The organism is Streptomyces sp. NPDC057287 (assembly GCF_042667905.1).
Classification (GTDB): Bacteria; Actinomycetota; Actinomycetes; order Streptomycetales; family Streptomycetaceae; genus Streptomyces.
In genome coordinates this window covers 1-57,671 of record NZ_JBHUYV010000022.1, presented here as the reverse complement: position 1 = coordinate 57,671, position 57,671 = coordinate 1, and the positions used below count along the sequence as shown (strand labels likewise).

Annotated in this window: 46 protein-coding genes, 1 tRNA gene and 1 pseudogene (1 of these 48 running past the window's edge); 12 read left to right on the top strand and 36 right to left on the bottom strand. The window is 70.7% G+C overall.

Annotated elements, in window-relative coordinates:
• Positions 1–689: the 3' portion of a DUF2804 domain-containing protein gene (locus ACFUNE_RS32255; protein WP_383575345.1), read on the top strand. Its footprint begins 367 nt before the window's first position; 689 of the gene's 1,056 nt are visible here — the last part of the coding sequence; its start codon lies off the left edge, out of view; its stop codon occupies positions 687–689.
• A 37-nt stretch (positions 690–726) separates the two neighbouring features.
• Entirely contained in the window at positions 727–1,407 is a 681-nt protein-coding gene (locus ACFUNE_RS32250) for a phosphotransferase (RefSeq protein WP_383575343.1), read from the top strand.
• Positions 1,408–1,575: 168 nt separating this feature from the next.
• Here the strand turns inward: ACFUNE_RS32250 and ACFUNE_RS32245 are convergent, their stop codons facing one another.
• On the bottom strand, positions 1,576–2,220 hold the full coding sequence (locus ACFUNE_RS32245; protein ID WP_383575341.1) for a LuxR C-terminal-related transcriptional regulator: 645 nt from the start codon (positions 2,218–2,220) through the stop codon (positions 1,576–1,578).
• Positions 2,221–2,227: 7 nt separating this feature from the next.
• Positions 2,228–3,517: a sensor histidine kinase gene (locus ACFUNE_RS32240; protein ID WP_383575339.1), complete on the bottom strand. Its 1,290-nt coding sequence runs from the start codon at positions 3,515–3,517 to the stop codon at positions 2,228–2,230.
• Between the two features lie 134 nt (positions 3,518–3,651).
• On the opposite strand from ACFUNE_RS32240, the gene ACFUNE_RS32235 reads away from it, so the two are divergent.
• Entirely contained in the window at positions 3,652–4,392 is a 741-nt protein-coding gene (locus ACFUNE_RS32235) for an ABC transporter ATP-binding protein (RefSeq protein WP_383575337.1), read from the top strand.
• The gene (locus tag ACFUNE_RS32230; RefSeq protein WP_383575335.1) at positions 4,386–6,863 is read left to right on the top strand and encodes an ABC transporter permease; all 2,478 of its coding nucleotides are present in this window, start codon (positions 4,386–4,388) and stop codon (positions 6,861–6,863) included. The genes ACFUNE_RS32235 and ACFUNE_RS32230 overlap by 7 nt, the downstream gene beginning before the upstream one ends.
• A gap of 40 nt (positions 6,864–6,903) precedes the next feature.
• On the opposite strand, the gene ACFUNE_RS32225 is transcribed toward ACFUNE_RS32230, so the two are convergent.
• The 7 genes from ACFUNE_RS32225 to ACFUNE_RS32195 form a co-directional block, all read right to left on the bottom strand.
• Entirely contained in the window at positions 6,904–7,776 is an 873-nt protein-coding gene (locus tag ACFUNE_RS32225) for a sulfurtransferase (protein ID WP_383575333.1), read from the bottom strand.
• Between the two features lie 270 nt (positions 7,777–8,046).
• Positions 8,047–8,487, bottom strand: coding sequence for a PPOX class F420-dependent oxidoreductase (locus tag ACFUNE_RS32220; protein ID WP_383575483.1), 441 nt, complete (start codon positions 8,485–8,487; stop codon positions 8,047–8,049).
• 87 nt (positions 8,488–8,574) lie between these two features.
• A complete protein-coding gene (locus ACFUNE_RS32215; RefSeq protein ID WP_383575331.1) occupies positions 8,575–9,273 on the bottom strand; it encodes a 2OG-Fe dioxygenase family protein in 699 nt (232 codons plus the stop codon).
• Positions 9,274–9,323: 50 nt separating this feature from the next.
• The gene (locus tag ACFUNE_RS32210) at positions 9,324–10,610 is read right to left on the bottom strand and encodes an acetyl-CoA carboxylase biotin carboxylase subunit family protein (RefSeq protein ID WP_383575329.1); all 1,287 of its coding nucleotides are present in this window, start codon (positions 10,608–10,610) and stop codon (positions 9,324–9,326) included.
• Between the two features lie 3 nt (positions 10,611–10,613).
• Positions 10,614–11,873, bottom strand: a complete 1,260-nt coding sequence (locus ACFUNE_RS32205) for an ATP-grasp domain-containing protein (RefSeq protein WP_383575327.1) — start codon at positions 11,871–11,873, stop codon at positions 10,614–10,616.
• Positions 11,874–11,911: 38 nt separating this feature from the next.
• The gene (locus ACFUNE_RS32200; RefSeq protein ID WP_383575325.1) at positions 11,912–13,135 is read right to left on the bottom strand and encodes an MFS transporter; all 1,224 of its coding nucleotides are present in this window, start codon (positions 13,133–13,135) and stop codon (positions 11,912–11,914) included.
• Between the two features lie 10 nt (positions 13,136–13,145).
• Entirely contained in the window at positions 13,146–14,417 is a 1,272-nt protein-coding gene (locus ACFUNE_RS32195) for an ATP-grasp domain-containing protein (RefSeq protein WP_383575323.1), read from the bottom strand.
• A gap of 141 nt (positions 14,418–14,558) precedes the next feature.
• Here ACFUNE_RS32195 and ACFUNE_RS32190 point away from each other — a divergent pair, with 141 nt between their 5' ends.
• On the top strand, positions 14,559–15,593 hold the full coding sequence (locus ACFUNE_RS32190; protein WP_383575321.1) for a LuxR C-terminal-related transcriptional regulator: 1,035 nt from the start codon (positions 14,559–14,561) through the stop codon (positions 15,591–15,593).
• A gap of 143 nt (positions 15,594–15,736) precedes the next feature.
• Positions 15,737–16,807 (top strand): LuxR family transcriptional regulator, encoded by a 1,071-nt coding sequence (locus ACFUNE_RS32185; RefSeq protein ID WP_383575319.1) that lies wholly within the window; start codon positions 15,737–15,739, stop codon positions 16,805–16,807.
• A 45-nt stretch (positions 16,808–16,852) separates the two neighbouring features.
• Here the strand turns inward: ACFUNE_RS32185 and ACFUNE_RS32180 are convergent, their stop codons facing one another.
• The 7 genes from ACFUNE_RS32180 to ACFUNE_RS32150 all read right to left on the bottom strand — a co-directional run bounded on the left by ACFUNE_RS32180 (position 16,853) and on the right by ACFUNE_RS32150 (position 23,057).
• On the bottom strand, positions 16,853–18,340 hold the full coding sequence (locus ACFUNE_RS32180; protein WP_383575317.1) for a uracil-xanthine permease family protein: 1,488 nt from the start codon (positions 18,338–18,340) through the stop codon (positions 16,853–16,855).
• A gap of 160 nt (positions 18,341–18,500) precedes the next feature.
• Positions 18,501–19,733, bottom strand: a complete 1,233-nt coding sequence (locus ACFUNE_RS32175; RefSeq protein ID WP_383575315.1) for an ATP-grasp domain-containing protein — start codon at positions 19,731–19,733, stop codon at positions 18,501–18,503.
• 61 nt (positions 19,734–19,794) lie between these two features.
• Positions 19,795–20,844: an isopenicillin N synthase family dioxygenase gene (locus tag ACFUNE_RS32170; protein WP_383575313.1), complete on the bottom strand. Its 1,050-nt coding sequence runs from the start codon at positions 20,842–20,844 to the stop codon at positions 19,795–19,797.
• Positions 20,845–20,860: 16 nt separating this feature from the next.
• Positions 20,861–21,421 (bottom strand): TIGR00730 family Rossman fold protein, encoded by a 561-nt coding sequence (locus ACFUNE_RS32165; RefSeq protein WP_383575311.1) that lies wholly within the window; start codon positions 21,419–21,421, stop codon positions 20,861–20,863.
• Positions 21,422–21,440: 19 nt separating this feature from the next.
• A complete protein-coding gene (gene thyX / locus ACFUNE_RS32160) occupies positions 21,441–22,205 on the bottom strand; it encodes an FAD-dependent thymidylate synthase (protein WP_383575309.1) in 765 nt (254 codons plus the stop codon).
• A gap of 60 nt (positions 22,206–22,265) precedes the next feature.
• Entirely contained in the window at positions 22,266–22,463 is a 198-nt protein-coding gene (locus tag ACFUNE_RS32155) for a hypothetical protein (protein WP_383575307.1), read from the bottom strand.
• 270 nt (positions 22,464–22,733) lie between these two features.
• Complete coding sequence (locus ACFUNE_RS32150; protein WP_383575304.1) at positions 22,734–23,057, bottom strand: hypothetical protein; 324 nt, start codon at positions 23,055–23,057, stop codon at positions 22,734–22,736.
• A 368-nt stretch (positions 23,058–23,425) separates the two neighbouring features.
• Here ACFUNE_RS32150 and ACFUNE_RS32145 point away from each other — a divergent pair, with 368 nt between their 5' ends.
• Complete coding sequence (locus ACFUNE_RS32145; protein ID WP_383575302.1) at positions 23,426–24,205, top strand: alpha/beta fold hydrolase; 780 nt, start codon at positions 23,426–23,428, stop codon at positions 24,203–24,205.
• Between the two features lie 321 nt (positions 24,206–24,526).
• Here the strand turns inward: ACFUNE_RS32145 and ACFUNE_RS32140 are convergent.
• From ACFUNE_RS32140 to bldG, 11 genes are all read right to left on the bottom strand, one after another.
• Positions 24,527–24,600: transfer RNA gene (locus tag ACFUNE_RS32140), tRNA-Thr, on the bottom strand.
• Between the two features lie 98 nt (positions 24,601–24,698).
• Entirely contained in the window at positions 24,699–26,228 is a 1,530-nt protein-coding gene (locus tag ACFUNE_RS32135; protein WP_383575300.1) for an alpha/beta hydrolase, read from the bottom strand.
• Positions 26,229–26,359: 131 nt separating this feature from the next.
• Complete coding sequence (locus tag ACFUNE_RS32130; protein WP_383575298.1) at positions 26,360–27,565, bottom strand: DNA polymerase III subunit delta'; 1,206 nt, start codon at positions 27,563–27,565, stop codon at positions 26,360–26,362.
• A 103-nt stretch (positions 27,566–27,668) separates the two neighbouring features.
• Positions 27,669–30,806: a dTMP kinase gene (tmk, locus tag ACFUNE_RS32125; RefSeq protein ID WP_383575296.1), complete on the bottom strand. Its 3,138-nt coding sequence runs from the start codon at positions 30,804–30,806 to the stop codon at positions 27,669–27,671.
• Between the two features lie 278 nt (positions 30,807–31,084).
• Positions 31,085–33,940, bottom strand: a complete 2,856-nt coding sequence (gene topA / locus ACFUNE_RS32120; RefSeq protein ID WP_383575294.1) for a type I DNA topoisomerase — start codon at positions 33,938–33,940, stop codon at positions 31,085–31,087.
• Between the two features lie 281 nt (positions 33,941–34,221).
• Positions 34,222–34,419 carry a hypothetical protein gene (locus ACFUNE_RS32115; RefSeq protein ID WP_383575292.1) on the bottom strand — a complete coding sequence of 66 codons (198 nt, stop codon included), beginning with the start codon at positions 34,417–34,419 and terminating at the stop codon, positions 34,222–34,224.
• A gap of 457 nt (positions 34,420–34,876) precedes the next feature.
• Entirely contained in the window at positions 34,877–36,382 is a 1,506-nt protein-coding gene (locus ACFUNE_RS32110) for a methyltransferase (protein WP_383575290.1), read from the bottom strand.
• A gap of 220 nt (positions 36,383–36,602) precedes the next feature.
• Positions 36,603–37,229: a small secreted protein gene (locus tag ACFUNE_RS32105; RefSeq protein ID WP_383575288.1), complete on the bottom strand. Its 627-nt coding sequence runs from the start codon at positions 37,227–37,229 to the stop codon at positions 36,603–36,605.
• A 268-nt stretch (positions 37,230–37,497) separates the two neighbouring features.
• The gene (locus tag ACFUNE_RS32100; protein WP_383575286.1) at positions 37,498–39,948 is read right to left on the bottom strand and encodes a sodium-translocating pyrophosphatase; all 2,451 of its coding nucleotides are present in this window, start codon (positions 39,946–39,948) and stop codon (positions 37,498–37,500) included.
• A gap of 696 nt (positions 39,949–40,644) precedes the next feature.
• On the bottom strand, positions 40,645–41,094 hold the full coding sequence (locus ACFUNE_RS32095; RefSeq protein WP_383575285.1) for an ATP-binding protein: 450 nt from the start codon (positions 41,092–41,094) through the stop codon (positions 40,645–40,647).
• Between the two features lie 207 nt (positions 41,095–41,301).
• Positions 41,302–41,655, bottom strand: coding sequence for an anti-sigma factor antagonist BldG (gene bldG, locus ACFUNE_RS32090; protein ID WP_093799810.1), 354 nt, complete (start codon positions 41,653–41,655; stop codon positions 41,302–41,304).
• A gap of 79 nt (positions 41,656–41,734) precedes the next feature.
• Here bldG and ACFUNE_RS32085 point away from each other — a divergent pair, with 79 nt between their 5' ends.
• Entirely contained in the window at positions 41,735–44,248 is a 2,514-nt protein-coding gene (locus tag ACFUNE_RS32085; protein WP_383575282.1) for a DEAD/DEAH box helicase, read from the top strand.
• On the opposite strand, the gene ACFUNE_RS32080 is transcribed toward ACFUNE_RS32085, so the two are convergent.
• The 7 genes from ACFUNE_RS32080 to ssd all read right to left on the bottom strand — a co-directional run bounded on the left by ACFUNE_RS32080 (position 44,166) and on the right by ssd (position 49,291).
• Positions 44,166–44,660, bottom strand: coding sequence for an Rv3654c family TadE-like protein (locus ACFUNE_RS32080; protein WP_383575280.1), 495 nt, complete (start codon positions 44,658–44,660; stop codon positions 44,166–44,168). The genes ACFUNE_RS32085 and ACFUNE_RS32080 overlap by 83 nt on opposite strands.
• On the bottom strand, positions 44,657–45,037 hold the full coding sequence (locus tag ACFUNE_RS32075) for a TadE family type IV pilus minor pilin (RefSeq protein WP_383575278.1): 381 nt from the start codon (positions 45,035–45,037) through the stop codon (positions 44,657–44,659). Before ACFUNE_RS32075 ends, ACFUNE_RS32080 begins: the two co-directional genes overlap by 4 nt.
• On the bottom strand, positions 45,024–45,260 hold the full coding sequence (locus tag ACFUNE_RS32070) for a DUF4244 domain-containing protein (protein ID WP_383575276.1): 237 nt from the start codon (positions 45,258–45,260) through the stop codon (positions 45,024–45,026). The genes ACFUNE_RS32075 and ACFUNE_RS32070 overlap by 14 nt, the downstream gene beginning before the upstream one ends.
• A gap of 98 nt (positions 45,261–45,358) precedes the next feature.
• Positions 45,359–46,150: a type II secretion system F family protein gene (locus ACFUNE_RS32065; RefSeq protein WP_383575274.1), complete on the bottom strand. Its 792-nt coding sequence runs from the start codon at positions 46,148–46,150 to the stop codon at positions 45,359–45,361.
• 5 nt (positions 46,151–46,155) lie between these two features.
• On the bottom strand, positions 46,156–46,974 hold the full coding sequence (locus ACFUNE_RS32060) for a type II secretion system F family protein (RefSeq protein WP_383575273.1): 819 nt from the start codon (positions 46,972–46,974) through the stop codon (positions 46,156–46,158).
• 44 nt (positions 46,975–47,018) lie between these two features.
• Positions 47,019–48,167 (bottom strand): TadA family conjugal transfer-associated ATPase, encoded by a 1,149-nt coding sequence (locus tag ACFUNE_RS32055; protein ID WP_383575271.1) that lies wholly within the window; start codon positions 48,165–48,167, stop codon positions 47,019–47,021.
• Entirely contained in the window at positions 48,164–49,291 is a 1,128-nt protein-coding gene (ssd, locus tag ACFUNE_RS32050; RefSeq protein ID WP_383575481.1) for a septum site-determining protein Ssd, read from the bottom strand. Before ssd ends, ACFUNE_RS32055 begins: the two co-directional genes overlap by 4 nt.
• Positions 49,292–49,804: 513 nt before the next feature.
• Here ssd and ACFUNE_RS32045 point away from each other — a divergent pair.
• Positions 49,805–50,644 (top strand): HAD family hydrolase, encoded by an 840-nt coding sequence (locus ACFUNE_RS32045; protein ID WP_383575269.1) that lies wholly within the window; start codon positions 49,805–49,807, stop codon positions 50,642–50,644.
• A gap of 504 nt (positions 50,645–51,148) precedes the next feature.
• Here the strand turns inward: ACFUNE_RS32045 and ACFUNE_RS32040 are convergent.
• Complete coding sequence (locus ACFUNE_RS32040) at positions 51,149–51,973, bottom strand: oxidoreductase (protein ID WP_383575267.1); 825 nt, start codon at positions 51,971–51,973, stop codon at positions 51,149–51,151.
• A 102-nt stretch (positions 51,974–52,075) separates the two neighbouring features.
• On the opposite strand from ACFUNE_RS32040, the gene ACFUNE_RS32035 reads away from it, so the two are divergent.
• On the top strand, positions 52,076–53,071 hold the full coding sequence (locus ACFUNE_RS32035) for an ATP-binding protein (RefSeq protein ID WP_383575265.1): 996 nt from the start codon (positions 52,076–52,078) through the stop codon (positions 53,069–53,071).
• A gap of 46 nt (positions 53,072–53,117) precedes the next feature.
• Here ACFUNE_RS32035 and ACFUNE_RS32030 read toward each other — a convergent pair whose 3' ends face one another.
• A complete protein-coding gene (locus tag ACFUNE_RS32030; RefSeq protein WP_383575263.1) occupies positions 53,118–54,449 on the bottom strand; it encodes a hypothetical protein in 1,332 nt (443 codons plus the stop codon).
• 299 nt (positions 54,450–54,748) lie between these two features.
• On the opposite strand from ACFUNE_RS32030, the gene ACFUNE_RS32025 reads away from it, so the two are divergent.
• A complete protein-coding gene (locus ACFUNE_RS32025; protein ID WP_383575261.1) occupies positions 54,749–57,256 on the top strand; it encodes a SulP family inorganic anion transporter in 2,508 nt (835 codons plus the stop codon).
• Positions 57,257–57,332: 76 nt separating this feature from the next.
• Positions 57,333–57,671 (top strand): annotated as a pseudogene (locus ACFUNE_RS32020) (hypothetical protein); the annotation flags it as partial.

The following is a 57,671-nucleotide window of genomic DNA, read 5'->3' as shown; positions in this document are numbered from 1 at the left end:
GCAAGGTGCGTGTCGAGATCCGTGACGAGAACGCCGGGACGAGGCTGCGGGCCCGCTGCCTGACCCCGGAGCGGCTGCCGCTGGAGGTCGGCCTCCTGGTGTCGCGGCCGGAAGGGCACGAGTCGCTCTCGGTCGTCGTGCCCTGGAGTGAGCAGCGCTTCCAGTACACCTCGAAACACACCGCGCTCCCCGCCTCCGGCCGGGTGCGCATCGGGGCCGAGATCCTGACCTTCGGCGGTGAGGGCAACGAGACGTGGGCCGTCCTGGACCACGGCCGGGGCCGCTGGCCGCGCACGGTCGACTGGAACTGGGGGGCCGCGTCGGGCCGTACGGGAGGGCACACCGTAGGGCTCCAGTTCGGCGGCCGCTGGACGGAGGGCACCGGCTCCACCGAGAACGGCCTCTGCGTGGACGGCAGGCTCACCAAGATCGGCGAGGAGCTGGACTGGCAGTGGTCCGTCTCCGACCCGCTGGCTCCCTGGACCGTCCGTACGCCCTCGTCCGGCCAGGTGGATCTGACGTTCACCCCGTTCCACAACCGGGCGGTGCACACGGACGTCGGCCTGATCGCCAACCGCACCGACCAGCGGTTCGGCCACTACAACGGCCGGATCCACACGGACGACGGCGGGGAGATCGCCGTGGAACAGCTCCTGGGCTGGGCCGAGGATGTTCACATGCGCTGGTGACTCCCCCGGGCCGGACGGCGCGGGTAGGTTTCCCCTCATGCATATAGGCCCACTCCTGGGCTCGGGACGCACCGCCGACGTGTACGCACTCGACGGCTCCTGGGTCCTGCGCCGCTACCGCCACGGCCTCGACGCCACCGGTGAACTGGCCGTGATGTCGTACCTCTCGGCCTCGGGCTTCCCGGTCCCGCGCATAGGGCCGCCGGCCGGGGACGCGCTCCGCACGGACCTGGTGCTGCAGCGGCTGACCGGGCCGACGCTGGCCGAGGCGCTGCTGGCGGGCGCGGTGACCGAGGACGACGGCGCGGAGCTGCTGGCCCGGCTCCTGCGGGAGCTGCACGCGATCCCCCCGCGTCTCTCCCAGGACCCCGAGGACCGGATCCTGCACCTGGACCTGCACCCGGAGAACGTGGTCCTCGCCCCGGAGGGCGCGATGGTGATCGACTGGCTGACGGCCTCCGAGGGCCCGCCTGCGCTGGACCGGGCCATGACCTCGCTGATCCTCGCCCAGGTGGCCCTCGACCCGTCGTTCCCCGCCGGAGCCCAGGTGCGGGGGCTGCTGGCGACGCTGCTCTCCCGGTTCGCCGACGACGGCGGCGTACCGGCCGCCGCGCTGGCCCGCGCGACCGTCCTGCGCGCCGCGGACCCGGGGCTCACCGCGCACGAGACGGCGGTGCTGGACGAAGCGGCGGAACTGGTCGCGACACTGGCGGGCTGACGGTCCCCTCACCTCGGCGTACGACTGACGGCCTCTCACCTAAGCGTACGACTGACGGCCTCTCACCTCGCGGACGACTGACAGCGCCTCCGGCCGGCCGCCCCTCGCCTCGCCTCGCCTCGCCGTACGGCTGACGCCCCTCCGGCCGCCGCGTGCGGACCGGCCCGCTCACTTCCGCAGATAGGCCAGCACGGCCAGCACCCTGCGGTTCGTCGCGTCGGTCAGGGAGAGGTCGAGCTTGGTGAGGATCGAGCCGAAGTGCTTGCTGACCGTGCCCTCACTCACCGTCAGCGCCTGGGCGACCGAGGCGTTCGACCGGCCCTCAGCCATCAGGGCCAGCACCTCCTGCTCCCGCGCCGTCAGCCGCGACAGCGGGTCGCGGCGGTGCCTCAGCAACTGACGCACCACTTCCGGGTCGACGACGGTGCCGCCCTCGGCGACCCGCTGGAGGGCGTCGACGAACTCCTCCACCTTCCCGACGCGCTCCTTCAGGAGGTAGCCCACGCCCGTACCGTCGCAGGAGTCGAGCAACTCCTCGGCATACGCCCGCTGGACGTACTGGCTGAGGACCAGCACGGGCAGCCGGGGCCGGGTCTCCCGCAGGGAAACGGCGGCCCGGAGCCCCTCGTCGGAGAAGCCGGGCGGCATCCGCACGTCCGTCACGACGATGTCCGGTCCGTGCTCGGCGACGGCGGCGGTGAGTTCACCGGCGGTGCCGACGGCGGCCACCACCTGGTGGCCGAACCTCTCCAGCAGGCCTACGAGACCCTCCCTCAGGAGCACACTGTCCTCGGCCAGCACGACGCGCAGCATCCAACCCTCATTCGACCAGGTGAGCGGGGACCCGGGGAACGTCCAGCCGGAGCACGGTCGGCCCCCCGGCCGGGCTGGACAGTAGCAGCCGTCCGTCCAGTACGGAGAGCCGGTCGGCGACCCCCTGCAGCCCGGTGCCCCCGGTCGTCGCCGCGCCCCCGGCACCGTCGTCCCGCACCTCGACGGTCAGCCGTTCCCCGTCGTCCCGCCCCGTCACCCACGCCCGGCTCGCCCCGCTGTGCCTGCCCACATTGGCCAGCGCCTCGCAGAGAGCGAAGTACACGGCGGTCTCCACCGGTTGCGGCAGCCGCTCCGGCAGGTCGAGATCCACCTCGACGGGCACGGCCGAGCGGTCGGCGACGTCCTCGACCGCCGCGGCCAGACCCCGGTCGGTCAGGACCTGCGGGTGGATGCCCCGGATGAGTTCCCTGATCTCCACCAGTGCCTCCCCCGCCTCCTCGTGCGCCTTGGCCAGCAGCCCGCCCAGCGGCTCGGCCGGGCTCTCCAGCCTGGCCAGCCCGAGCGTCATCGACAGGGCGACGAGCCGCTGCTGCGCCCCGTCGTGCAGATCCCGCTCGATCCGGCGGCGCTCCGCCTCGAAGGCGTCCACCAGCCGCATCCGCGAGCGCCCCAACTCCGCGATACGGTCGCCGAGTCCATCGACCCCCGCCGACAGCACGGCGCGTGTCAGGGCCCCGCGCGCCACCGCCGCCCATCCGAGCGGGTAGGCCAGGACCGGCAGCAGCGCCAGGCCCAGCAGGGCCAGGGCGAAGGCCTGCGGATACGAGTCCGCGAGATACAGCTTCAGCACCCGCACCTCCTCGCCCCCGGTGACCGCCGCCATGACGGCCGGCGTCGCCAGCAGCCCCCCGCAGACGGCCAGTGCGCCCCCGACGACCAGGCCCTCCAGGGGCCAGAGCACCCCGGCGAACAGCAGCGCGTATCCGAACTCCCGCCAGGTGGCCCGCTCCCGGAGCCGGGTGCGCAGCCACGCACCCAGGCCGGCGCGCGCCGGAGCCCGGTGCGGATCACCGAGCGGCACGGGGTCGACCAGCCGCAGCCTGCGCCGCTCCACGGCGGCCACCGGTATGCCGATGAGCGCGAGCATCAGCAGGAGCGGAAGACCGACGAGCACGAGGGAGAGGGCACCGCCCACGGCGGCCAGTAGCAGGACGCAGACGAGGAGGGCCATCCCGGCCGGGATGCTGCTCAGCAGGTACAGCGCCGCGCGCCACGGCCAGCCGCCGAGGAGATAGCGGCGGCGCACGAGGGCCTGCCGGAGGGTGAGTGAGCTCATGCGCCGCACCGTAGACAGCAAGGACCGTCCACCACCACCCGGCGAGCGGGGGGCCGTTGGTGGAGCCGGCTCCACCCCGAGGACTCCCCCTCGCTGCGATGTGGGCGCCGCGCGCCGACGGTTGAGTGGAACCCATGAACCAGCAACCCGCAGCCATCCGGCTCGACACCGTCACCAGGTCCTTCGGCAGGGCCGCCGACGCGGTCACCGCGCTGGACGGAGTCAGCCTCTCCGTCCCCCGCGGCTCCTTCACCGCGATCATGGGACCGTCCGGTTCGGGGAAGTCGACCCTCCTCCAGTGCACGGCCGGCCTCGACCGGCCCACGTCCGGCCGGGTGTTCCTCGGGGATACGGAGATGACCGGGCTGAGCGAGCGGAAGCTGACCCTGCTGCGCCGCGAGCGGATCGGATTCGTCTTCCAGGCCTTCAATCTGCTGCCCGCCCTCACCGCCGAGCAGAACGTGGCGCTCCCCCTGCGGCTCGCGGGCCGCAGACCCCGGCGCGCGGAGGTGCGCGAGGTGCTGGAGCAGGTCGGCCTGGGCTCCCGGGCCCGGCACCGGCCCACCGAGCTCTCCGGCGGCCAGCAGCAACGTGTCGCGCTGGCCCGGGCCCTGGTCACCCGCCCCGAGGTGCTGTTCGGCGACGAGCCGACCGGAGCGCTCGATTCCCGTACGGGCCGGGAGGTCCTGACGCTGCTGCGGTCGATGGCCGACGCCGGCCAGACGGTGATCATGGTGACGCACGATCCGGTCGCCGCCTCGTACGCGGACCGCGTGGTGTTTTTGGCCGACGGATCGATAGGGGACGAGCTGTGCGACCCGGTCGCCGAACAGATCGCCGCGCGCATGACCGCCCTGGCGGTGGTCCCGTGCTGACCTCCGCCCTCCGCTCCATGCGTACCCGCTGGGTCACCTACGTCGGTTCCTTCGTCGCCCTCGCCCTGGGCGTCGGGCTGATCGCCATGACGGGCCTGGCGCTGGCCGCCACCTTCGACGCTCCGGAGCGCGCCCCGGAGCGCTTCGCCGGCGCCCCGGTCGTGGTGGCGCCGTCGGACACCCTCCGGGTCCCCACTGCTGTGGGCGAGCGCACGGCCCGGCTCACCGACCCCCGGCCGGTCCCGGAGGCACTGGCCGACGGGCTCTCCGCGCTGGGGCGCACGGCCGTGGACCGCACCTTCGCCGTCGGTCTGGCGGGCGCGGAGGCCGTGGGACATCCGTGGTCCGTCGCCGGCGAAGCCCCGTACCGCCTCACCACGGGCCGTGCCCCGGCCGCGGCCGGTGAGGTCGTCGTGACCGAGGACGCGGCCGCGGGGATCCGCGCCGGCTCCCGGATCCGGATCACCACGCCCGGCACTGCCGGGGGAACGGCCACCCGGACGGTCGTCGGCACCGTGGCGGACGCGGGGTCCGGGACGGCGGTGTTCTTCGGTGACGCCGAGGCGGCCCGCCTCCACCCGGCCGTCGACGCGGTGGCCGTGCACGCCGACGCCGACGCCGTGCGCCGGCTGACCGGGCGGTTCCCCGGCATGAGCGTGCTCACCGGCGACGAACGGCACCGCGCCGACCCCGATCCCGACCGGGACAGCGAGTCCCTGACGGCCGTCAACGCCCTGCTCGGCACCGCGGCCGGCATCACCGGTTTCGTCTCGGTCTTCGTCGTCGCCTCGACGTTCTCCTTCGCGGTCGCCCAGCGCCGGAGGGAGTTCGGGCTGCTCCGCACGGCGGGCGCCACACCTGGCCAGGTGCGGCGCACGGTCGTCCTGGAGGCCCTCGTGACCGGCGTCACGGCCTCGGCCGCCGGCTGCCTGCTGGGTGAGGCAGCCGCACCGGTGCTGGCCGGCCGGCTGGTCGACGAGGGGCTCGCCCCGGCCTGGTTCGCCGTCGGCGACGCGACCTGGCCGCTGCACACCGCCTTCTGGGCGGGGCTGGTCGTGGCCCTCGCCGGGGTCGCCGTCTCCTCCCACCGGGCGGGCCGGATCCGGCCCGTGGAGGCGCTCCGCGACGCCGCCGTCGACACCGGGGGGATGCCCCTGAGCCGCCTGCTGGCGGGCGCCGCAGTCCTGCTGACGGGGCTGGGGCTGCTGGCCTGGTCCCTGGTGACCGACCCCGGGGACGTACTGAAGCGCAAGACGTACATCCTCCAGCCCATGTGGATCATCGTCGGCTTCGCGCTGCTCGCCCCCCTCCTGGCGCGACCGGTGACACGGCTGCTCACCTGGCTCCCCGCCCGGCTGCCCGGTGCCACCGGACTGCTGGCCCGGCAGAACGCCTCCACCAGCACCCGTCGTACCGCCGCGGTCGCCGCTCCGGTCCTGATCACCGTCGCGCTGGCGGGCTCGCTGCTCGGCACCGTGGCCACGATCAACGAGGGGAAGGCCGCCGAGGCGGCGGCGGCCGTCTCCGGCGTGGACTACGTGGCCGGCGGGAACGGCCCGCTGGACCCCCGCTTCGTGCAGCGCGTACGGAGCGTTCCGGGCACGGTGACCAGTGCCTCCCGCTCCACCGGCGTCACCGTCCTCGAGGAGGGCACCGCGCTCATCTCCTCGGAGGCCAGGGCGGCCGATCCGGCCGGCCTGGCGGCGACCGCCCGCCTGCCCCTCGTCGCCGGCCGGATCGGCGACCTGGACGACGACTCCATCGTCGTCAACGAGGAGTGGGAGACGCGGACGGTGGGCCGGCGCGTGCGCGTCTGGCTGGGCGACGGCCGCAAGGTGTCGCTCCGCGTCGCGGCCGTGATGCGGACCGGCACCGGAAGCAACGGCGTCTACGTGACCCCGGCGAACGCCGCCGGCGCCGAGATCGACCGCATCGACGTCCGACTCCGCGACGGAGCGGACCCCTCGGCCGTCCGCGCCCTCCTGGAGAAGGCCGGACGCGACACCGGCACCCCCGTCATGACGAGGGAGGCCTGGGTCGGCGCCCACGACCCGCGCACCGGAGGCAACACCCGGGCGGGCCTGCTGCTCATCCTCGGCATCGCTCTGCTGTACACGGGGATCGCCCTGGCGAACACCCTGGTCATGGCCACCTCGGACCGGGTCCGTGACCTGGCGGTTCTCCGGCTCACCGGGGCCACGAAGGCGCAGGTGCTCCGGTTGGTGGCCGTCGAGGCACTGATGGTGGTCGCGGTGGGCGCGGTCCTGGGAGGGGCGGTGGCCGGGCTGAACCTGCTGGGGGTGAAGGGCGCCCTGGAACTCCTCTCGGTGAGTTCACCGCTGTCCGTCCCCTGGGCGGCCCTCGGCGCGGTACTGGCCGCGTGCGCCGTGGCGGCCACGGTCTCCGCCGTACTTCCCGCGCTCGCGGCCCTGCGCGCGCGGCCGGTCGGGGTGGCGGGCACCCGCGAGTGAGGCGGCGGGGTCACGAGCCGGATGCGTGACCCCGGACCGGCTACGGGCCCGTCTCGACCGGCAGCTCCGACGGCCGGCCCCAATCGCTCCATGAGCCGTCGTACACGGACACCTCGCGGTATCCCGCGAGTTCGGCCCCCAGCGCCAGGACGCACGCCGTCACACCTGACCCGCAGCTGACGACCAGTCGCTCCCGGCCCCCCGCCGACGCCTCGAACAGGGCGCGGAGTTGCTCCGCCGGGAGCATCAGGCCGTCGCGCTGGACCGTGCCGAAGGGCAGATTCACCGCCCCGGGCATATGGCCACCGCGCAGCCCGGGCCGGGGCTCGGCCGCCTCACCGGCGAACCGTGCGGGGCTGCGTGCGTCGAGGACGGCAGTGCGCGGGTCGGCCAGGGCCTCCACGACCACGTCACTGCCGACCAGTGCCCCGGGACGTGGGCTGGCCGTGAAGCCACCGGCCCGCCGCACGGCACTCCCGGGCTCACGCTCGTCCACCGGGAGCCCGGCCGCCTCCCAGGCGGGCAGCCCTCCGTCGAGCACCGCGGCACGGTCGAACCCCATCGCGCGGAGCATCCACCAGGCGCGGGCGCTGGAGTAGATCCCTGCGGCGTCGTAGACGACGACGGTGTCCGTACCGTCCACCCCCAGGGCCCGCATCCGCTCCTCGAACTCCGCCGCCTCCGGCATCGTGTGCGGCAACGGCACGGAGTGGTCGGACAGTGCGCCGTCGATGTCGAAGCGCCGTGCCCCCGGGATGCACCGGCCGACCGCGCGGTGCGCGCCCACCGAGGCGTCGAGGACCACGGTTCCCGGCCCCGCGAGCCGGCTCGCGAGCCAGGCCGCGTCCACGAGCGGGGCGGCCGGGCCTTCCGCTCCGGCATCAGCGGCCGTTTCCCCGTGCTCGATGGTCATGAAAGACATCCCCCCGCGTCGAAGTGCTCCCCATGCCCGTGACGCGTCCGCCGCTCCCGGTGCGTGCCCGGGCTCGTGTTCCTGGAGGATCCCGGCCGTCGCGGTCCGCCCAGCATAGTGACGGGGCCGTCCCCGACAACCGGTCGCGGACGGGCTGCCGCCCGGGCGCGCCCGGCCCGCGACCTGCGCCCCGAGGCGGCCGGGAACGCGGAGAGCCCCGGCCGTTCACGGCGCGCGTGAACTCCGGGGCTTCTCCCGCGGGTCCGTGTCCTACTCGTCCGCGATCCCCTCGAAGGCGATGACCCTGTCGACGGCGGCACGGACCAGGTATTCGCCCGGTACCGAGTTGCGCGCCCCGTAGGCATCGGCACGCTCCTCTCCCATGTAGCGGCCACCGATCCGGGTGGCCCACTCCCGCAGGTCCGCCGGGTCCTGGGTGACGCGGGCGGTGCACTCCAGCATCACGTAGCCGTAGGGCGGGACCTGGTCATCCACGCACAGGGCGAACCGGGGGGTGCGGAGCAGGGCCTTCGCCTTGACCGACGCGTGCCAGGTGGTGAAGACGACCTGCGGCCGGTCCGCGCCGGCGTCCGTGCGGTCGAGCAGGAACCACACGGGAGTGACGTGGGTCCGGCCGTCCTTGCGCCGGATCGCCAGCTTCCCCGTACGGGTGCCCGACAGGACGAACGCCTGCCACTGCGCTTCGGACATGGGCTTCATGAGGGCGTCGGCTCCTTGCCTCGGAGGGGATGGGGACGGGCCGCCGGGAACCCGTCTCCCGACGGCCGGCCGGCCCGGTCAGTCGCCCAGGGGGAAGAAGTCGATCAGCATCATGTCGCGCACACCGACGCTGACGTCCTCGGCAGGGGCCACCGCGGAGACACCGTGGAACACCCTGCGGTCGTCGATCACGATCGACTCGAACGGTTCGAGCAGCGTGGTCCGGAAGAGCGGCGCGCGCTCCCGGTCGTACAGCTGCGACTCACCCCCGACCACGTTCTGGCGGTTGATCAGCACCTGCGCCACGTAGTGGTGTCCGTCCTCGTGGATCCCCTCCGGGGCCGGCGGCCACGCCTCGTCCCTGCGCGCGATGATCCGGATCTGGTGGACGCCGATGCCCGCCGTCGCGGTGTCCAGCGGGCCGGGCAGCACCGACAGGAAGGTGGACACGATCGACTGGAGCACCGGCGACGCGGCCACGTGGTCGCGTATCGGCTCGAAGTGCCGCTGGAGGCCGCCGAACACCGCGTTCACCTCGGTGGACTGCTCGAACGCTCCGGTGGCGACCGGAACGATCCGGTCACCGTCGAGCCGGAACTGGCCGTACCTTCGGCGGCGGAAGGTCGCCCCGTCCTTCAGGTAGGCGTCGACCTCCAGATCCTCCCAGGAGCCGGTGAACTCCTTGAGCTCCCAGTCGGCGTACGAGGCCGGCTCGCCCGTCAGGAGTTCCGCCGAAGAGTGGAGGAACGGGGTGGTGGTGATCGCGGTGGTGGTCATGGAATGCACTCCTCTTCGTAGCTGGCGTTCAGGCGATCCGGTCCGGGCGCTCATGCCTGGCTCGGTTCCAGAAGTTGCTCCCGTCGGACGGGGGTCCCGTCGGTGACGTCGGCCGGCACTCCGGACACCCGGAACGCCGCGGCGGTGGCGACCAGCGCCTCCTCCACGTCCTGGCCGGACCGCCCGCGGAAACGGAACCTCCCGCCGACGTGCTCGTAGTACGCGTCCGCGAGAGGCAGGACGTCGCCCACCCGCAGCAGGGCCTCGGCGTACGGGCCCGGGGACCGGCCGGTCATCGGCGTGACCTCGGTGATCCGGCAGGGCCGCTCCTCGGGAGCCGGGATCAGCAGGTATCCCCCGACCTCACCGCTGTCGTGCGGGGGCGCCTCCGGCACCGGCCGCCCGAGCTGCAACTGGAAGGCGGCGTCCATCAGGTCGTAGCCGTGGATCTCACGCCATATGAAGGGGATCTCCGCCCCGCCGACCCTGGCCCCGACTTCGAGGAAGCTGACCCGGGGCAGGCCCGTCGAGGTGTTCACGAACACCTCCAGGTGGAAGACGAGCGGCTCGGCGGAGAGCGCCCGCAGATACCGGACGGCGCTCTCACCGATGGCCCGGTTGATGTCCGCGTCGTCCTCCTCCACCGAGCCGAGGAAGTCGCCGGTGCGGAAGCCCAGGCAGGTGTTGACGTAGCGGGACGCCCGCCAGTGCTGGATGTCCTGGCCCGTGAAGACGCCGTCGACGTGGTAGATCTGCCCGGCCTCGAAGCTCTGCACGATCATCGGCGTGTCCGTGAACCGGACCGACCGCACGTCGTCGGGACCGTCGAGCCGCACGACGCCCTCGCTGGAGCTGCCCATCACCGGCTTCACGATCAGCGGCCAGCCGTGGGTACCGCCGAACTCCAGGACGGCCGCGGCATCGGTGGCCCGGGCGAACGCCGGCAGGTCGAGACCGGCCGCCGCGACACCGGTCGCCATCAGGTACTTGTCCCTGAAGTGGGCCAGCTGCTCCACCCGTTGGCCGGGGCAGCCCCACTCCTCGCGCAGCTGCGCCGCGATCAGCAGGTCGTCCTCCTTCAGGGCGACGATCCGGTCCGGGCGGCCGTGCCGGACCGCGAGCACCCGCAGCGCGGCGCGCACCGACTCCAGGTCGTCCGTGGCCGCGACCACCATCACGTCACCCGCCGCGGCGGGCACGGATGCCCGGCCCACTCCTGTCGTGATGTAGGAGACGTGGTGGGCCGCGTGGTCCAGGTAGTCCGCGTAACGCGCGTAGCTCTCGCGCCAGCGGTTGATGACGACGATGTGCGGACGCGCGTCACTTGTTCCGGTCACGGCTCAGGCCTCCTGCTCGGCGAGCTCGTACATTCCGTCGCCGTCGAGGTAGTGGATGGTGTTGCTGTCGCGCCGGACGACCTCCTCCTCCTCGTGGAAGAGCCTCACGAAGCCGACATAGGTGCTGTCGTTCGTGGTGGGCACGACCGTCCCGCCCACCGGCACGAACTGCGACACGTCGTGGAAGCTCTCCAGCTCCCGCACGGTGTCCAGGTGGCGCAGCGAGCGGAGGGTGCCCGTGGTGCCGGCGACCAGTCCGACCGAGGAGAAGAACCGCTCGATCCGGTAGTCGTCGTCGCAGCGCGCGTGGAAGCGTTCGGGGCGCACATAGGCGTCGGCGGTCCAGTCGAACGGCGACTCCCCGGTGGCGAGCTGGACGTAGTGGGGGAGGTCACCGCCGCAGATCCGGGCACCCATCTCGATGAGTACCGGACCGGTGGCGGTCATCTTGATCTCGATGTGGGACGGGCCGTGAGCCACTCCGAGCGCCTGGAGCACGTCGAAGGCGTAGGCGACGAGCTGGTCCTGCACCTCGCCGCGGCGGGGCAGGAGGTAGACGGAGTTGCTGATGTCGTGGACGCCGTTGACGGAGATCCGGGTGGTGCCCATGATGTCGGTGACATGGTGGCGGCCGTCCCTGCTGACGGTGTTGACCATGTACTCGCCGCCGAAGAGATGCTCCTGGGCGACCACACCCTCGTTGCGCTCCGAGAACAGGTTCTCCGCCCCGGTGAGCTCCCGGAACGCGGCCGCGCTCTCCGCGGGCGTCGCACAGAACCTGACGCCGTCGTTGCCCGCGCTCTTGAGGGGCTTCACCACGACGCGGGAGCCCAGGTCCTCGTGCCAGCGGACGAGTTCCTCCTCGCTCGTGGCCAGCAGCTGGCGGGCGCCGCGCACTCCGGCGGCCTTGATCGTCTCGATCATCGTGAACTTGTCCCGGCGGGCGGCGCTGAGCGCGGTGCCGTTGCTGGGCAGGCCCATCGCCTCGCTGAGCCGGTCGGCGAACTCGACCCCGAACTCGCTGCCGGCGAAGACGGCCACCGGCTCGTAGACACCGGCCGCCCGCACCGTCTCGGCGAGGTCTCCGGAGTGGATGATGTTGTCGGCGTACAGCGTGAGGTCGAGGGAGTCCGCGAAGGCCTCAGGCACCTGTGGGGTGCTCTGGACCCGTACGCACTGGTAGCCGGCCTGGCTGAACTCCGGGGGGAAGAAGCGTGCAGCGGCGAACGCGTCGACGATGACGACGTAACCCTTGGTGTTCACAGTCTCTCCAACCGCTTTTCTTGAACGCGATGTGCCTGTCAGGCGGGTGTGTCCGCCAGTGCCGGGGCGGCCCGGTTCTCCTTGACGTCGCTTCTGGCCAGGTAGGCCCCTCGGGCCAGGGCGAGTCCGGCCAGCCCGGCGCTCGCCAGGCCGATCACGGTGAAGGCCCAGACGGGGCTCCTGGCGTCCAGGACGGCTCCGGACAGCGGTGCGCCGATGCTGTTGCCGAGCGTGAGCGCGGCGCTGTAACAGCCCATCACCAGGCCCCGGGCGCCGACCGGGGCGAGCGCGCTGGCCGCGCTCGCCGTCGCCGCGAACGCGGGCGAGCAGAGGGCCGCGGGCAGCACCATGGCCAGGCAGAGCCATCGCCAGTCACCCGTGGCGAACCCGCCGAGGAGAGTGGTGACACCCACGAGTGCGGCGATGCCCGCAGCCGGCAGCGGCGGCTTCTTCAGGGAGCCGTAGACGAGCGCCCCGATCAGCGAGCAGAGTCCGCAGACGGTCAGTACCAGGCCGGACCATTCGACCTGCCCGGAGTCGCGCAGCCCGCCCACGATCGCCGTCTCGTAACCGGCGGTCGCGAGTGTGGTGGCCGTGGTGGCCGCGAGTACGGGGATGAGAGCGCCCTTGAACCACTGGCGCACCGGCACCTTCGGCGGCGTGCTGTCCACGGTCTTCGCCGCGTCGCGCACCTGGGGGTTGAGCAGCCAGAGTCCGGCGCCCGCGAGGCCGACGACCAGGCCGAGACCCCGCATGGAGACGTCGCTGGAGATGGCGGTCGCGATGGTGACACCCAGCGCGGGGCCGACCATGTAGGAGATGTTGGACGTCATGGCGTCCAGTGCGAACGCCGTGTGCCGCCGCTCCTCCGGGACCCCCACGGCGAGCCGCAGGCGCACGATCGCGAAGCCGGGAAGATTCAGCAGCCCGCACGCGACCGCACTGGCCGTGAGCACGCCGTACGACATGCTGGGTCCGAGTTCCCAGAAGAGCAACTGCCCCAGCAGGGAGACCCCGAGAACGGGGCGGACCCCGTACTTGTCCATCATCCGGCCCTGGAGCGGTCCGCCGATGGCCACGCCCACGGTCCAGACCGCGATCACCAGACCCGCGGCGCCGAATCCACGGTCCAGCCCGAATACGACGCCCAGATTCATCACGACCGGAATCGCCACCACAGCGATCTTCGAGAAGAATCCCAGCAGCATGAGCGGGCCGATTCCCGGCTGGGCGAGAACCTTCCGATAGGTGCCAATACGCATGCCCGTTGTCCTATTCCCTCGTGTGGGCTTCCGCCGCACCGACGGCGTCCGCGATCTGTTCCAGGAACGAGCGCTCGGTGAACCGGTGCCGCTGCCAGAGCGATTCGAGTGTGGCCGGCAAGTCCGCACGAGCGTCGAGCTCGCACGTGATGATCATGTTCGGGTGCTCGACACCGTCGATGGTGAGTGTCTGCGTCCGTACGACATCGAGTTCACGCCCGGCGTCCGCGACGAATTCCGGGGAGAGTTCACGCACCGGGAATTGGAGAGCAACCCGCTTGAGCTCCCGCACATGGGCCACGCCGGTGGGCCAGGTGCCGTCCAGAATCGATACGAGGCAGTCGTAGGTATTGAAGTCCGTGGCGGCGATGCAGGGGGTGGTCGTACCGGTGACCCTCGGATTGATCTCGAGGATCCGGTACACCCCGTCCTCGTAGATCATGTCCAGCCCGACGGCGCCCTCGAGCGCGAGCTCCCGGCCGAGCCGCTGGAGCTTCTCCACGATGGGAGCGAAGGCCAGGTCGGCCGCCTCACGGGGGGCCACCGAGCGCAGGCGGCCGAAGTTGAAGACCGGGCCCTCCTCGGCAGGGCCCTGCCAGACGACCGGGTGGACGACGTACTCGCCGTGGGCGCCGACGACCTCCACCGAACAGATCTCGCCGGAGACGCACTTCTCCAGGATGAAATTGCCGTCGTGGCGATCCGCCAGATGACGTTCGAGTGCGGACTCGTCGGGGATGACCACCATCCCGGCTCCCATGCAGTCCCAGAGCGGCTTGCTCAGGACCGGGTATCCGAGGTCGGACACCTGAAGGAGGATCGAGTCGACATAGGCCGGGATCAGCAGCCCGCGGCCGGCCAGGACATCACTGTCGACGAGCACACCGGGCGGGGTGTCGAAACCCTGCTCGATGAGCAGCCGCTTGGTCTCCCACTTGTTCGCCGTCAGGGACGTGGCGGACACGCTGTGCATGACCATCGGAATTCCGAGCGGCTCCAGCCGGCGCTTCACCACCGCGTCGCGAAGAGCGTTCTCGTCGGCGATGGAAAGCGATACGACGCCGTCCGCAGCCCAGTCGATCACCTTTTTCGCGAGGTCGTCCGGCGATATGTCCTGCGGTATCTTCTCCGAACTTCCGGGGAATTCGTCCGGCCCGCACTCGCCATCCGTGTAGAACAGCCGGGCCTCGATACCATCCCTCTCGAATCGACCGGAGAGCGCCTGCAAGAAAGGCTTTGTCTGCTGGATCTCGATGGAACGCAAGAATGCGATTCTGCGCATGTTGATTCACCCTTCCGGGGAGCTTCGGCCAGCCAACGACCGTGCTGTCAGCGCGATATGAAGACCTTGTCAGCCGCAACGACCGCTGTGGAGAGATACTCGGTGTCCTAAGCTGGCCTGACCGGAAGAGGTTATCGACAAATGGAGCATTATCGGACACAACGCCGCACCGAACCGCTGGACCTCGGGGCAATCCCGCTGTCCGTCTATGAATGGATCCTGCGGAATGGCAGGCTCCCCGACGAGGTCGAGGCGCCGGCCGATCTGGGACTGTCCCCGGCCGAGCTGAGCCAGGCGTGCGCGGACCTGCTGGCGCTCGGGCTGCTCCTGCCGGCGGGCGACGACGCCGAGCCGATTCCGGCCGATCCGGCGATCGCCGAGATGATGGTCCGCGCGCCGCTGGAACGGGAGATACAGCAGCGGCAGCAGGCCCTGACCCGCATCCACGAGCAGCTGCGCCCCCTGTCACCGCTCTTCGCGGAGCGCACCCTCGCGGGGCGCCGGGGCGCGGGAGTGCGCTCCTTCGACGAACCGGCCAGGGTTCAGCACGAGCTGTCGATGATGACCCGGCTGTGCACCGAGGAAATGGTCAGTATCCAGCCAGGGGGCGGCCGCAGCCCGGACACCTTGCGGGGCATCGTCAGGGAGAGTCTGTCGATGCTGGAACGCGGCGTGCAGTTGCGCACTCTCTACCAGCACACCGCCCGCGCCAGCCTCACGACCAGGGGGTACGTGCGCGAGGTGTCGGCCGCCGGAGCCCAGGTCCGGACCACTGCGGAGATGTTCGAGCGCATGATCATTTTTGACCGGGAGACCGCCTTCGTGCCGCAGCCGCGCACGGAGGGGCGGCCACAGGGGGCGTCGATCGTCACCGACCCGACCGTGGTGGGGTTCCTCTACCGGATGTTCGAGAGCATCTGGGAGTCCGGCCAGCCCTTCGAGACCGGGCAGGCGGAGTACCAGCAGACCGCCGAGGAGCTGCGCATCTCGATCCTGCGGCTGATGGCCGCCGGCCTGAAGGACGAGGTCATCGCCAAACGGCTGGGCATGGCCACGCGGACCTGCCGCAGGTACATCAAGGACATCACCGATGAACTGGGTGCAACAAGCCGCTTTCAAGCGGGTTACAAAGTTTGGCAAATGGGCCTTCCGCTGGAGGCGGAGAGGGAAGAGTGACGGATGGGGGCCCTGGGGCGGGCGGCCATCGACGGGACACGTCGGAACCGGCCAACCAACCTGTTTCTTCAGGCCCATGGGCTAGAATCCGCCCGCTCCTGTGTGAAGACCGGACCTCATCAACGGAGTTGGCTATGTACCCGATGAAGCCAGTACCACTCGTACCCAGTGCGAAGGCACGCACGACGTATGTCGAACTCCTCCGCGGGGAGTCCCGCGGGCGGCACGAGCAGGAACCTTTCGCCACGTCGGACGGGAGCCACCCGCCGGATCGCGGGACGATCCAGGAGCTCCTGTCCATGGGGATGGTGTGCGAGGACGCCACGGCGCCGGCACAGGTGGCCGCGGTGGACCCGGGCATCGTCGAAGCCAGGCTCGGAGCGCTGCTGCGGTCGTCCGCCCTGGCCATGCTGGAAGAGGCACGCAGTCTGACGGACCTGCTCAGCCCCTTGATCGGCGAGTCCCGCAACGCCTCCGGCACCCTCGGCGGGGAGCCGATCGTCCGGATCGAGGGCAAGGCCGCGATCAGCGCGGTCATCAACGAGACCGTGCAGCAGGCGGGCAAGGAGCTGCTGACCGCCCAGCCGGGAGGCGGCCGGCCCAAGGCGACACTGTCCACCATCCGCGAACAGACGGCGACGCTGCTCGACCGCGGTGTGGAAGTCCGGACGCTGTACCAGCACACCGCCTGGCACGACGGCCCGACCAGGGAATACGTCACCGAGATAACGGCCCTCGGGGCCGAGGTGCGCACCCTGGACGAATTCTTCGACCGGATCATCATCGTCGACCGGCGCCTGGCCTTCATCCCCGCCGACACCGAACGCGACCAGGCCGTCATCATCCGGGAGCCGGCGGTCGTGCGCTTCCTCGTCGAGGTCTTCGAGCGCAACTGGCAGCGGGCCAAGACGTTCCAGGGGTCGCGAACCCCGAACGAGTCGATCCACATCAGCGCCATGCTGCGCGAAACGATCATCCGATGCCTGATCCACGGGGACAGCGACAGCGCCATCGCGAAGCGGATCGGACTCAGTACGCGCGCGTACGCCTCTCACCTGGCCAAACTCAAGGCAGAGCTCAGAGCGGAGAGCAGATTCCAGTTGGGCTACAAGCTCGGCCTGCTGGCTGCGGGGGCCGGGGTCGACGCCGTCGCGACGACAGGGGCGGGCGGGGATCAGGATGATCCCCGCCCGCCCCTGCGTCCGGAACTCTAGGCATGTCCGGCAGGTCCCGCCCGGCCCGCCACGTCCGGCCCCCTCCTAGGACGCGGCCCCGGCTCCGGCCGGGTGCGGTACCGGCTGCGCGCCAGGGGGCGCAGCCTGCGGAGCGACCCGCGGCACCGCTTCCACCTGCGACGGAAGGTCCTCCGGTCCGCGCCGCCGTGGCGACGGGTCCGCCGGCCGGTCCGGTCGGCGGGCCAGGGCCAGCCCGTGGTACCCGACAAGGGTCACCAGAGTGCCCAGCGCGATACCGCTGACCGAGAACGTGTCCGTGAGCGTGACCGAGACCCCGCCGACGCCGAGAACGGTGCCCGCGGCGATCGGGACGAGGTTCACCGGGTCGCCGAAGTCCACCGATGCCTTGATCCAGATCTTGACGCCGAGCAGACCGATCATTCCGTACAGCACGACGGTGATGCCGCCGAGCACCCCGCCCGGGGTGGCCGCGACGAGCGCGCCGAACTTGGGACACAGCCCGAACACCACCGCGACTGCGGCCGCCGCCCAGTAGGCCGCGGTCGAATAGACCCGGGTCGCGGCCATGACCCCGATGTTCTCCGCGTACGTGGTGGTCGGCGCGCCGCCCACCGACGAGGACATCGCGGTGGCCAGACCGTCACCGAGAATGGCCCGGCCCAGCAGCGGGTCGAGGTCCTTTCCGGTCATCTCGGCGACGGCCTTGATGTGTCCGGTGTTCTCGGCCAGCAGCGCGATCACACCCGGCAGCACGAGCAGGATCGCGGAGCCGGAGAAGGTGGGCGTCTGCACGTCCGGCAGCCCGAACCACGGGGCGGAGACGACCTCGGACAGCTGCACCCGCAGGTGCCGGCCGACCTCGCCGGTCGGACCGGGCGCGGTGATCGGGCCGGTCAGCCGGTCCAGCAGCCAGGACAGCAGGAAGCCGGACACGAGCCCGACGAACACCGCGAGCCGGCCCCAGAATCCGCGCAGCAGAACGCCCGCGCCGACGACGACGCACATGGTCACGAACGCCACCCACTGGTCCTGGGGCCAGTAGATGTCCGCCACCACCGGCGCGAGGTTGAGTCCGATCAGCAGGACCACCGCGCCCGACACGACCGGCGGGAAGGCCTTGTTGATCAGACCGGGGCCCGCGAAGTGGACCACCAGCCCGACCGCCGCGAGCACCAGACCGGCCACGAGGATCGCACCGATGACGGTGCCCGTGCTGCCTCCGGCCGCTCTGATGGCGGCGACCGCGCCGACGAACGACGCACTGGTGCCGAGATAGCTCGGGATCCTGCCCTGTACGACGAGCAGGAACAGCACGGTCGACAGCCCGGACATCATGATGGCGAGATTCGGGTCCAGGCCCATGACCACGGGGAACACGAAGGTCGCGCCGAACATCGCCACGACGTGCTGGGCCCCGAGTCCCACGGTGCGCGGCCAGGACAGCCTCTCGTCAGGCATCACCGACGCGCCGGGAAGCGGCGCTCGGCCGTCGCCGTGCAGCCGCCAGCCGAGGCCCAGTTGCCGTCCGGCCGAGCGGTAGGTTCCCTTCATGGTTCCTCCGGTCCATGGCGGACCGCCGCACCGGCATCCGGTGGCGGTCCGCGCCATTCGATGATCGAGGGCCGGGAGGTCGCCGGCGGACACCGCCGAGGAACTCAACCGCACCCGGGACACTCCGCGCCACACCGTGCACGCGGGGTTCAGGCTTCTGTCAGGGCTCCACCCGGCTGGAGATGCAGGCGATCGCCTCGTCGGCACGCAGGTCCGCCTGAGCGGGACTGGGAGCCTGCACGATCACGTGCCCGAGCCGGGTGAACTGCGCGTGGGCGTTGCCGATGAGCTCCCCCGGCTCCACGTAGGAGCGCACGAGAGCCACGTGCGGACTTCCCGCGAGGCCGTCAAGACCGCGGAAGACCCCGTGCCGCACCGTGGTGATGAACCTGATCGCGGCCGCACCGGTGCGGCGCGGACCGGTGTCCGGCCGCTCGCCCAGGACGGTCTGGAGATACACGGCCGCCACGTCGACCCCGCTCGCGTGCTCGATCACCTGCATGGTGGGCACGTCGGGCGGACCGACATCGACGGTGATCAGCTTCGGTCCCGCAGCCGTCAGGACGAGATCGCTCTGGGCGACGCCGTCGTTCAGACCGAGCGCTGCCAGCCCCCTCTCCACCGCGGCCAGGACCGGGCCCTCGCTCCGCGGGTCGATGTCGGCGGGCACCGTGTGTCCGGTCCCCTCCCGGCCACGGCCCCCGGCGGTGTACTTCCGCAGGATGGCGAGGTGTTCGTACGTCCCCCGGTGGGCGACGGTCACGACACTGCAGGCGATGCCCCGCAGGTACTGCTGGACCAGGACGGTGCCGTCCAGGGGCGCCCCGTAACGGAGTTCCCGCCGACGCTGCGCCACCCGGATCGCTCCCGCGAGATGGTCCGGGGAGTCCACCAAGGACACCCCGACCGAGGCCGAGCTCTCCGCCGGCTTCACGATCACGGGATAGTCGAGCCCGGCCGCACCCACACTCGGTACCGCGTCGTCGAACGCCGTGATCGCCAGCGTGCGCGGGTGGGGCACACCCCGCTCACGAAAGGCCTGCGCCATCAGCCACTTGTCGCGGCCGGCCGGTGCGGGGCCGGGGGTGTTGCCCGGCAGCCCGAGCCGGTCCGCGAGCGACGCGGCCAGCGGGGAGAGGAAGACCCCACCCGCCGCCACGCCCCCGATACCCTCCCGGGCGCAGTGCTCGGAGAGCTGGTCGAGAGCATCCATCGGGGTACGGAAGTCGGAGAACACGACATCCGCGAGCCGTCTGCGCAGCGCGCCGGCATAGGTCCGGTACAGCCCCCGGTGAACCGCGACGTGCACCCCGACATCGAGCGCCTCGGCCGCGAGCACGAGGTGTTCGGCGGTCTCACTCTCCGCTCCCAGCAGCAGCACAGCTCTGGCCACGCCACTCACCTCGCCCTGCACGATGCGGCCCGGGGCAGTCCGGTACACGCAGGCAGCACCTTCACGTGCCGTACGCCCGGCTGAACTTCCCGGTGATGTAGTCGCCCGAGCGCACGGGCTCGTGCCGGGGCGGGTTGTCCGGCCCCGTGCAGGTCGGGATGCACTCGATGAGGGCGTCATACGCCGGCTGGTGGAAGAACGGCACCGAGTAGCGCTCCTTGCCCGCGAGCTCCCTGGGCGGATTGACCACCCGGTGAACGGTGCTGATCCAGCGATTGTTGGTCCAGATCGCCATCAGATCACCGATGTTCACCACGAACGAGCCCTCGATGACCGGGACGTCGAGCCACTCGCCGGTCTTGTCGAGCACCTGAAGACCACCGGGGCCGTCGTCCTGGTAGAGGATCGTGAGGCTGCCCCAGTCGCTGTGCATGCCCTTGCGCAACTGCCCCGGAGCGGGCGGTACCGGCTGCGCCGGGTAGAAGTTCGCCGTCAGGTTCGTCATGTGACGGCGGATCTTCTCCTCGAACCAGTCCTCCGGCAGATCGAGGGCGAGTGCGAACAGCCGCATGATGTCGGCCGCCAGCACCTCCATGGCCGCGTAGTAACTGCGGTACGCCTCGGCGAATCCGGGCAGGTCGGGCCACTGGTTGGGCGTGCGCAGAGCCGCTGAGGCGTCCGCGGGCAGGGCCCGTCCGCCGGCGGGCTCACCGAGCCGGTTGATGGTGTACGTCTCCGAGACGTCCGGAAGGGCTCTCTCGTGCTCGACCAGGGCTTCCGCGTTGGACGCGGCCAGGCTGCCCTTGCGGCCGAACCCACGCATCAGGGGATCGGACGGCTTCGCTCCGAGCGCGGCCTTCTCGGCGGCAGGCAGCGCGAAGAGCTCCCGCGTCGCCCGGTACATCTCGGTGACCGTGGCCTCCGGGACCCCGTGCCCGACGACCACCAGGAACCCGCTGGTGCGGCAGACCTCGTCTATCACCGCGGCCAGCTGCCGGTCCGCGTCCTGACCCGAACCGGCGGAGCTCAGATCGATCACCGGGACGTAGCCGTCCACCACGGTGACCGGTGCGGCCTCGCGCGTCATGCTCTCCAGCTTCGTTACGGACATTGCTCCTACTCTCGACTCAGCCCCAGCGCGGCGGCGGGGGCTCCCACAACCTGATCAGCTCGGAGAACTCGCCCGCGTCGGCGACGGCCGGCAGTGTGTCCGTCTCCTCGGGGCGGAGGAATCCGCTGGCCGACATCCGGCAGTTCATCCGCAGCAGCCGGTCCCAGTACCCGTCGACGTTCAGCAGCGCCATCGGCTTGCGATGACTGCCGAGAATCAGCCAGGCCCATGCTTCGAGGATCTCCTCGACCGTCCCCACCCCGCCCGGCAACGCCACGAAGGCGTCCGCCAGGTCGGCCATGAGCTGCTTGCGTTGGTGCATGGTGTCGACGATGTGCAGTTCGGTGAGGCCGGTATGGGCCACCTCGGCGTCGACCAGGTGCCGGGGGATGACACCGGTCACCCTTCCGCCGGCCGCCAGCGCGGCGTCTGCGACGACACCCATGAGGCCCGCCGCTCCCCCGCCGTACACGATCTCGTGCCCCGCGGCGACCATCTCCTTGGCGAAGACCGCCGCTTCCTCCTGGTACACCGGCCGGTTTCCCAAGGCCGATCCTGCGTAGACCGTGATGCGCATCGAACAGGACTCCGTCCGGTCAGGGACTCACACGCCCGCACTTCTCGAAGGACGCGTGGGTCAGCGGCATCAGCCGCGCGAATTCGTTCTCCATCTGCTCGGCGACCAGCTCGATCTCACGCTGGGGGTGCGACACGTAGGTGGCGTCCGAGCGATTGGTGCGCAGGGCGAGGAAATGCATCAGCGAGCGGGCATTACAGGTCGCGTAGACCGTGGAATACGTCGCGACCGGAAGGACGATACGTGCGAGTTCACGGGCGATCCCGGCGTCGAGGAGACGCTGGTACTCGCGGAACGCCGCGCGATAGGCCTCGCTGGTGGAGGTGGAGAGCAGCTCGTAGTCCTGCTCGCTGCCCTCGACGTACTGATAGTGTCCGGGCTTTCCCTCCTGCCGGAGCATTCGGTCGCGGTCCGGCACGTAGAACACGTTCTTGAGGTCCTTGTAGCGGGCGCTCTCCTCGTTGAACGACCACATGCGGTGCCGCATCATGTGCCGGATCGTGAAAATCGGCGCGTGCACCAGGAACGTCAGGGAATTGTGCTCGAAAGGGCTGCCGTGACGGCTGCGCATCAGGTACTGGATGAGCCCGGCTATGTAGGCGTCGCCCCGCTCCTCCCGGTGCGCGTCCTCGCCGGCGGTGGAGACCCTGGCCGCGCGTACCACCCCCAGGTCGGATGCGGTGTGGTCGACCAGCTCCGCGGTGATCGTGGAGCGGAGTTCGATCTCGGGCCCGAAGACCAGGGATTCGGTGGTCTCGGCCTCAACGGTCGTACTGATCGTCATCGTGCTTCCTCCGTTGTGGTGGCGTGATTGCGTCGGCCGATCGGCCGGAACCCCTGCAGGTCAGTCCCAGCCATGATCATCGGTGATCTCGTCGGCCGCGATGTGCGTGATGGCGGACTGCGAACCCGCACCGAGCGGGGCCGTCACGCCGGTACCGACACCGGCGCCGATCGCCACGGCAGCGGCCGTGGCGACCATCGCCGTTCCGAAAACGCGACGGGCAACGAGGGTCTTCGTCCGGACGTTTTGCTTCCGCATAATTCCATTCCCTTGTCCATGACTCTGTGTCCTTCAGATGTGCGGCTCTTCCGCACCCCTCTATTCTTGGAGAAGGGCGGGAGTTCAATAAGGTCAGACTTGTGCAGTGCGTAAGTAGGAAACCCAGGAACCCGGGTGGGGCAGGAAACGACGAAGCTCCGCCGGGGGCAGTCGACTTGACGGTCGATTGCGCCGGCGGAGCTTCGTCGTCACACCAGTGAGCAGTTTTTCGGACAGCAGGGATTTCCGGACAATGGCCGGACACGCGCCCTATCGGTCGAGACCGCAGACGACCCTGCCCGCCACCGGAGCGCCGGCGGCCGCCTCCGGGGTGGCTTCGCGGGACTCGTCGTGGATCTGCCGTACCGCGAAGGTCGCCGTCACCACGGCGGCGCGGGCGTGGCCGAGCACATCCCGGGCGGACTCCAGGTCCCGCTCGGAGCCGGGGAGCCGTTCCACGACGTCGGCGGCGCACTCGATGAGATGCAGCGCGGCCCGCGCGAGCCGGTCGTCGCACGGATACCCCTGCGCCACGGCCTGATGGGCCGTCTCCAGCAGGGCGGTCGCGCTCAGCGCGGTGTCTGTTTCGGTCACGATCGGTTTCCTCTCAATAGGCTGGTTCCGTAGGGCAGTCGAGGCGGTAGCCGGATCGGCGGGGAAGCGTGAAGCCAGGGGCGCGGGTGGGCGACCGGGACGCGCGGTGAACGCAGCGCCACCGCCCCGGCCGCACGGACCGTGCCGGGCGACGGGGGAGCCCCGGGGCCGTCCGGGCCCTGCTGCCCACTAGGACTCTGCGCCCGCCCACCGGATACCGAAAGGGTCACAGGCATGCAGGTGCAGGGACCTGCACCACCTCGTCCCGCCCGGTCGATCGGGGCCTTGCGGCAACACCGCACAGCGCCGCGGGAGTGCCCATAGACTCGGCGACCCACGGATCTTGACTGCATGCAGAGGAGCAGGCTGTGCGCCAGGCCGCAGTGACGAGTGCCAACGACCGGATCAGATGGGTCGAACTGCCGGGCAGGGAACCCGCCCGCGTCTACCTGCACGGCCTGGGCTCCACCTCGCCCGCCTACTTCACCGAGGTCGCGGTCCATCCGCGGCTGGCCGGCCGTCGCTCGCTGCTGATGGACCTGCTAGGACACGGCATCAGCGACCGGCCCACCGAGTTCGACTACACGCTGGAATCCCATGCCGACGCCGTCGCCTCGGCGCTGGCCTCCGCCGGGGTCTCCGGCGCCGAGCTGATCGCCCACAGCATGGGCGGGTCCGTGGCCATCGTGCTCGCCGCGCGCCACCCCGGACTCGTCTCCCGGCTGGTCCTCGCCGACGCCAACCTCGACCCGCAGCCGCCCGCTCCGGGCGCCATCGGCAGCGGCGGAATCGCCGCCTACACCGAGGCCGAGTTCCTGGCGGGCGGCTGGGCCGAGGTGCGCGACCGGGCCGGCGACCACTGGTGGTCGACCATGCGACTGACCGGCCGGGAAGCCCTGCACCGCAGCGCCACCCACCTCATCCGCGGCAGCACTCCGCCGATGCGCGCGCTCCTCCTCGACCTGAAGATCCCCCGTACCTTCCTGCTTCCCGAGGCGGACGGCCCACTGCCCGGCGCGGACGAGCTGGCCGACTCCGGGGTCCGCGTGGTGGCCGTCCCGGACTGCGGGCACAACATCATGCTGGACAACCCGGAAGCCTTCGTGACGGCCACGGCGGCGGCACTCGAGGACCGGACCGACAGCTGACCGGGCCGCGCGGAGCCCGGGCACAGGGGGCTCCGCGCGTACGGCGTAGCGGGAGTCATGCCGTACGGGGAAGCGTCACGCCGGGTGCAGCAGTGTCGTGCCGGGCGCCGAAACCGCCCGTGGAACGCCGGCAGCCGGGGTAGGGCCGTCTCCGGCCCCGGTGGCCAGGGAGAGGCCACGAAGCCGGTCGGGAAGACGCCGCACCTGAGACTTGGCGAGCGACGTCGGGCGACTCCGACGCTGCTCGCGTGGGTCGACTGAGGTACATCAGGCAAAGCAAAAGCCCCAGGTCACGGCGAGTGAGTCCTGAGGCTTCCACAGAGCCGCCTTCGGGATTCGAACCCGAGACCTACGCATTACGAGTGCGTTGCTCTGGCCAACTGAGCTAAGGCGGCACGCTCTGTCGCACCATGGTGCGGTCAGCAGCGACGCCAAGTCTACACAGTTTTCCAGGGTGCTCCGCACCGCCCGCCGCCGCCACCGTATCCGCAGGTCAGGTGCACTTCTTGCCGTCCTTGGGCGGCGTGCCGTCGAGCAGGTAGGTGTTGATCGCCGTATCGATGCAGTCACTGCCCCGGCCGTACGCAGTGTGCCCGTCGCCCTCGTAGGTGAGCAGGTGGCCGGACGAGAGCTGGTCCGCGAGGGACTCGGCCCACTTGTAGGGGGTGGCGGGGTCGCGCGTGGTGCCGACCACGACGATCGGGGCCGCACCCTCGGCCTCCGTGCGGTGCGGGGTGCCGGTGGGCTCGACGGGCCAGGAGTCGCAGTTCAGGGCGGCCCAGGCGAAGCCCCTGCCGAAGACCGGGGAGGCCTTCTCGAACTCCGGGAGAGCCTCCTCCACCTCTGCGGGACCCGAGAAGGCGGGGGCGAGGTCGAGGCAGTTCACGGCCGCGTTGGCGAACATCAGATTGGCGTACTTACCGGTGGGGCCACGCTCGTAGTAGCTGTCGGCCAGGGCCAGCAGGCCGGATCCGTCACCACGCCGCGCACCGGCGACGGCTTCGCGGAGCTGGGGCCAGGCGGACTCGTCGTACATCGCCGCGATCACACCCGTGGTCGCCAGGGACTCGGTCAACTGCCGGGTCTCGCCCGTCGGCACGGGTTCGGAGTCCAGATCGCGGAAGAGCTTCTTCAGGGCGGTCGCCGCATCGGCGGTGGACGTGGTGCCGAGTGGGCAGTCCGTCTGCTTCACACAGTCAGCCGCGAAGGACTGGAACGCCGCCTCGAAGCCGGCGGTCTGGTCGCGGTTGATGTCGATCGCCGGGAGCGAGGGATCCATCGCTCCGTCCAGGACGAGGCGGCCCACACGGGCGGGGAACAGCTCGGCGTAGGTCGCGCCGAGGAACGTGCCGTACGACGCTCCGACGTAGTGCAGCTTCCGGTCGCCGAGCAGGGAGCGCAGGATGTCCATGTCGCGCGCCGTCTCGATCGTGGAGGCGTGCGGGAGGATCTTGCCGGAGCGCTTCTCGCAGCCCTTCGCGAACGTCCGGAAGGACTTGTTCAGCACCTCGACCTCCCCGCTGTCGTCGGGGGTCTGGTCCACCTGCGTATAGGTGTCCATCTCCTTGCCGGTGAGGCACTTGACGGGTTCGCTGCGGGCCACTCCGCGCGGGTCGATGGCCACCATGTCGTACCGGGCACGGACCGGGGCGGGGTAGCCGATGGCCGCGTACCCCTGGAGGTAGTCGACCGCCGAGCCGCCGGGGCCACCGGGATTCACCAGGAGCGAGCCGATGCGCTTTCCCGGTCCGGTGGCCTTCTTGCGGGAGACCGCCAGCCGGACGTCCCCTCCGCCGGGCTTCCCGTAGTCCAGCGGAGCCTTCATCGTGGAGCACTGGAATCCCTCCACGCCGCAGGCCCGCCAGTGCAGCTTCTGCCCGTAGTACGGCTCCAGTTCCTCGGTGGCGGCCGACCCCGTCGCCGACGCGCTGGGCGCCGAACCTCCGCTGCTGCAGCCGGAGACGAGGAGGCCGGCAGTGCCGAGCGCGGTGGCGAAGATGCGGAGCAGGCGCCTGGTGTCCATCCCCGGAGCGTAGCGGCCACCTGACGACTCGACCGATTCCCTGCTCATACGGGTGAATTCGCTCAGTCCGGCGGCGCGGGCGGACTGTGGCTCCGTGCGGGGGTGCGGACCCGCACGGGAAGGACGGGGCGTCAGCCCGCCCGGAGTGCCACCGTCATCGCCTCGACGGCGAGCAGGGGCGCGACGTTCCTGTCGAGGGCGCGGCGGCAGGCGAACACCGCCTCGATCCGGCGCAGGGTGCGCTCGGCGGTGGAATCCTCGGCGACCCGGTCGAGGGCGTCCCGCACGTCGGTGTTGGCGAGGGCGATCCGGGAGCCGAGCTGGAGCGCCAGCACGTCGCGGTAGAAACCGGTGAGCTCGCTCAGCGCGAGATCGAGGCTGTCGCGCTGCGTACGCGTCCTGCGGCGCTTCTGCCTGTCCTCGAGCTCCTTCATCGCGCCGGCGGTCCCGCGCGGCATCCGGCCCCCGGCCACGCCGCCGAGCGCCGCCTTCATGTCGTCCGTCTCCTTGACGTCGACCTCCTCGGCCATCTGCTTGGCGTCGTCCGTGGCCGTATCGATCAGCTCCTGGGCCGCCTTGAGGCAGCCGCCCACGTCGTGCACGCGCAGCGGGAGCTTGAGCACGGCCGCACGGCGGGCACGCGCCCGCTCGTCCGTGGCCAGGCGGCGCGCCCTGCCGATGTGCCCCTGGGTGGCTCGGGCGGCGGACGCGGCCCGCTCGGGGTCGATGCCGTCGCGCCTGATCAGTACGTCGGCCACGGCGTCCACGGGCGGCGTGCGCAGTGTGAGGTGGCGGCAGCGGGAGCGGATCGTGGGCAGCACGTCCTCCAGGGACGGGGCGCAGAGCAGCCACACCGTACGGGGCGCGGGCTCCTCCACCGCCTTCAGAAGGACGTTCCCCGCGCCCTCGGTGAGACGGTCCGCGTCCTCCATGACGATGACCTGCCAGCGCCCCACGGCCGGGGACAGCTGAGCACGGCGGACGAGCTCGCGGGTCTCCTTCACGCCGATGGAGAGCAGATCCGTGCGGATCACCTGGACATCGGCGTGGGTCCCGATCAGGGCGGTGTGGCAGCCGTCGCAGAAGCCGCAGCCAGGAGCCCCGCCCAGGGCGCGGTCGGGGCTGGTGCACTGGAGCGCCGCGGCGAAGGCACGGGCGGCGGTGGACCGGCCGGAACCGGGCGGCCCGGTGAACAGCCAGGCATGGGTCATCTTCGAGCCGGGGGGCACCGGCTCGCCCTCGGACTGAGCCGTGACCAGTGCGTCGGCGTCCCGGGCGGCGGCACCGAGCTGCTCCTGCACCCGGTCCTGTCCGACCAGGTCGTCCCATACGGTCATGGTCACCGCCCTTCCGGTGGTGTACAGCGGAAAACGCCGGGATTCCCGGCGCTTCCCCATTGTGCGGGAAGGGTCCGACAATCCCGGCGTTCCGTATCGCCCGTCAGCGTCGCGGCCGGCGCCCGCCCCGGCCGGAGCCGCCCTGGTCGTCGTCCTTGTCGCCGAGCAGTTCGTCGGCCAGGGACGGCAGGTCGTCGAGCGGCGTCTCCTCGGCCCAGTCCGGACGTGGCCGCTTCGCACGGCCGTCCGTCCCCTTGGCCGCCCGCCCGGCCTGCGGGTCGTCGCTGACCTGGGGCAGCTCACGCGTGCGCTCGTTCTCGCTCTCGGCACCGGAGGCCCGGCGTCCGTCGCGGAGGACACCCGGCGGCACCCGGTCCGAAGGGTCCTCGTCCCGCACGGGCCGCAGTACGGCCGTCTCGTCCGCATCGCGCACGGAGGGCAGCACGGTCGTCTCTTCGGCGTCGTGGCCCGGCCGGTCGGGGCGGGTGACCGGCACGGGCTGCGTGATCTCGTTCGGACTGACGACCGGGGTCGGGACGGTGAGCTCACTGTCCCGTACGGACGACCCGGCTGCCCCTGTGGAGCCGGAGCCGGTCTGACCGGACTGACCGGACTCCCTGGAACGCTCCGCCGCAGCGGCGGCCGCGGCCTCCTCGGCCCGGGCGGCCGCCTCGGTCTCGGCACGGCGGCGCGCCTCCTCGGAACGGATCAGCGCCTCCTCCGCCCTGCGCTGCTTCTCCAGGCGCAGTTCCTCCGCCTCCTTGCGCAGCCGCGCCTCCTCCTGAGCCTGCTGGCGGAGCCGCTCCTGCTCGGCCTCGCGCACCCGCTCCTCGGCCTCGAGCCGGGCGCGCTCCTCCTCCGCACGGCGACGGGCCTCCTCGGCGCGCTGCCGCGCCTCCTCCGCCTGCCGTTCGGCCTCGCGCTGCCGCGCCTCTTCCTCCTCGCGGCGCCTGCGCTCCTCCTCCTCGGCGCGGAGCTTGGCGAGCTGAGCCTGCCGCTCGGCCTCCAGGCGCTCCTCCTCGGCCTTGCGGGCAGCCTCTTCCTCGACCTTGCGCCTGGCCTCCTCCTCGGCTGCCTTGCGCGCCTCTTCCCGGGCCTTGATCTCGGCCTCGGAGAGCGGGAGGACCCGGTCGAGCCGGTGGCGTACGACGGTGGTGATCGCTTCCGGCTCCTGCCCGGCGTCCACCACCAGGTAGCGGGCCGGGTCGGCCGCCGCGAGGGTGAGGAAGCCCGACCGCACCCGGGTGTGGAATTCCGCCGGCTCGGACTCCAGCCGGTCGGGTGCCTCGGTGAAGCGTTCCCGCGCGGTCTGCGGGTCGACGTCCAGAAGCACCGTCAGGTGCGGTACGAGTCCGCTCGTCGCCCAGCGCGAGATCCGGGCGATCTCCGTCGGGGCGAGGTCCCTGCCCGCGCCCTGGTAGGCGACGGACGAGTCGATGTAGCGGTCCGAGATGACGATCGCGCCGCGCTCCAGCGCGGGGCGGACGACCGAGTCCACGTGCTCGGCCCGGTCGGCGGCGTACAGCAGCGCCTCTGCCCGGTTGGACAGACCGGCCGACGAGACGTCCAGCAGGATCGAACGCAGCCGCTTGCCTACCGGGGTGGCCCCGGGCTCGCGGGTCACGACGACCTCATGGCCCTTGGCACGGATCCACTCGGCGAGCGCCTCGACCTGGGTGGACTTACCGGCTCCGTCGCCGCCCTCCAGGACGAGGAAGAAACCGTTCGCCGCGGGCGCGACGGCGGGGTCGCCGCCCCGGAGCGCCTCACGCAGGTCACGGCGCAGCGGCACACCGGCCCGGTCGTCGGTCCTGGCGAGGACGATGACCGCGACGGGCAGCAGCAGCGCACCGATGAGCATCAGCGCGAAGGCCGCGCCGCCGTGCGCGAAGACGAAGTCGCCGGACCCCAGACGGTGCCGGCCGATGGCGGCGGCGAGCAGCGGGCCGCCCACCGCGCCGAGCGCGACGAGCACCCGGACGACGGCCTGGAGGTGCTCGGTGACCCGCGCCTGGTGGGCCGCCTCCGTCTCCTGGTCGATGACCGCGTGTCCGATGTGGGCCGCGACTCCCGCCGAGTAACCGGCGAGCAGGGCGATCAGCAGTCCGCTCGCGGTGTCGGGCACCAGGCCGAGCGCGAGGAGCGCCACGCCCGTGAGGGCGACAGCCAGCGCCAGCAGACGGCGTCGTGACAGGGCGGGCAGCACCTTGGGCGCCGTGCGGATGCCGAGCGCTGTGCCGCCGGTCAGGACCAGGATCAGCAGGGCGAAGGTGGCGGGCCCGCCGTCGAGGTCGGCGGCGTGCAGCACGGAGACGGACGCGGCGGCGGCGATCGCCCCGGCGACCGCGGCGCACGCGGCGACGACCAGCGGGATGCTGCCGGTGCGGCCCTTGTCGGAGCCCGTACCGGTGGAGGGCCTGCGCAGGCCCTCCAGGGGCGAGCGGGGGCGAGGGGTCCGGGTGGCCGGCAGTTCGAGGAAGTACAGGGTCGAGACGGAGGCGGAGAACAGCCCCGCCGCGATGTACGACCCGAGAGCGGCCTGGTGCACGGAGAACCAGTCGAAACCGGTGCCGAGCAGTTCACCGACGAGCGCGGCGACGACCAGCACGGCCGCGGCCGTGGGAACAGCGAGGAAGTTCGTCCGCAGGGAGAGCCTGCGCAGCGCGTCGAGGTGGTCCGGCAGCGGGCGCACGGCGGCGCCCTCCGGCGGCGGGGCGGGAAGCAGCGCGGGGGCCGCGCTCTCCTTGGCCACCGCCCACAGCCGCTCGCCGACACCGGCCACGAAGACGGTGATCAGGATCATCATGAGTGCCTTGTCCGGCATCCAGTCGATCCACAGGGGCGCGACGATCAGCAGCGCGAGCCGCAGCCCGTCCGCCCCGATCATCAGCCAGCGGCGGTCGACCGGACCGCCGGGCGCGGTGAGCGCGGTCAGAGGCCCCAGGAGTACGGCTCCGAAGAGCACGGTGGAAAGGATCCGGGCGCCGAACACGGCGGCGACGGCGAAGGCCGCCCCGCGGTATCCGGCCCCGAATGAGCCCTCGAGGACCGCCGCCTGCAGCGACAGCAGCACAAGCACGAGAAGGGCGAGTGAATCGCCGATACTGCCGACGAGCTGGGCGCTCCACAACCGCCTGAGCGGGGGAACGCGCAACAGGGCTCGTACGGCGCGCTCGCGTGAGTCTGCGGCAAGTGGGTCGGAGGTGGGGCTCACGACCAATGGCTGCTCGGCTCGCGTCATCCGCCCAGCCTATCGGCAGCGGTGCGGTGCCCGGGGGCCGCGTCCGAACATGTGCCCAACGGGCACTCCGGCCGCGCAACGAGCGAGACGCCGGAAGGGCTGGGGTTCCAGTCCTTCCGGCGTCTCGCGTGCGGCCGAGGGCCGTCGCTCCACAGCTTCACCGACGACGGTGTGTGGACCGCTCCGCGCGGGCCGGCCGACGATCAGCTCTCCGGGCCGGCCTCAAGGCCGGATCCGGCTTCAGCTCTCCTCGGACGAAGCCGCGGCCGTCGTCTTCTTCAGCTCTCCTCGGACGAAGCCGTAGCCGTCTTCTTCGCCGCGGCCGTCGTCTTCTTCGCGGGCGCCTTCTTGGCGGCGGCCGTCGTCTTCTTCGCGGCCGTCGCCTTGGTGGCGGTCGTCTTCTTGGCGGTCGCCTTCTTCGCCGTGGTCGCCTTCTTGGCCGGAGCCTTCTTCGCCGTCTTCTTCTTGGCCGGCCCCTTGGCCCGCTTCTCGGCGAGCAGCTCGTAGCCGCGCTCCGGCGTGATGTCCTCGACGCTGTCGTCGGTCCGCAGCGTCGCGTTCGTCTCTCCGTCGGTGACGTACGCCCCGAAGCGACCGTCCTTCACGACCACCGGCGCCCCGCTCACCGGGTCCGTGCCCAGCTCCTTCAGCGGCGGCTTGGCGGCGGCCCGCCCGCGCTGCTTCGGCTGGGCGTAGATCGCGAGGGCCTCTTCGAGCGTGATGTCGAAGAGCTGGTCCTCGGACGTCAGGGAGCGCGAGTCCGTGCCCTTCTTGAGGTAGGGCCCGTAGCGGCCGTTCTGCGCGGTGATCTCGACACCATCGGCGTCCTCGCCGACCACGCGCGGCAGCGACATCAGCTTGAGCGCGTCCGCGAGGGTCACCGTGTCGAGGGACATCGACTTGAAGAGCGAGGCGGTCCGCGGCTTCACCGCGTTCTTGCCCGTCTTCGGCGTGCCCTCGGGCAGCACCTCGGTGACGTAGGGGCCGTAGCGCCCGTCCTTGGCGATGATCTGGTTGCCGCTGACCGGGTCCGCGCCGAGCTCGAAGTCACCGCTCGGCTTGGCCAGCAGCTCCTCCGCGAGCTCCACGTCCAGCTCGTCGGGTGCCAGGTCCTCGGGCACGTCCGCGCGCTGGTGGCCCTCGGAGTCCTTCTCGCCGCGCTCGATGTACGGGCCGTAGCGGCCGACACGGAGCTTGATGTCGTTGCCGACGGGGAACGAGGAGATCTCCCGGGCGTCGATGGCGCCCAGGTCGGTCACGAGCTCCTTCAGACCACCGAGGTGGTCCCCGTCGCCGTTGCCCGCGTCGGAGGCCGCGCCGGCGCCGGCCGTGTCGTCACCCGCACCGAAGTAGAAGCGCCGCAGCCACGGCACGGACTGGGCCTCGCCCCGCGCGATGCGGTCGAGATCGTCCTCCATGCGGGCGGTGAAGTCGTAGTCGACGAGCCGGCCGAAGTGCTTCTCCAGCAGGTTGACCACGGCGAACGAGAGGAACGACGGCACCAGGGCCGTGCCCTTCTTGAACACGTAGCCGCGGTCCAGGATGGTCCCGATGATCGACGCGTACGTCGACGGACGCCCGATCTCGCGCTCTTCGAGCTCCTTGACCAGCGAGGCCTCGGTGTAGCGGGCCGGCGGCTTGGTGGCGTGCCCGTCGACCGTGACCTCGTCGGCGGTCAGCGCGTCGCCCTCGGCGACCTGCGGCAGACGGCGCTCACGGTCGTCCAGCTCGGCGTTCGGGTCGTCGGCGCCCTCGACGTACGCCTTCATGAAGCCGTGGAAGGTGATCGTCTTGCCGGACGCGGAGAACTCGGCGTCCCGGCCGTCGCTCGCCCGGCCACCGATCTTCACCGTGACGGAGTTGCCCGTGGCGTCCTTCATCTGGGAGGCGACGGTCCGCTTCCAGATCAGCTCGTACAGCCGGAACTGGTCGCCGGTGAGCCCGGTCTCCGCCGGGGTGCGGAAGCGGTCGCCGGAAGGGCGGATCGCCTCGTGCGCCTCCTGGGCGTTCTTGACCTTCGTGGCGTAGGTACGCGGCTTGTCGGGCAGGTAGTTCGCCCCGTACAGCTGCGTGACCTGCGCCCGGGCCGCGGAGACCGCGGTGTCCGAGAGGGTCGTGGAGTCCGTACGCATATAGGTGATGAAGCCGTTCTCGTACAGCTTCTGCGCCACCTGCATCGTGGCCTTGGCCCCGAAGCCCAGCTTCCGGCTCGCCTCCTGCTGGAGGGTCGTGGTGCGGAAGGGCGCGTACGGCGAGCGGCGGTACGGCTTCGACTCGACCGAGCGGACCGCGAACGTCGAGTCGGCGAGCGCCGCTGCCAGGGCGCGCGCGTTGGTCTCGTCCAGGTGCAGTGTCTGGGCGGAGCCCTGCTTGAGCTGCCCGTCGGGGCCGAAGTCGCGGCCCTGGGCGATCCGGCGCCCGTCGACCGCGCTGAGGCGGGCGATGAGCGTCGAGGGGTCGGAGGCGTCACCGGTACGGCCCGTGGCGAAGGTGCCGGTCAGGTCCCAGTACTCGGCGGAACGGAAGGCGATGCGCTCGCGCTCCCGCTCGACGACCAGACGGGTGGCGACGGACTGGACACGACCCGCGGAAAGCCGCGGCATGACCTTCTTCCACAGGACCGGCGAGACCTCGTAGCCGTAGAGGCGGTCGAGGATACGGCGGGTCTCCTGGGCGTCGACCATGCGCTGGTTGAGCTCGCGCGGGTTGGCGACGGCGGCCCGGATCGCGTCCTTGGTGATCTCGTGGAAGACCATCCGGTGGACCGGGACCTTGGGCCTGAGGACTTCCTGCAGGTGCCACGCGATGGCTTCGCCCTCGCGGTCCTCATCGGTGGCGAGGAAGAGTTCGTCGGATTCGGCGAGGAGCTGCTTGAGCTTCCTGACCTGGGCTTTCTTGTCTGCGTTGACGACATAGATCGGCTGGAAGTCGTTCTCGACGTCCACGCCGAGGCGGCGGACCTCACCGGTGTACTCGTCCGGCACCTCGGCGGCGCCGTTCGGCAGGTCGCGGATGTGCCCGACGCTCGCCTCGACGACGTATCCGGGGCCGAGATAGCCCTTGATCGTCTTCGCCTTGGCAGGCGACTCGACAATGACGAGTCGGCGGCCTGCGGTCTCGCTGGTCGGGGACAACTTCGCTCTTCTCTCCGGTCGGCACTCGTATGGCATCCGCGGAGCGCTCTGGCGCTGCCCGCGGTGCTGTCGCTGCGGAGTGTGACGGTACAACCCGCCCCCGTGTCAAACGGCAAAAGCCCGCAACGGCCACTCGAACGGTAACCCGACTTCCGCCATTCCTGCCGCCCGGACCACCCGGTCCGCTCCGCGCACCGCTGTCGCCTGCGGGTTTCGGAGGGCGCCCGGGCACCTCGCGGAACGTCCGTCCGGCGGCCCGCCGGCTTCGCCGGGGAAGTGGATCAGATGCGGGTGAAGCACCACACGCCGAGGACGAGGAAGAGTACGCCGAAGAGCGTGGCGAGAGCGGTGGAGGCGACGGGGCTCACACCGTGCGCCACCGGCGCGCGCTGAATGGTGCGCGCCCCTGTCCAGACGAGGAGGGCGGTACCGAACATCGCGAACGCGGCACCGGCGAAGACCGCGGTGACACTCTCCATGTCCGTACCCCTCAGCTCTTCCCTCGGCTGCCGCCGCCGCGCTCGTGCGCCGCTCCTGGCCCCGAGCCCCACGCCCGGCGGGCGGCTCGGCAGAGGGGAGGCTGCCACGCCGGGGCGTCCTCGGCGCGAACCCCGGATGAACACCGCACACCCGCTCGGGAAACGACCGCGAGCGGAATCCGTGGACAGCGCCGAACGAAGACTCAATCAGCTGCGAAGGTGCTGGTCAGGACGGTAACGAGCGCCGGAGGACGTACCCCGGAACACAGGAGCGGAGGACGGTGAACCGAGCGCGGGAACCGTGCACGGGAACCGTGCACGGGAACGGCGCGCGTGAACGGAGCGCGGCCGTGCACCGGGGGGCCGGCCCAGTACAGCGGCGGCCGCGCACCGGAACAGATGCGCGGCCGTGCCCGGGAAGGCCGGCTCCGTGCGGGCGCGGCTCCGTCCCGCCCCGTCAGCGCACCGGGTCCAGGAAGCCTTCCTCCACCAGCAGCCGGATCGCCTGCGGTGTGCGGTCGCGCAGGAGCACCGGGTCCTCGGACATCAGCTGGGCGATGGCGTCCAGGATCCTGCCCGCGGGGAGCGAACCGTCGCACACGCCCGCGAACCCGGCCCCGACCGAATCGACCTTCGTCGCCCGCCGCATCCCACGGTGCTGACGCAGCACCACATGCTCCGGGTCCTCGGCACCCGGCAGCCCGACCTGCTCCTGGACGATCTCCTCGGCCAGGGTGAAGTGAGCGGCGAGCAGCGCCGCGTCGTCGTGCTCCCGCAGATAGTCCTGCCGTGCGAAATGAGCCTCGACGGCGGACCCCAAGGGCTGCTCCACCGAGTGCGGCCACTCCTCGACCACGAGCGAGGGGCTCCCGGCGGCAGCTGCCGCGGACTTGCGGAGAGTGATCCATCCGAAGCCGACGGCCTTGGTGCTCCGGGCCTCGAACTCGTCCAGCCAGGCCTCGTACCGCTCGGTGTACAGGGCGGGATCGGTGCGGTGGTCGCCGCTGTCGCGCAGCCACAGCTCGGCGTACTGGGTGATGTCCTGCACCTCACGCTGCACGATCCAGGCGTCGCAGCCGGCGGGCACCCAGGAGCGCACCCTGTCCTGCCACTCCTCGCCCTCCACGTGCTGCCAGTTGGCGAGGAACTGTGCGTACCCGCCCTCGCCGAGCCGGGCACCGGCCTGCTGCACGAGGGTCCGGCACAGATCGTCACCGCCCATGCCACCGTCGCGGTAGGTCAGCCGGGCACCGGGCGAGATGACGAAGGGCGGGTTGGACACGATCAGGTCGTACGTCTCGCTGCCGACCGGCTCGAAGAGGGACCCCTCCCGCAGATCCGCGGGGGCCGCTCCGGACAGCGCCAGGGTGAGCCGGGTGAACTCCAGAGCACGCGGGTTGACGTCCGTGGCCGTGACCCGGGTGGCGTGCTGCGCGGCGTGCAGGGCCTGGATCCCGGAGCCCGTACCGAGATCGAGCGCGGAGCTGACGGGCCTGCGTACGGTGATCCCCGCGAGCGTGGTCGAGGCCCCGCCGACACCCAGGACGACGCCTTCCTCGTGCGAGCCGATGCCACCGGCCCCGCCGACGGCACACCCCAGGTCGGACACGATGAACCAGTCCTGGCCCTCGGGCCCCCCGTAGGGCCGTACGTCGACGGTCGCTCTGACGAGGTCTCCGTCGAGGACGGCCCAGCCGTCCTCCACGCACTCCTCCAGCGGAAGAGCGGCGGTGGCCGCGGCGACCGGAACGGGGCGCTGCAGAAGGAACAGCCGCACCAGCGTGTCGAGCGGCGAATCCCCCCGGGTGGCCCGGAGCGCCGGCACGGTCTCGCTGCGGGCGAGCGCGGCGTACGCGGGCGCGCCGAGCCGTTCGAGGAGGCCGTCGGCGGTGAATGCCGCGCTGATCAGGGCTTCGCGGAGCCGGGGGGCACGGTCGGATGCGGGGAGACTGGTCGTACTCACCCGACCATTGTGGCCGCTCCCGCCGACAACGGCAGCGGCCCGGCGGTCCCGAGGGACGGCCGGGCCGCTGCGAGCAGGTCTTCTCCGCTACGGCTGAACGCTGTTCAGGGCTTCCGATGGGCGTCGGATTCCCGCCGTGGCGGCCTGCCGCAGCCCGTCACGACTGCTGCCCGCGTGCCCGTCACGGCTTCCCCCGCTGTCCACCGGCCGTGCCGCGCCGTTAGGCCTTCTCGCTCGCCGAGGCCGAGGGCGACGCGGACTTCGACGCGGGAGCGGACGGGGCGGAAGCGGGCGGAGCGGACGCCGTCGGCTTCTGGCACCCCTTCTGCTTCGCCATCGCGGAGCCGACCTCGCCGGACTGCAGCTTCTTCAGCGCCTGGTCGCCGTTGGTGCTGATCTTGTTCAGCTCGTCGGCGATGCCCTTGAGACCGTCGGCGAACTTCGCCTGGTCCTTCGTGTCGAGGTCGTCGACCTTCGTCTTCAGGTTCGCGTAGGCGACCGAGGAGGCGTTGAGCTCCTTCACGGCCTCCTTCTGCGTGGTCTCTCCGCCGTCCACGGGCGGCGCGCCCGCCGACTGCACCGCCGTGCCCAGCGCCTTGTACGCCTGCGAGATCTGCTGGAAGGCGGCCGAGTCGGTCTTCTGGACGTCAGCGGGCTTGCTGTTGTCGGCCGTCTGCTGCTGGATCGCGGCGTTGGCGTTCGCGATCTTCTGCAGCTGCGGCTGAACCTGGTCGCAGACCTTCTTCGCCCAGTCATTCACCTTGTTGTCGCTGTCGTCGCTGCAGCCCGACAGCGTCAGTACGAGTACCGCACCGCCGGACAGTGCGGCTGCAAGCTTCTTGTTCACCGGATTGGGTCCCTTCCAAGGCTCTCGGCCCCGGAACTTACACGCCATGTGGGCGACAATCAGGCGCCCGGCATCCGATATATATTCTTTTGCAGCCATTTGCACCAAGGAAAGCGAGGGAGATACAACTCACCTGCCCACCCGGACACATGTGCGGCCCCACTCCTCGACTGAGACTCTCCGGGGATGGTGACGGCGGACGGCACATCAGAACGCGCCGCCCGCCGCCTCACTGATCAGGCGTCACACCTGCTGCTGCCCCTCCGTCTCACGAAACAGCGGCAGGGTCGGTGGACTTGGCGGGGCCGCCCCCGCCGTCGTCGCCACCACCCCCGCCACCCGGGCCGCCGCTGTCGCCCACGGCGATCCCCCGCCGCTTGGACACGTACACCGCGCCGACGATGACGCCGATCGCGACCACGGCCACCAGCGCCCGCACTCCCGCACTCGCGTCATCCCCGTAGCTGAACTGCACCACCGCGGGTGCGATGAGCAGCGCCACGAGATTCATCACCTTGAGGAGCGGGTTGATGGCCGGGCCCGCCGTGTCCTTGAACGGGTCGCCGACCGTGTCACCGATCACCGTCGCCGCATGGGCCTCACTCCCCTTGCCACCGTGGTGCCCGTCCTCGACGAGCTTCTTGGCGTTGTCCCACGCGCCACCGGAGTTGGCGAGGAAGACGGCCATCAGGGTTCCGGTGGCGATCGCACCCGCCAGATACGAACCGAGGGCCCCGACCCCCAGGGTGAATCCCACCGCGATCGGCGCCAGGACGGCGAGCAGCCCCGGTGTGGCCAGCTCGCGCAACGCGTCCTTGGTGCAGATGTCGACGACGCGTCCGTACTCCGGCTTCTCCGTGCGGTCCATGATCCCGGGGTGCTCCCGGAACTGCCGTCGCACCTCGTGGACCACGGCCCCGGCCGAACGGGAGACCGCGTTGATGGCCAGCCCCGAGAAGAGGAAGACGACCGCGGCTCCGAGGATCAGGCCGACCAGGTTGTTCGGCTGCGAGATGTCCAGGCTCAGCCCGAGCTCCCCGGTCCGGGCCCCCACGTCGTCCACCGCGGTGGCGATGGCGTCCCGGTACGAGCCGAAGAGCGCGGCTGCCGCCAGGACCGCCGTGGCGATAGCGATGCCCTTGGTGATGGCCTTGGTGGTGTTGCCGACGGCGTCCAGGTCCGTGAGCACCTGAGCTCCCGCACCCGTGACGTCCCCGGACATCTCCGCGATGCCCTGGGCGTTGTCCGACACCGGACCGAAGGTGTCCATCGCGACGATGACGCCGACGGTGGTGAGCAGGCCGGTCCCCGCCAGGGCCACCGCGAAGAGTGCCAGCATGATCGACGTACCGCCGAGCAGGAACGCCCCGTACACACCGAGACCGATCAGCAGGGCGGTGTAGACCGCCGACTCCAGGCCGATGGCGATGCCCGCGAGCACGACCGTCGCGGGGCCGGTCAGTGAGGACTTCCCGATGTCCCGGACGGGACGCCGGCCGGTCTCGGTGAAGTAGCCGGTGAGCTGCTGGATCAGGGCGGCGAGCACGATGCCGATGGCCACGGCGACCAGGGCGAAGACGCGCGGGTCGCCACCGTGCGACGTGATGGCCGCGTCGGTGACCCCCTCCAGATCGGCGTAGGAGGACGGCAGGTAGACGAAGACGGCCACCGCCACGAGGACGAGCGAGATCACGGCGGACACGAAGAACCCGCGGGTGATGGCACTCATCCCGCTGCGGTCGGCGCGCCGGGGAGCGACCGCGAAGATGCCGATCATCGCGGTGACCACCCCGATCGCCGGGACGATCAGCGGAAAGGCCAGCCCGGAGTCCCCGAAGGCGGCCTTGCCCAGGATGAGCGCGGCCACCAGCGTCACCGCATACGACTCGAAGAGATCGGCGGCCATGCCCGCACAGTCACCGACGTTGTCGCCCACGTTGTCGGCGATGGTGGCGGCGTTGCGCGGATCGTCCTCGGGGATGCCCTGCTCCACCTTGCCCACCAGGTCGGCACCCACGTCGGCGGCCTTGGTGAAGATGCCTCCCCCGACCCTCATGAACATGGCGATCAGCGCGGCGCCGAGGCCGAATCCCTCCAGCACCTTGGGCGCGTCGGCGGCGTAGACGAGCACCACGCAGGAAGCTCCCAGCAGACCGAGGCCCACCGTGATCATCCCGACCACCCCACCTGTTCGAAAAGCGATCTTCATCGCTTTGTGCGAAACGGTGGTGAGATCCTTTTCCGGCTCCCCCTCGGCAGGAGTCGCCTCACGGGCGGCGGCGGCCACGCGCACATTACTGCGCACGGCGAGCCGCATGCCGATGTATCCGGTGGCTGCCGAGAAAAGCGCACCCACCAGGAAGAACAGCGAGCGCCCTGCACGCTGTGACCAGTTGTCGGCGGGAAGCAGAAGGAGCAGGAAGAACACGACGACGGCGAAGATGCCGACAGTTCGCAGTTGCCGGGCCAGATAGGCGTTCGCGCCTTCCTGGACCGCCGCGGCGATCTCCTTCATGCTTTCGGTGCCTTCACCGGCCGCCAGCACCTGACGTACGAGCAGCTGGGCGACGACCAGCGCGGCAAGGGCGACGACCGCGATGACGACGACGATCAGCCGGTTGCCATCGGTCAGCACTGCGGCTGCGAGAGGGATGGAGCGGCCGTTGGGAACGGAAACGTGCGCCAGTTCTGCCAGTGGGGTGTTGAAGAACTCCGCCATACGTCCTCCTTGACGCTGAGCGCTCAAGACGTGGACGGATTGTAGGGAGCAGAGCGCGATCAAAACAGTGGGTGGTCAATGAAATCGACTTTCGTCCACCCAATGACAAATGATCTCTCCCGCAACGGGACCCGAATGCAGTAATGGGACAGAGGCATGGCGGCGCCGAATTCGCGGAGATCGTTGATCAGGCACAGGAGAGAAAAGAGTCCTGCTCAGCAGACCGTAGAACGTGATCGCAGACCGTAGACCGCAGACCGCAGACCGCGATCGCATTCGCCGCCCGAACACCGCACGAACGGGGAACGGAGCGCGGTGAGGTCACGGAGGGCGGGATGAGGCTGCGCCGTGGGGTGGCGTGAGCAGCGAAAGCTCCCATGCGGTCCCCCAGGGCAGCGGGAGCACGCGATGCCGCGGACACCGGGCGGGGAGAGCACACCTACGGAAGGCTTCGGCCCGAGGCGAACACGCACTGCGGGGCCTTCGCGCGGAGGGAGCACACGCTACGGAAGGCTTCGGGCAAGGCGAGCACACACCGCAAGAGCCTTCGGGCAGAGGAAACACACGCTGCGGGAGGCTTCGGTCGGGGCATGAGCCGACAGTGCGGGAGGCACCGGGCAGGCCACGAGCCAGCACCTCGGGAAGCACGGGAAGAGCAGGCTGCCGGGTAGGACGTACCGCGTCAGGCGGTGCGGGTCAGGGAAGCACCACGGCCGGAGTCGTCGGCCAGGTCATGCGGATCACTCCGCCCTCCACACCGGTGAGGACTTCGACGTCGTCGACCAGGCCGCTGATGACCGCGAGGCCCATCTCGTCCTCGGTGTCGGCCTCGGTCTCCGGGTCGTCCGGGCCGCCTCCACCGGGCACTCCCTGAGGTGAGGTGCCGCTTCCCGGGGCGGCGATCCCGTCGCCGACCTCGATGGAGAACGCCTTCTCGTCCTCGGTCAGAACGACCGTGACAGGGGCGGCGATGTCATGGCTCCGATGCAGGCCGACGGCGCGGCTGCACGCCTCACCGACCGCGAGTCTGACCTCGTCGAGCACCGCCTCGTCGACGCCGGCCCGGCGCGCCACGGCGGCTGCCACGAGGCGGGCCGTCCTGACGTGTTCGGGCTGAGCGCTGAAGCGGAGTTCAACGGTTGGCATGCCATCCCCCTCGAACGTATGGGCGTGCATTTCAGGGGCCCGGGCGTGACGCCCGGTACCCCTGCTCTCATTCTCCTCCGGAAACCGACGAAGCCGGCAGCCGACCACATGGTCGACCGCCTGCCCTTGGCGGCCCGTCTGCTGCCGCCTGCCGGTCTGTCACTGCGTGCCTGTCGGCCTTGGAGCTGCCGACCTGCACCCGACGGTTCAGTCGGTTGCCGCGACAGCCTCGTCGACCGAGGTGTGAATGGGAAACACCTTGGTCAGACCTGTGATCCGGAAAATCTTGAGAATGCGCTCCTGGTTGCACACCAGGCGCAACGAGCCCTCATGGGCCCGGACACGCTTCAAGCCACCCACGAGCACGCCGAGGCCGGTGGAGTCGAGGAAGTCGACGCCTTCCATGTCGACAACCAAGTGGTAGCTGCCGTCATTCACCAACTCGACCAACTGCTCGCGCAGCTTGGGCGCGGTATACACATCAATCTCGCCACCGACCTCGACGACCGTACGGTCGCCACCAGGGCCGGACACATTGCGAGTCGACAGGGACAGGTCCACGGATCCTCCAGCACCTTGCTATCGAGCGGTCGCCCCTCGGTCTCCCCGACGGAGGCCAGGGGACGGATCGCCAGCCGCGATGGCATTCAATCACTTACCAGCAGCCATGCACGACGCCTTGGGACCATTGTCCGTCACGCCAGTGACACACTCGGTGCCGATGGCCAAGAATCACCGCCCCAGTCGACCACCCGAGAACGCGGGCTCGCGCCCCTCTCCCACGGTGGTTCTCGACCGGCTCGCCGCAGCGGCGGGCCGGGCAGCGCGCATCACTCATACGGAGCACTTGCCCCCACGTGCGGGAACCCATGCCATCTGGCCGGATCGCATCCGGCCAGAAGTGATCTCGGCAATCGGCCGGGCCGGAATCGACCATCCGTGGACGCATCAGGCCGCCGCCGCCGAACACGCCCTCGACGGCGAGTCCGTCGTCATCGCCACCGGAACGGCGTCCGGCAAGTCGCTCGCCTACCTCGCTCCGGTACTGAGTACCCTCCTCGACGGCTCGGAAGCCCCGAACGGCCGCGGCACGACCGCCCTCTATCTCGCACCCACCAAGGCCCTGGCCGCCGACCAGCGCCGCGCCGTGAAGGCACTGGCGGCGCCTCTCGGCTCCGCCGTCCGGCCGGCGGTGTACGACGGCGACACGCCGGTCGAAGAACGCGAATGGGTGCGTCAGTACGCCAATTACGTCCTGACGAACCCCGACATGCTTCACCGGGGCATCCTCCCGTCCCACCCCCGCTGGGCCTCCTTCCTCCGCTCCCTTCGCTTCGTCGTCATCGACGAGTGCCACACCTACCGGGGCGTCTTCGGCTCCCACGTCGCCCAGGTGCTGCGCCGTCTTCGCCGTCTCTGCGCGCGCTACGGCTCCGATCCCGTCTTCCTGCTCGCCTCCGCCACCGCGGCGGAGCCCTCGGTCGCCGCCGGCCGCCTGACGGGCCTGCCCGTCAAGGAGGTCTCCGACGACGCCTCACCCCGGGGTGAAATGGTCTTCGCCCTCTGGGAGCCGCCGCTGACCGAACTGCACGGGGAAAAGGGGGCTCCGGTACGCCGTACCGCCACCGCCGAGACCGCCGACCTCCTGACGGACCTGACCCTCCAGGGCGTGCGCTCGGTCGCCTTCGTACGCTCCCGGCGCGGCGCCGAACTCATCTCCGTCATCGCCAAGGAACGGCTGGCCGAGGTGGACCGCTCGCTGCCCGGGCGCGTCGCCGCCTACCGGGGCGGCTACCTGCCCGAGGAGCGCCGGGCCCTGGAAAGGGCCCTGCACTCCGGAGAGCTGCTCGGACTGGCCGCCACGACCGCCCTGGAGCTCGGCATCGACGTCTCGGGGCTCGACGCCGTCGTCATCGCCGGCTATCCGGGCACCCGCGCCTCCCTCTGGCAGCAGGCCGGGCGCGCCGGCCGCTCGGGACAGGGCGCCCTCGCCGTCCTCGTGGCCCGTGACGACCCGCTGGACACCTTCCTCGTCCACCATCCCGAGGCGCTGTTCCAGCAGCCCGTGGAATCGACGGTCCTGGACCCGGACAATCCCTACGTCCTCGCCCCGCACCTGTGCGCCGCAGCCGCGGAGATCCCGCTCACCGAAGCCGACATCGCCCTCTTCGGCCCCGCAGCCCCCGGACTTCTGCCACAGCTGGAAGCCGCGAAGCTGCTGCGCAGGCGGCCAACGGGCTGGCACTGGACGCGTCGCGAACGTGCCGCCGACCTCACCGACATCCGAGGCGGAGGTGGCCGCCCGGTGCAGATCGTCGAGGAAGGGACCGGCCGGCTGCTGGGAACCGTGGACGAAGCAGCCTCACACACGTCCGTGCACGAGGGTGCCGTCCACCTCCACCAGGGCCGGACCTATCTGGTCCGGACGCTGGATCTGGAGGATTCGGTGGCTCTGGTGGAGGAAGCCGTTCCGCCGTATTCGACCAACGCCCGCGACACGACCGCGATCGCCGTGCTGGAGACCGACACCGAGATCCCATGGGGTCACGGGCGGCTCTGCTTCGGCTCCGTCGAGGTCACGAACCAGGTCGTCTCCTACCTTCGCCGCAGACTCATCACCGGCGAGGTACTGGGCGAGACCAAGCTCGACCTGCCACCCCGCACCCTGCGTACCCGTGCCGTGTGGTGGACGGTCACCGAGGACCAGCTCGATGCGGCCCGGATCGGTCCCGAGATCCTCGGAGGCGCCCTGCACGCCGCCGAACACGCCTCCATCGGAATGCTGCCCCTCTTCGCCACCTGCGACCGCTGGGACATCGGCGGCGTCTCCGTTCCGCTGCACCCCGACACGCTCCTCCCCACCGTGTTCGTCTACGACGGCCACCCGGGTGGTGCCGGCTTCGCGGAACGCGCGTTCCACACCGCCCGCACGTGGCTCACGGCGACACGTCAGGCCATCGCCTCCTGCGAGTGCGAGGCGGGCTGTCCCTCCTGCATCCAGTCCCCCAAGTGCGGGAACGGCAATGAGCCCCTGCACAAGCGAGGCGCCGTACGCCTCCTCACCGAGCTGCTCAGGTCAGCTCCACCGGACCCAGGCGAAACGACCAGGCCGGAAACCCTCCCGGAGCCGCGCCCGCAAGGCCCTGAGGATTGAGACCGTCCCAGCGCTCCCGCTCCCCGCTGGAGGCAGGTCCTTCCGGAAGCGGCGTGGGCAGCGGGACCTCCGCAGGTCCCGCCCTCGACCGGACCTCCAGTGCGTACGGGCCGAAGCACACTCGGGCAGTCACGTCCGCGACCTCGCCCCGGACCGCGCAGCGCACGATCTGCGCTCCCTGGGCCCCTGCGACCTCGCTCGCCACCCGGCACGCCGTTTCGGCGCCTCGTAGCGCCTGATCGGCTGCGGCCAGGGCCGCCAGGTCTGCGGCGCCTCCGGCGCTGTGGCGCGCGGCGACGGCCTGTCCGAGAGCAAGCACCACGGCGAACACCGCGCAGAGCGTCGCCGTCGTGACGGCTGCCCAGACCGTCGCCAGCCCCTGGTCACCGGTACCGCCTTTCCACCTCCTCACAGGTCGGCCCCCACTGTGTCCTCGGCCAGGGCGACGGCCTCGGCTCTCAGCGTCAGGGACAACGGCCCGGGCCCCGGCGTCGGTGCCTCCACCCGGACTCTCCACAGCTCCCCGGACCGCTCCACCGCGACCCGTGCCCGGCCGGGCGCCGCCTCCCGCGCCGCGGCCCGCACCGCGTGCTCCGGCTCCGACCTGGCCGCCGCACGCGCTCCCGCCCGTGCGGCGTCCACACAGCGGATCTGGTCCGCGGCTGCCACCAGCGCCCAGGCAAGAGCGAGCACGAACGCCACCAGCACGGGGAGGACCATGGCGGCCTCTGCCGTCACCGCTCCCCCGTCACCGCGCCGGACCCTCCGCCACGCCTCAGAACTTCGCATCAAGGGCTTCCTTGATCAGCGACTGCAGTGCCGACAGCACCGCCCCGCTGGTCACCACCTTGTAGAGCACCGCCGCGAACGCGCAGGCGGCGATGGTCCCCACCGCGTACTCGGAGGTCGTCATCCCCCGGTCGAGGGCTGCGCCACGGGCGCGCCTTCCGAACCTCGCCTCCCAGACCCGGCGCAGCGCCCGCAGCGACTGCCTCACGGTTTTCCCAGCCATTCCATCCCCCATGTCCAGACCTCGCGTCGTCTCGTTCGGAACTTCTGTTCAGCTCATCGGGCAAGCCCGGGACGAGCCCGGGAAGATCTGCCGTCCGTTCAGGTGCGGTGCAACAGCCCGGTCGCCAGCCCGATCACCACCGGTGCAACACCCACCGCCAGAAAGGCGGGCAGAAAGCAGAGCCCCACCGGGGCAGTGATCAGCACAGCCGCCCGCTGGGCACGTGCCACGGCGGCGCTCGCCCGCTCGGCACGCATCTCGTCGGCGATCCTGGATACGGGCTCCGCCGCAGGCGCCCCCGTCGATGCGGCGCGTTCCAGGCAGCGGGCCAAGGGTGCGGCACCCGCTATCTCCCCGAACCGGCCCCACGCTTCGGCTGGTTCACCGCCGAGAAGGATCTCCGCCGCCGTACGGGCCAACCGCTCTCCGACAGGACCGGACATCGATTCCCCGACCGCCTCCGCCGCCTCCCTCGGTCCGGCGCCCGCCGAAATACAGGAAGCCAGCAGATCCGCGGCGAGCGGCAACTGCCCGGCGATCAGAGCGGCCTCGGCCTCCCGGCCGACGGCCCGCCGCCCTCGTCCGGAGCGCTGCCAGCGCCGCAGTCCCCACGCCGCCACGAGACCGACCACGCAGCCGGCCGCACCGCCGACGAGAATCCAACCGGTCGCCCAGGCGGCCAGGAACACCGTCCACCGCCGGGCGCTCCTTCCGCCCGACGCCCGCAGGTCCGGCCATCTCCGCCTTCGCCTGATCGCGCACCTGGTCAGCAGCGCGCCCCGCCGCTGTATCGCCCGCTCCCGCCGCCGGGCGGTGAACAGCAGGATGAGAGACACAGCTGCGCCCATCACGACGTAGGCGGCGCCCAGGCGTTCCCCGACGTCGGGCATCCCGTTCACGCCTCCCCCGCCCGCACGATCCGCGTCGCCCAGAACAGCCCCGCGGCCTCCAGCAGGCCACCCGCCGCCAGACAGACGAGTCCGCCCGGGCTGTGCAGCAGGACGTGCAGCGGGTCCGCCCCGAGCGCCGCTCCCAGTCCCAGACCCACCACCGGCAGCAACGCCAGAACCGCGACCGTCGACCACGCCCCTGCCAGTTGCGCTCGCAGCTCCTCCCGTCGGCGCCTCTCCCCCCGCAAGGCGCTTTCGAGGCGCGCGAGCCCCGCCGCGAGGCCGGCTCCGCCGTCCGCTGCCACCCGCCAGCAGGCCGCCATCCCCGCGAGCCCGCCCAGGCCGGGTCCGGCCGCCGCCTGGCGGAGCGCGCCGGGCACATCGCCGCCGAACCGCGCAGCCGCCAGTACCGCGGGCTCGGCCGCTCCCAGCGCACCGGCGGACCCCGCAGCGGCGAGCAGAGCCTCTCCGGGCTCTCGCCCTGCTCGCAGCTCACCCACCACCGCGCCGCACAGCGTCATCACCGCGTCGGTGGCCCGCTCACGCGCACGCCTCCGCACCCGTCGCCGTAGCCACCGCCTCACGAGGGGGACCGCCACGGCCCCCGCGAGCAGGGGAAGCACCGAGTCGCCCAGCACGGCGAGAAGGGCCGCCACAGGAGCGCACAGCCATTCCCTCCGGCCTTCGAAGAGCGTGCGCAACAGCATCCCCACCGCCGGGCCCCGTCGATCCGCCGGCCCCCGTCGCATGAGAGACCGGGCTCGTCGCGCTCCGGGGTCACGCGCCACGGCCAAGCCGCCCGCCAGACCCGCACAACCCGCCATCACCCATCCCGAAACCTGCGTAAGGCAGCCCGGGCCGACCGCCGTCACGTCTCCGCCCCGATCAGCGCGCCGAGCCGCTCCCAGCCCGGCTCCGGCTCGAACCCGTCTGCGCCCCAGCGCAGCGCGGGCACGGTGACGACCAGGCCTGCGGAATCCCGTTCGAGCACATGCACTTCGGCGAGCCGCCGCTGCCCGCCCCTGTCCCGCACCAGGTGGAGGACCACGGACAACGCCGCTGCCAACTGACTGTGCAGGGCGGCCCGGTCGAGTCCGGCAGCCGTGCCCAGGGCCTCCAGACGCGCGGGAACGTGCTCGGCCGCATTGGCGTGGACCGTTCCGCATCCGCCCTCATGTCCGGTGTTGAGCGCTGCCAGGAGATCTGTCACCTCGGCACCCCGGACCTCTCCCACAACCAGCCGGTCGGGCCGCATACGCAACGCCTGGCGCACGAGATCCCGTAGCGTCACCCGCCCAGCACCTTCCTGATTGGCAGGACGCGACTCCAGGCGAACCACGTGCGGGTGATCGGGACGCAGCTCCGCCGAATCCTCGGCCAGCACGATGCGCTCCCGCTCGCCCACCACCCCCAGCAGACTCGACAGCAGAGTCGTCTTCCCCGCCCCGGTTCCCCCACTGATCAGATACGAGACCCGGGCCTCGACCAGCGCGCCCAGCAGCCTGTCGCCACCCGGCGGGATCGTCCCGGCCGCCACCAGCTCCGCCAGGGTGAAGGCCCTGGGCCGCACCACGCGCAGCGAAAGACACGTCGAACCGACGGACACCGGTGGCAGGACCGCGTGCATGCGTGTCCCGTCCGGCAGACGTGCGTCCACCCACGGCCGGGCGTCGTCCAGTCGGCGGCCCGCCACCGCGGCAAGCCTCTGTGCCAGCCTCCGAACGGCCGCAGCGTCCTGAAAGGTGACTCGGGTCAGCTCGAGTCCGACGCCTCGGTCCACCCACACACGGTCGGGAGCGGACACGAGCACATCGGTCACCGCCGGATCGGCCAGCAGTCGCTCGAGCACTCCTGTGCCGACCAGTTCGCCCCGCAGCTCCTCGGCCGCACCGAGCACTTCCGCGTCACCGAGCAGGCGGCCCTGTGCCCTCAGCGCGGCCGCCACCCCGGCGGGAGTGGGCGCCGCACCGCTGCGTGCCAGTCGTTGGCGCACGGCGTCGAGGAGCGCGTCGGTCATGATGCCCCGCCCCCGGCCGCCCGGACCGGGGCACCGTCGAAGCGGCCGGGTGGGTCCGCCAGATCCCAGAAGGCCGTACAGAAGCGGGCCAGTGCACCACGAGGATTCCCGCCGGGGGGAACGCCACTGTCCTGGGCCGAGGGCAGCCCCGCCTCCAAGGGCAGTTCACCGACGAGAGGTAGTCCCAGCGCCTGCGCCACCCACTGCTCGTCCAGGCCTGCCGTGTAGGGGCCCCGGGCGACGACCCGAAGGTCCTCCAGGAGCATGCCGGCCGCCGAGGCCACCCGTTGCGCCGCCGCGACCGCCCTCAACTCACCGGGCACGACCAGCAGCCCGACGTCCAACTGCGCGAGAGCCTCGGCCACGCCTTCGTCGACCCGTCGCGGCAGGTCCACCACGACGACCCCGCCGAGCCGACGTGCCGCGGCGAGGACCGACCGCATGGCCTGTGGCGGCACGATCACCTCGTCGCCCCGGCCCCAGCTGAGCACCCGCAGCCCGTGCAACGCGGGCAGCGACTCCCGCAGCGCACCTCCACCCACCCTCCCCTTGGAACGGGCGAAATCCGGCCAGCGCAAGCCTTCGGACTCCTCACCGCCGAGCAGCACGTCGATGCCACCGCCCAAGGGATCACCGTCCACCAGCATGGCCCGCCGATCCGATCGCGCCGCCGTCACGGCAAGCGCGCAGGCCAGCGTGGACGCCCCGGCGCCACCACGTCCCCCCATCACTCCAACCGTGAGCGCCGACCGACCCACGCCCTCCACCGCATTGGCGATCTGGTCGACGAGCCAGCCCTCGGAATCGGGCAGCCTCAGCACGTATTCGGCGCCGATCTCGACCGCACGGCGCCATACATCAGGGTCGTCCTGGTCACGTCCGACGAGCATCACGCCAGGCCGACGGGCCACTCCACGGCACCGCGGCACCGCGTCGTCGCCCACCAGAACCATCGGAGCCCGCTCCCAGCCGCCCCTCTCTCCGGGAGGCCCGTGACGCACCTCGGGCACCGCCCCGGCCGCAGCACACAGCCTGAGCAGGTCGTCGAGCAAATCCGCGTCCTCGGTCACGATCATCGGCCCGCCCCGCCGCCCTTCGACGCCCGGTGGGCCTTCCCCCGCCATAGATCCAGCCACGATCTCCGCCCCCTTCTCGCTGTCCCTTCAGTGCGGTTTCGCGGGGATCTCGAACGCTTCCGAGATGCGCGATTCCGGAACCCGCGGACTTCGCGGGTGGAATCAACATGCAGCCCCTCGGAAAAACATGGGGATCTTGCTCAAAAACTGTGGACAACTACAGCGTTGTGAATAACTCCGTAGCTCGTACGGGGGGCATTCGGAGCGCACCCCTTCCACTACGCACAGTGACGATGCACGATCGGGCAGAGCCCAGGCGAGAACGGGCCACCGAGGGCGCCAGAAAAGAGAGAGTCCCGGCCCCCTGCCGAAAAACGCATCCGGACATGCGACGACCCCCGCCGGGGGGGAGAGCGGGGGTCGTCCCCACGGCCGACTCGGGGGGGGGAGGAGTCGGACCGGGTTAGCACGGTCGCGAACGATCCGTGACTTCCATGGTGTACCCGAGCACCTTCTCAGGCAAACCCACCCGCCGGACTTTACGCCGAATGGCGGGCCCCTATGCTCACCTTTGTGGAAAACTGCTTCTCGCCGCGCACAGCAGCCTTCTTTGACCTGGACAAGACGGTCATTGCGAAGTCATCGACACTGACCTTCAGCAAGTCCTTCTACCAAGGCGGGCTGATCAACCGCCGTGCCGTACTGCGCACCGCGTACACACAGTTCGTCTTCCTCGCCGGAGGCGCCGATCATGACCAGATGGAGAGGATGCGCGACTACCTCTCCGCACTCTGCAAGGGATGGAACGTCCAGCAGGTGAAGGACCTCGTCGCCGAGACCCTGCACGAGCTGATCGACCCGATCATCTACGACGAGGCGGCGACCCTCATCGAAGAGCATCACACCGCCGGGCGCGACGTTGTCATCGTTTCGACCTCCGGCGCCGAAGTCGTCGAACCCATCGGGGAACTGCTCGGAGCCGACCGGGTCGTGGCGACCCGGATGGTCGTGGGAGACGACGGCTGCTTCACCGGCGAGATCGAGTACTACGCCTATGGGCCCACCAAGGCCGAGGCGGTCAAAGCGCTCGCCGAGTCGGAGGGCTACGACCTCTCACGCAGCTACGCCTACAGCGACTCCGCCACCGACGTACCCATGCTGGAGTCGGTGGGCTATCCGCACGCCGTCAATCCTGACCGGGCACTGCGACGCGAGGCCGCTATGCGGGAATGGCCGATTCTCGTCTTCGACCGACCGGTGCGACTCAAACAGCGCCTGCCCGCTTTCTCGATGCCACCTCGGCCGGCCCTCGTGGCCGCCGCCGCTCTGGGCGCAGCCGCCATGACAGCCGGGCTGGTCTGGTACGCCAACCGCCGCCGGGCCGCTGCGCTCACCACCTGACCCGCCGGCCATGACCGGCGGGTCGCACTCACTGCGCCCGGCCGCCGCAGCACGCAGCACCGCGTTCGGAAATTCCCGACTCGTTCGCATTTGAACATAAAAGTAAAGAAATGCGGTCAGGGCTTTCGCTCCCCCTGGTCCAGGAGTACAAAGGATTCAACGGCCCGCGAGACCAGGGACATCCGAGAGGATCACCTTTCACGCACAAACGGCCCCACGGACCGAGTACGGAAGCTGAGTACCCACGCGACGTCGACCCGTCGATTACGGGCCAGCCGCACCAGGTAAGGGCAGAGAACCCGACCTGATGGGCATACATCGAGGACGCCTGGTAACTGGGCGGACGTGCCAGCGGCGGTACCGGAAACGGTACCGCCGCATCTCTTTCGGGTACACGCCGTCAAGCGCGGGGGCCGACCACTCGATCGGTTCTCGATCCGACGCTCGCGGCGATCGGTTCTCGATCCTGCGCTCGCGTTCTGTACATCCGCGCGTCGCACACGATCAGGCCGCGCCTCGCTGCAGCGCCTCGCACACCGCCGTGGATTCCCTGACACCGAGACCCACCGAGCGACCGCAGTGTGCGATCCAGGCGCCCATACCCTCGGGCCTGCCCGAGAGATACCCCTCGAACGCGGCCACGTAGGCCGCACGGCCCTGCTCCGCGTGCCCGACTTCGGCAGGACAGATCGACTTCGGGTCGAGCCCGCTGCCGATCAACACGATCCGCTCGGCGGTCCGGGCGACCAAGCCGTTGTGCGAACCGAAGGGACGCAGCGCGAGCAGCTCGCCGTGCACCACGGAGGACATCACCAGAGCCGGCGCCGAGCTGCCCGCGATGATCAGCCCGGACAACCCCTCAAGCCGTCCGGACACCTCGCCCGCGTCCGGGACAGGCGCCTCGATCAGCGGCTCGTCGACCGGCTCACCCGCCAGGCGGGGCCTGCCGACCGCATCGTCGGGAGCCGCGCCACCTGCCGCCACCAGATGCAGCCTGGCCAGAACGCGAAGTGGTGACTGCCTCCAGATGGAGAGCAGCTGCCCGGCCTCAGCCGTGAGCCTGAGAGCCGCACCGACGACGCGGGCCTCGTCCTCACCGCTGAAGTCCGTGCGTCGGCGCACCTCCTCGAGATTCCAGTCGGCGCCCGAGAGCGCCGCTGAACCACGAGCCCCTCGCAGGGCCGCCTCCGCGGTGACCTCGTTGCTCCGGCGTCGCATGACCCGGTGCCCGTAGACCCTGTCCACAGCCTTGCGCACGGAGTCCACCGCGTCGGTCACGCCCGGCAGGTCACCCAGGGCGGCAAGCGGGTCCGAGGAAGTCGTACTCATAAGTAGGGAGGCTACGCGCCCCGCGTCCGGAAGCCGCCCAGGAGTGGCCTTCTTCACGAAGGATGACAGCAGTGAGCGATGACACCGCTACCCTAGGTGAACATGAAGATCGCTTTCGTAGGGAAGGGCGGCAGCGGCAAGACCACGCTGTCCTCGCTCTTCATCCGCCACCTCGCTGCCAATGAAGCCCATGTCGTCGCGGTGGACGCCGACATCAACCAGCACCTCGGGGCCGCCCTCGGCCTGGACGAGGACGAGGCCGCCGCTCTGCCCGCCATGGGCGCACAGCTGCCCCTCATCAAGGACTACCTCCGCGGAAGCAACCCCCGCATCGCCTCCGCAGCAACGATGATCAAGACGACGCCTCCCGGGGAAGGGTCCCGGCTCCTGCGCGTCCTCGAGGACAACCCGGTATACGACGCCTGCGCCCGCACGGTCCGCCTCGACGACGGGGACATCCGGCTCATGGCCACGGGCCCGTTCACCGAGTCCGACCTGGGTGTCGCCTGCTACCACTCCAAGGTCGGGGCGGTGGAGCTCTGCCTCAACCACCTGGTCGACGGCCCGGACGAGTACGTGGTGGTCGACATGACCGCGGGGTCCGATTCCTTCGCCTCCGGAATGTTCACCCGCTTCGACATGACCTTCCTCGTCGCCGAACCGACTCGGAAGGGCGTATCCGTCTACCGCCAGTACAAGGAGTACGCACGGGACTTCGGCATCGCGCTGAAGGTGGTGGGCAACAAGGTGCAGGGCGCGGACGACCTGGACTTCCTCCGTGACGAGGTCGGCGACGACCTGCTGGTCGGCGTCGGCCAGTCGGACTGGGTCCGGACGATGGAAAAGGGCCGCCCCGCGCCGTTCGACCTCCTGGAGGCGGACAACCGGATGGCACTCCAGGCCCTGCAGGACGCCGCGGAGGACTCGTACCAACTGCGCGACTGGGAGCGCTACACGCGGCAGATGGTGCACTTCCACCTGAAGAACGCCGAGAGCTGGGGCAACGAGAAGACGGGCGCCGACCTGGCTGCCCAGGTCGACCCCGCCTTCGTCCTGCACGAATACTGCCCGGAAGCGGGCGCCGCCCAGCCGGCCTGACCGGAGGGACCGGACGGACCGGACGGACCGGCGCCGGGCGTGACTCCTACGAGAGGCCCTGGTCCGCGCTTCCGTCAGCCTCCGTGCCTGCCGGCTGATCCGCCGGCCTGGCAGGCACGGGGCTGCCTGCGGGCTTCCCCGGAGCAGTTCCCGCGAGGAAGGCCGTCCAGCCGGGTGCCGGCTCCTGCCCCACATTCAGCGTCGCCAGCTTGGCGAGTGTCGCGGGATCCTGCGCGTCCAGCCAGTCGGCCAGCTGCCGGAAGGACACACACTGCACATCCTGCTGGGTGCACACCGTCTTGATCGTCTCCTCGACCGCGCGCATGTAGCTGCCGCCGTTCCAGGATTCGAAGTGGTTACCGATGATCATTGGAGCACGGTTGCCGTTGTAAGCCCGGTCGAACGCCTGGAGCAGACCGTCCCGCATCTGGTTACCCCAGTACTCGTGCTTGTCCGGATCACCCTGCGTCGTCGTACCGGACTGGTTGAACATGAAGTTGTAGTCCATCGAGAGTGTCTCGAACGCCCGGCCCGGTACGGGCACCAACTGCAGCGGGAGGTCCCAGAGCCCGTCCTTCTTCGACGGCCAGACCTGGTTGCCGACACCGCTGGAGTCGTAGCGGAAACCCATGGTCCGCGCGGCCGCGACCATGTTCTTCTGGCCCTCGAGGCACGGGGTGCGGGCGCCGATGAGCTCCTTGTCGTAGTCGAAGGGCAACGGCGCCTCACCCTTGAGGGCGGGGGTATTGGTCTTCCAGCCCTTGACGAACGACTTCGCCTGGCTGATCTCGCTCCTCCACTCCTCGACCGACCAGGTGCCCACACCCCCGTCCGGCCCGCAGAAATGCCCGTTGAAGTGGGTGCCGATCTCGTTGCCGTCCAGCCACGCGGCGCGCAGCTCCGTGAGCGTATGGCGGATTCCCTCGGTGTCGTTGAACCCGATGTCGGAGCGCCCCGCCGAGTGCTGGGGCGGGTCGTACAGCGCCTTCTTCTCTTCCGGCAGGAGGTACACGCCACTAAGGAAGTACGTCATCCTGGCGTCGTACTTCTTCGCGACCTCGCGGAAATGCGAGAACAGTTTCTGGCTGTCCTCACCCGCGCCGTCCCAGGAGAACACCACGAATTGCGGAGGCTTCTGACCAGGCTTGAGACGCTTGACCGCGGGGAGTTTCGGCTGGGCCCCCGTGAAGGCCGTGGATCCGTCACCGATGAGGTCGACCGCTCCTTTCGGCGCCGCCGCCGGAGAGTTCCCCGGGGCCGACTCCTTCCCGGACCCGGGGCCGGCGGCCCCCGTACCGGCACCCGAACAGCCGGCGAGGCCGGCGACAAGGGCCGTGACCACGGCACCCAGAGCGATCCGCTTCGTGGCGGGCTTCATCCGTCCACCCTCTTCCTTGCAGGATTCGTGCGGTCAAGTGCCGACACGGCGCGGCCAACCTCACACGCACCCCTGCTGGAATCAGTACGACAAGCCGAATGAAAAGCTGCTTATTCACTTGAACGAGTGAGCCACTGGGCTATTTGCTCGAAAACATGGACACTCTTCTTTACTCTCCATTACTATTCATTTACGGAGAGTTGAGAAATCCCGCCGCTGTACCCCACCGCTGCACGCCGTGACCCACGGCCGCCGTCACTCAAATACCGCGACCGCGCTGCCCCGGAGGAGACGGGAACATGTCTGCCTGCGTCCCTACCCGCAACGACCACTCATCCCGCAATTCGCGCCCTTCTCACGCCTCGGGACTCAAGCGTCCGCACGGTCCCCCGCCGCCGCCCCGTCGTGGACGCTTCCGCGTCTCGGGCGCCGATCTGTCCGCATCGATCACCGTCTTCCTGATCGCCGTTCCCATGTCGCTCGGACTCGCCGTCGCCATGGACGCCCCCCTCGCCGCCGGCCTGGTCTCGGCCGCCATCGGCGGCATCGTCGCCGGATTGCTGGGTGGAACCCCCCTCCAAGTCAGTGGGCCATCCGCCGGACTGACCGTGGTCACAGCCGAGTTGATCCAGATCTACGGCTGGCGCACCACATGCGCGATCACCATCGGGGCGGGGCTCCTGCAGATCCTGCTGGGCTCGCTGAGAGCGGCTCGCAGCGCCCTGGCCGTCAGCCCGGCCATCGTGCACGGAACCCTCGCGGGTATCGGCGTGGCCATCGCCCTCGCCCAGCTGCACATCGTGCTCGGTGGGGCACCGCAGAGCTCTGCCCTCGACAACGCGCTCTCGCTGCCCACCCACTTGGCACAGTTCGAGCTGTCAGCCCCACTCATCGGAGCGCTGACCATCGTCCTTCTCGTCGTCTGGCCACGCCTGCCCGGCCGCGTCGGAGCCTCGCTGAGCAGAATTCCTGCCGCACTCGCCGCTGTGGGTGTCGCGACCGCGGTGGCCGCCGTGGCAACCCCCGGGATCGCCCGGGTGGACCTGCCGTCATGGCGCTCACACGCGCTGCCGGAGCTGCCACAGGGACCGGTCGCCGCGCTGGCGACCGCGGTGTTCACGGTCATGCTCGTGGCCAGTCTCGAATCCCTGCTCGCCGCGGTCTCCGTGGACAAGCTGGCCGCGGACCGGTCGACAGCCTCACCGAAGGACGGGTCCACACCGCCGGCGCCGGTCAAGCGATCCGATCTCGACCGGGAGCTGCGCGCCCAGGGCATCGCCAACGCGCTCTCAGGACTGGCCGGCGGGCTTGCCGTGTCCGGGGGCGCCGTACGCAGTTCCGCGAATGTTCGGGCGGGCGCGGAGAGCCGCGCCTCCACCGTGCTTCACGGTGTCTGGGTGCTCCTGGCGGCCGTGCTCCTCGTCACCGCCCTCGAGTGGATCCCCCTGGCGGCGCTCGCCGCCCTCGTGATGGTCGTCGGCATCCAGATGGTCAGCTTCGCCCACATCCGCAAGGTCCACAGACACCGGGAGTTCCTGGTCTACGGCGCGACGATCAGCGGCGTGCTCCTCGCCGGGGTCCTCGAAGGTGTGGCGATCGGCATCGTCGTGGCAGTGGCTGTCGCCCTGCACAGGCTGGCCCGGACGAGGATCACCGTGACGGAGCAGGACGGGCGCTACCTCGTGGCCGCCCGCGGTCAGCTGACCTTCCTGGCCGTCCCCCGCCTCAGCCGTCTGCTCGGACGACTCCCGCACGGGGTCGACGCCGTGGTCGAGCTGGACGGATTCTTCATGGACCACGCCGCGTACGAGACGATCCAGGACTGGTACGCGGCGCAGACCGCGATGGGTGGCCGGATCGAGTTCACCGGACGCTCCGGCGGCCGCATCGCCGAGCCCGCATCCGCGGCCCACTCCTGCTGCCGCCCATGGACGCCGTGGCGCAACCATCACTGCCACGACCGCGTGCATGACGCCGCACCGACCACCTCTCTGGCACCCACCGAGGCCGCCCCGGAGGCCGCTCCCACGGATGGGACGGGCTCCGCCCGGCCCCGGCACGGCGGCCATCGCCTCCTCAGCGGCCTCAGTTCGTTTCAGCGCACCACTGCTCCGCTCGTCCGCGAGGAGCTGGCCCGGCTGGCCGCCGAAGGACAGCGGCCCTCACAGCTGTTCCTCACCTGCGCCGACTCCCGCCTGGTCACCAGCATGATCACGGCAAGCGGCCCGGGCGACCTCTTCACCGTGCGGAACGTCGGCAATCTGGTGCCACCGCCGGACACCGGCAACGAGACGAGCAACGACGATTCCGTGGCCGCCGCCATCGAGTACGCGGTGGACGTGCTGGAGGTCGAGTCCATCACCATCTGCGGCCACTCCGGGTGCGGAGCGATGCAGGCGTTGCTGGGGGCCGAGCCGGAGACTCCCCGGACATCCCTGTGGCGCTGGTTGCGACACGGCCTGCCGAGCTTGGAGCGCATGCGCTCCCGCCACCACTCCTGGGCGCGCATCGCCGGGCGGCTGCCCACCGACGCGGTGGAGCAACTCTGTCTGACCAACGTGGTCCAACAGCTGGAACACCTGCGAGCGCACGAGTCGGTGGCTCGCAGGCTCGCGGAAGGCACCTTGCAACTGCACGGCATGTACTTCCATGTCGGTGAGGCTCAGGCCTATCTGCTGACCGAGGGCGCCAGCTCCGGGACCGGGCCCGACGAGGTCTTCGCGCGGGTCGCCCCGGGCGCGGAATGGGGTGCGGAGCCCGGAGACGAAGCACTGCACGCCGCCCCGGGTACGACCGTCGTCGCCTGAACCTCTCCCACACCCGGTCCGTGAGACCTTGTGGTCCCGCTTTCGCGACGCACATCGCTGCTTGCGGAAGCGGGACATGTGGCTCCTTACACGAGACACAGGTCTAAACCAATTCCCGGCAGGCACTTGTCACCTGGCCCGCAGCCTGATGAGCTGTCCCCCGGGACACAACGGACACCCTGGGAATGGGAGATGTCGTGAGCGACGCAAGCCTGGCCAATCCGCTCGAGGAGGAGACCGCAGCATGAGCGAGCCTTCCTCTCTCTCCAATCTGCTCAAGGAGGAGCGGCGGTTCGCGCCGCCTGCCGATCTGGCCGCGAACGCCAATGTGACGGCGGAGGCCTACGAGCAGGCCGAGGCGGACCGGCTGGGCTTCTGGGCCGAGCAGGCCCGTCGCCTGACCTGGGCCACGGAA

Excerpts from the sequence above, each read along its gene's own strand:
- ACFUNE_RS32045 (WP_383575269.1), top strand. The coding sequence starts at position 49,805 with ATGCTCACCTTTGTGGAAAACTGCTTCTCGCCGCGCACAGCAGCCTTC.
- ACFUNE_RS32195 (WP_383575323.1), bottom strand. The coding sequence starts at position 14,417 with ATGCGCAGAATCGCATTCTTGCGTTCCATCGAGATCCAGCAGACAAAG.
- ACFUNE_RS32215 (WP_383575331.1), bottom strand. The coding sequence starts at position 9,273 with ATGACCACCACCGCGATCACCACCACCCCGTTCCTCCACTCTTCGGCG.
- ACFUNE_RS32165 (WP_383575311.1), bottom strand. The coding sequence starts at position 21,421 with ATGCGCATCACGGTCTACGCAGGATCGGCCTTGGGAAACCGGCCGGTG.
- thyX (WP_383575309.1), bottom strand. The coding sequence starts at position 22,205 with ATGACGATCAGTACGACCGTTGAGGCCGAGACCACCGAATCCCTGGTC.
- ssd (WP_383575481.1), bottom strand. The coding sequence starts at position 49,291 with ATGGCGGGGGAAGGCCCACCGGGCGTCGAAGGGCGGCGGGGCGGGCCG.
- ACFUNE_RS32250 (WP_383575343.1), top strand. The coding sequence starts at position 727 with ATGCATATAGGCCCACTCCTGGGCTCGGGACGCACCGCCGACGTGTAC.
- ACFUNE_RS32185 (WP_383575319.1), top strand. The coding sequence starts at position 15,737 with ATGAAGCCAGTACCACTCGTACCCAGTGCGAAGGCACGCACGACGTAT.
- ACFUNE_RS32170 (WP_383575313.1), bottom strand. The coding sequence starts at position 20,844 with ATGTCCGTAACGAAGCTGGAGAGCATGACGCGCGAGGCCGCACCGGTC.
- ACFUNE_RS32035 (WP_383575265.1), top strand. The coding sequence starts at position 52,076 with ATGAAGATCGCTTTCGTAGGGAAGGGCGGCAGCGGCAAGACCACGCTG.
- ACFUNE_RS32065 (WP_383575274.1), bottom strand. The coding sequence starts at position 46,150 with ATGCCCGACGTCGGGGAACGCCTGGGCGCCGCCTACGTCGTGATGGGC.
- ACFUNE_RS32055 (WP_383575271.1), bottom strand. The coding sequence starts at position 48,167 with ATGACCGACGCGCTCCTCGACGCCGTGCGCCAACGACTGGCACGCAGC.
- ACFUNE_RS32220 (WP_383575483.1), bottom strand. The coding sequence starts at position 8,487 with ATGTCCGAAGCGCAGTGGCAGGCGTTCGTCCTGTCGGGCACCCGTACG.
- ACFUNE_RS32115 (WP_383575292.1), bottom strand. The coding sequence starts at position 34,419 with ATGGAGAGTGTCACCGCGGTCTTCGCCGGTGCCGCGTTCGCGATGTTC.
- ACFUNE_RS32100 (WP_383575286.1), bottom strand. The coding sequence starts at position 39,948 with ATGGCGGAGTTCTTCAACACCCCACTGGCAGAACTGGCGCACGTTTCC.
- ACFUNE_RS32240 (WP_383575339.1), bottom strand. The coding sequence starts at position 3,517 with ATGAGCTCACTCACCCTCCGGCAGGCCCTCGTGCGCCGCCGCTATCTC.
- ACFUNE_RS32060 (WP_383575273.1), bottom strand. The coding sequence starts at position 46,974 with ATGGCGGGTTGTGCGGGTCTGGCGGGCGGCTTGGCCGTGGCGCGTGAC.
- ACFUNE_RS32030 (WP_383575263.1), bottom strand. The coding sequence starts at position 54,449 with ATGAAGCCCGCCACGAAGCGGATCGCTCTGGGTGCCGTGGTCACGGCC.
- ACFUNE_RS32235 (WP_383575337.1), top strand. The coding sequence starts at position 3,652 with ATGAACCAGCAACCCGCAGCCATCCGGCTCGACACCGTCACCAGGTCC.
- ACFUNE_RS32135 (WP_383575300.1), bottom strand. The coding sequence starts at position 26,228 with ATGGACACCAGGCGCCTGCTCCGCATCTTCGCCACCGCGCTCGGCACT.
- ACFUNE_RS32200 (WP_383575325.1), bottom strand. The coding sequence starts at position 13,135 with ATGCGTATTGGCACCTATCGGAAGGTTCTCGCCCAGCCGGGAATCGGC.
- ACFUNE_RS32225 (WP_383575333.1), bottom strand. The coding sequence starts at position 7,776 with ATGACCATCGAGCACGGGGAAACGGCCGCTGATGCCGGAGCGGAAGGC.
- tmk (WP_383575296.1), bottom strand. The coding sequence starts at position 30,806 with ATGACGCGAGCCGAGCAGCCATTGGTCGTGAGCCCCACCTCCGACCCA.
- ACFUNE_RS32190 (WP_383575321.1), top strand. The coding sequence starts at position 14,559 with ATGGAGCATTATCGGACACAACGCCGCACCGAACCGCTGGACCTCGGG.
- ACFUNE_RS32070 (WP_383575276.1), bottom strand. The coding sequence starts at position 45,260 with ATGGCTGGGAAAACCGTGAGGCAGTCGCTGCGGGCGCTGCGCCGGGTC.
- ACFUNE_RS32155 (WP_383575307.1), bottom strand. The coding sequence starts at position 22,463 with ATGCGGAAGCAAAACGTCCGGACGAAGACCCTCGTTGCCCGTCGCGTT.
- ACFUNE_RS32040 (WP_383575267.1), bottom strand. The coding sequence starts at position 51,973 with ATGAGTACGACTTCCTCGGACCCGCTTGCCGCCCTGGGTGACCTGCCG.
- ACFUNE_RS32130 (WP_383575298.1), bottom strand. The coding sequence starts at position 27,565 with ATGACCGTATGGGACGACCTGGTCGGACAGGACCGGGTGCAGGAGCAG.
- ACFUNE_RS32025 (WP_383575261.1), top strand. The coding sequence starts at position 54,749 with ATGTCTGCCTGCGTCCCTACCCGCAACGACCACTCATCCCGCAATTCG.
- ACFUNE_RS32085 (WP_383575282.1), top strand. The coding sequence starts at position 41,735 with ATGGCATTCAATCACTTACCAGCAGCCATGCACGACGCCTTGGGACCA.
- ACFUNE_RS32075 (WP_383575278.1), bottom strand. The coding sequence starts at position 45,037 with ATGCGAAGTTCTGAGGCGTGGCGGAGGGTCCGGCGCGGTGACGGGGGA.
- ACFUNE_RS32180 (WP_383575317.1), bottom strand. The coding sequence starts at position 18,340 with ATGAAGGGAACCTACCGCTCGGCCGGACGGCAACTGGGCCTCGGCTGG.
- ACFUNE_RS32245 (WP_383575341.1), bottom strand. The coding sequence starts at position 2,220 with ATGCTGCGCGTCGTGCTGGCCGAGGACAGTGTGCTCCTGAGGGAGGGT.
- ACFUNE_RS32095 (WP_383575285.1), bottom strand. The coding sequence starts at position 41,094 with ATGCCAACCGTTGAACTCCGCTTCAGCGCTCAGCCCGAACACGTCAGG.